Source organism: Streptomyces sp. NPDC054975, from assembly GCF_053609105.1.
Window position 1 is genome coordinate 81,723 of sequence record NZ_JBSGWV010000002.1, and the last position, 54,675, is coordinate 136,397.

Sequence of the window (54,675 nt, forward strand, 5' to 3'; positions counted from 1 at the left end):
TTGACGAGGGTGGAGAGCCAGAGCCACCAGAACCCGCGGGGGAGCCCGGAGACGGTGGCGCGGGCTGATCGCCTGAGCGAGTCGATGGACATGTGTGGACGGCCCCCCGTGGATGTAAGCGTCGCTACCAGCAGACGTAACTTACGGCTGAGGCTCCGCCCGGCGCCACCGAATTGACGGTGAGCGTCAACCGTCGGCGGTGCGCACGGCGCCTCGGGCGTCGATTAGGCTCGGACGCATGGCCGACGCACCGTACAAGCTGATCCTCCTCCGCCACGGCGAGAGCGAGTGGAACGCGAAGAACCTGTTCACCGGCTGGGTGGACGTCAACCTCACCGAGAAGGGCGAGAAGGAGGCGGTCCGCGGCGGTGAGCTGCTCAAGGACGCCGGCCTGCTGCCCGACGTACTGCACACCTCCCTCCAGAAGCGCGCCATCCGCACGGCGCAGCTGGCGCTGGAGTCCGCCGACCGCCACTGGATCCCGGTCCACCGCTCCTGGCGCCTGAACGAGCGGCACTACGGTGCGCTGCAGGGCAAGGACAAGGCGCAGACGCTCGCGGAGTTCGGCGAGGAGCAGTTCATGCTCTGGCGCCGCTCGTACGACACCCCGCCGCCGGCGCTCGAGGACGGCACGGAGTTCTCCCAGTCGGACGACGCGCGCTACGCGACGATCCCCCCGGAGCTCCGCCCCCGCACGGAGTGCCTGAAGGACGTCGTCGACCGCATGCTGCCGTACTGGTACGACGGCATCGTCCCGGACCTCCTGGACGGCCACACGGTCCTGGTCGCGGCCCACGGCAACAGCCTCCGCGCCCTGGTCAAGCACCTGGACGGCATCTCTGACGAGGCCATCGCGGGCCTGAACATCCCGACGGGCATCCCCCTGGTCTACGAACTGGACGAAAACTTCAAGCCCCTCAACCCGGGCGGCACCTACCTCGACCCGGAGGCGGCCGCGGCGGCGATCGAGGCCGTGAAGAACCAGGGCAAGAAGTAGCCCACAGCCACGAAAGGGCCCCCTACCTGCCGCTCTCGGGCGGGGTAGGGGGCTTCTTCCTGCTTGTGAGCCTTCTGCGGGCCACCAGGGCCTCGCGTTGCTTGCTCATGTCGCCAACTCGCCATGAGGAAGTAATCCGTTGTCGGCGCGCGACGCATCGCGTAAGGTCCCCGATGTGATCACCGGATCGGCGACTCTTCGCCACGCACGGATGGGTCAGCCGGTGGAAGGCTGATCCCGCAGCGGGGGCGCGTACGGCATCAGCCCGTACGGCGACCCCTTCGTTCGGCACGTGGACCTCCGCGGGCGTTTTCGCACCCCGAGTCCACCCTTCGTGCCGAACACACAGCGAGGTCACACCACATGGCAGTCAGCTTCAACCACACCATCATCGCCGCCAAGGATCGCGACGAGTCCGCTCGTTTCTTCCGCGAGCTGCTGGAACTCCCCGAGGCGCCGTCCTGGGGCCCCTTCGTCAACATCCAGCTCTCCGACGGCGTTCTGCTCCAGTTCGCCGAGCCGCCCTTCGAGATCCAGATGCAGCACTACGCGTTCCTGATCGACGACGAGCTCTTCGACCGCGCGTACCAGCGGCTCTGCGACGGCGGTGTCGAGCACTGGGCCGATCCGCAGATGCGGCTCGCGGGCGAGATCAACCACGGGCACGGCGGCCGAGGCGTGTACTTCAAGGACCCCGCCGGTCACGCCATCGAGTTGATCACCCAGCCTTACCTGTAGTTCCGGCGCCTCGATAGCCTCGCGCCATGGCTGCCACCTCGCTCCGGCTGGAGAAGATCACCCCCGACAACGTCGACGTCGCGCTCGCCCTGCGCGTCCACCCCCACCAGGAGAAGAACGTCGCCCCCGTCGCGCACTCGCTGGCGGAGGCGTACGCCTTCGGGGAGATCGCATGGCCCCGGCTCGTCCTCGACGGTGACGAGATCGTCGGATTCCTCATGGCCTTCCTGGACATCCCATGGGCCCCGGAGAAAGACCCCGACGACCGCCGCAGCGGGCTCTGGCGGCTCAACGTCGCCGCCGACCGGCAGGGCAAGGGGTACGGGCGCTTCGCCGTCGAGGCCGTACGCGAGGAGATACGGCGGCGGGGCGGCGGGCCCATGTACGTGACGTGGGAGCCGGGCGAGGACGGGCCCGAGGGCTTCTACCTCGGGCTGGGCTTCCGCACGACGGGGGAGACCAGCGGCGGTCAGACCGTCGGCGTCCTCGACGTGTGAGTAGGGGCGGGGCGAAGACCGGCGGCCGGCAGACCGTCGGCGTCCTCGACGTGTGAGTGCGGGGCGGGGCGGAAGCCTCCGCCCGACACGTGCGGTCCCGCCGGACACGCGCGCGGCCCCGCCCGGTCCTCCGGGCGGGGCCCACGCGTTCCTCAGGAGCAGCCCCCGCACTGGCACGGCCCGCCGGACTGGCAGCCGCAGCTGCAGCCCGGACCGCACGAGCAGCCGCTGAGACGGAGAACGGGCAGGAGCACCGCGTCGCGCGGGATCACCTGCTGGACGTCGGTGGTGGCGGAATCGGCCATGGGTCCCTCCTCGGAGGCGTACGTCGCCTCCCCCCATTGCATGCCCATCCTCCCGGGCGCATCAACGGCGCACAGGAGTGCGAACGCCACCCCGCCCAGCTCGTCCCGAGCGTTACGCGCCCTCGACCGGCGCGTCCGTCGGCTGCAGCTCGTCCGCGTGCTCACCCGTCACCAGGTACACGACGCGCTTCGCCACCGACACCGCGTGGTCGGCGAACCGCTCGTAGTAGCGGCCGAGCAGCGTCACGTCGACGGCCGTCTCGATGCCGTGCTTCCAGCGGTCGTCCATCAGGTGCTGGAAGAGCGTCCGGTGCAGCAGGTCCATCTCGTCGTCGTCCTGCTCCAGCTGGAGCGCCAGGTCGACGTCCTTCGTGATGATGACCTCCGCCGCCTTCGCCATCAGGCGCTGGGCCAGCTGACCCATCTCCAGGATCGTCGCGTGCAGGTCGCGCGGCACCGCCGTCGCCGGGAACCGCAGCCGCGCCAGCTTCGCGACGTGCTGCGCCAGGTCGCCGGAGCGCTCCAGGTCGGCGCTCATCCGCAGCGAGGTGACGACGATCCGCAGGTCCGTCGCCACCGGCTGCTGGCGGGCCAGCAGCGCTATCGCACGGGCCTCCAGGTCGTGCTGCAGGTCGTCGACCTTCTGGTCCGCGGCGATCACGCTCTCCGCGAGCTTCAGGTCGGCGTCGAGCATGGCCGTCGTGGCGCGCCCGATCGCGGACCCGACCAGGCGGGCCATCTCGACCAGGCCCTCGCCGATCGAGTCAAGTTCCTCGTGGTACGCGTCCCGCATCGATGTCCCTCTCTCACAGATGACCGGGGTCCCCGTGGTGCTCGGACCCCCACGCTCCCAGATTCGAGCCCCTACAAGTCAGGCGCGTCCACCCCAAGTGAATGACCCCTTTCACCCTGGTGAACTCTGGGCGACCTGCGCCGTGCTCCCGCTCGGTCCAAATGAACCGGCACAGTCCCCACGGTGAACTCTGGGCGACGACTGTTCGAGCAGCCACTCGGACGGCTGGGAGAGTGTCTGTCCTGCCGCATAACCTTGAGGGCATGGACGTGAACGCGGCGGTCGCCGCATTGGCCGCGATCGCCGGGGTGTGCACCGGCGTGATCGCCATGCTGGCGTTCCGCTGGAGCGAGCGCGACCAGGCGCGACCCACCCGGACCTCCCTGCACACCGACGCCGTGCTCCCGCCCGGTGTCGACACCGTGCTCTCCGTGCTGCGCTCCTCCGCGGTCGTGCTCGACGAGAGCGACTCCGTGGTCAAGGCCAGCTCGGCGGCGTACGCCCTCGGTCTGGTCCGCGGCGGAAAGCTGGCCGTCGAGCCCATGCTCAACATGGCCCGCGACACCCGCCGGGACGGGGAGATACGCCAGGTCGAGCTCGACCTGCCCCGGCGCGGCAGCGGCCGAGGCGAGGCCCTCGCGGTCTCCGCCCGGGTGGCGCCGCTCGGCTCCCGCCTGGTCCTGCTCCTGGTCGAGGACCTGACCGAGGCCCGCCGTATCGAAGCGGTACGACGCGACTTCGTCGCCAACGTGAGTCACGAGCTCAAGACTCCCGTAGGAGCGCTCTCCCTGCTCTCCGAGGCCGTCATGGACGCCTCGGACGACCCCGAGGCGGTCACCCGCTTCGCCGGCCGCATGCAGATCGAGGCGACCCGGCTCACCAACCTCGTACAGGAGCTCATCGACCTCTCCCGGGTGCAGAACGACGACCCGTTGGAGGACTCCGAGCCGGTGCGGGTGGACGAACTGGTCGCCGAGGCCATCGACCGCTCCCGGCACGCCGCCTCCACCAAGCAGATCACCATGGCCTCCGGAGGCACCGCCGACCTGCACGTCTGGGGCAGCCGCGGCCAGCTCGCCGCGGCCCTCGGCAACCTCGTCGAGAACGCCGTCAACTACTCCCCGGCGCGTACGCGGGTGGGCATCGCCGCCCGCCGCGTGGCCGCACCCGGCGGCGACCTGATCGAGATAGCGGTGACCGACCAGGGCATCGGCATCTCCGAGAAGGACCGCGAGCGGGTCTTCGAACGCTTCTACCGCGTCGACCCGGCCCGCTCGCGCGCCACGGGAGGTACGGGGCTCGGCCTGGCCATCGTCAAGCACGTGGCCGCCTCGCACGGCGGAGAGGTCACGGTCTGGAGCAGCGAGGGCCAAGGCTCCACCTTCACCCTGCGGCTGCCCGAGGCGGGCGCCGTACGGGACCGCCGATCATCCGCCTCCGCCTCCCCCACCCCCGATCTCATGACCGACCCGCTCCCTGCCCCGGAGGTCCTTCCGTGACCCGAGTGCTCGTCGTCGAGGATGAGGAATCCTTCAGCGACGCCCTGTCGTACATGCTCCGCAAGGAAGGCTTCGAGGTCGCGGTCGCCGCGACCGGGCCCGACGGCCTCGACGAGTTCGAGCGCAACGGGGCGGACCTCGTCCTCCTCGACCTGATGCTGCCCGGCCTGCCCGGTACCGAGGTGTGCCGCCAGCTGCGCGGCCGCTCGAACGTCCCGGTCATCATGGTGACCGCGAAGGACAGCGAGATCGACAAGGTCGTCGGGCTGGAAATAGGAGCCGACGACTACGTGACGAAGCCCTTCTCCTCGCGGGAGCTCGTGGCCCGCATCCGCGCGGTCCTGCGCCGCCGCGGTGAGCCGGAGGAGGTCACCCCCGCCGCCCTGGAGGCCGGCCCGGTCCGGATGGACGTGGACCGCCACGTCGTCACGGTCGCCGGCGGCAAGGTCGACCTCCCGCTGAAGGAGTTCGACCTCCTGGAGATGCTGCTGCGCAACGCGGGGCGCGTGCTGACCCGTATGCAGCTGATCGACCGCGTCTGGGGTGCGGACTACGTGGGCGACACCAAGACCCTCGACGTCCACGTGAAGCGCCTGCGGGCGAAGATCGAGCCCGACCCGGGCGCCCCGCGTTACCTGGTGACGGTCCGCGGCCTGGGCTACAAGTTCGAGCCGTAAGCCGTAAGCCGTAAGCCGTAAGCCGTAAGCCGTAAGCCGTGAGCCACGAGCCGTGGCGTTAAGCCCTGAGCCGTAAACGCTCAGCTGTGAGTCCTGTGCCGTTCTCGGTCTCGTACGTACGTGAAAGGGGCGCCCCGTCGGAGTGATCCGATGGGGCGCCCCCTTGACGTTCTACGTTCCGGTCAGTGACCGGCCCCGTGGCTCGCGCCGCCCGTCGGCGTGGCGGTGCCGGTCGGCGTGCCCGTCGGCGTGGCCGTGCCCGACGGGGTGGCCGTGGAACCGGGCTTCGCGCCGTGGCCCGCCTCGCCCGTCCCGGTCGGGCTGGCCGAACCGGTCGGCTTGGCGGCCGGGGGCTGCGGGATCTCGGCCGGGCCGAAGTCCTTGAAGTAGCCGGTCGCCGGGACGACGAAGGCCTGGAGGGTCACGTCACCCGTCTTGCTCAGCTTGAAGACGAGCTCCTGAGCGCCGCCGTCCTTCACGGCCTCGTGGCCGTTCTCGATCGTGGCGGAGGCGTTGCCCTGGCCGCCGATGACGACCGAGCCGCCCGGGGCGATGGTGATCGGGCCCGAGCCCGTGGCGGCCTTGAGCTTCACCGGAGCGGTGGAGCCGCCCAGGGTGATCGAGTCGAGCGTCTGCGGCGTGCTGCCGTTGTTGAACACCGTCGCCGAGACGACGGCGGGGCCCTTCGCGCCGGCGGTCGGCTGGGTGATCACCAGAGCGTTCTGGATCTTGACGTCTTCCACCGTGACGGCGGCGTTGTCCGGCCGGACGCCGAGGGTCTGCGCGTCGTTGCCGGCGCCACAGGCGGACAGCGAGGCGATCGAGATCACGATGGCGGTGGCGGCGAGGGCGCCGCGTCGAAGGCTGCGGCTCACGGCGGCGGCATCTCCTAGGACGTACGGACGGGCATGGACAAGCCGGCTGGAGTCGTGCACAGGACCAACCGGCTAAGGGCGAGCTAAAGGTGCGTCAGCGCGCTTAGGTTACCGAGCCACCCTCTCCGTCCCGCACCCGACCCGCCCCTTCACGCACCCGCCACGCGACGCACCCGCCCCGGCCGGCCCCCGGGCCCTTCCCGAACCCGTCTCACGACGGCCGGATCACGTCGCATTGAGGCTCCGTTCACATAACCGACTTGATCAATTCGGCGGCCGTCCTCGCATTCCGTCGCCCGTGTCGCGGAAAAACTCGTCTCACACCGATGGGTGATCAATTCGGGATTCGGTCCGGGATGCCTCCGCACGGGTGACCGATCCTCGAACGGAGTACGTGAAGAGGTGCACTCTGAACCCGGCAAAACGGGGCAACCCGCCCTCTCCGGAGCTCTTCGGGCCGGCGTGACGCCCGCGTTTCTCTCCGTCCGCGCAGCCGCTCCGACCTGCGAATACCGCCCTCCGGAAGCCCTCCGCAGCACGTCCGCGTTGCTGTTGTCAAGCCCCGAGATATGCCCTGACCTGCGAAAACGCCATTCAGAAGAAGCCGTATCCGTGTTACCCTGGATAGCCACGGAAGGGGTACCTGTCACATGACGTTCAAGGTTGGCGACACCGTGGTCTATCCCCATCACGGGGCCGCGCTGATCGAGGCCATCGAAACTCGCCAGATCAAAGGCGTGGACAAGACCTACTTGGTGCTCAAGGTCGCCCAGGGCGACCTGACGGTTCGTGTGCCGGCGGACAATGCGGAGTTCGTCGGTGTTCGCGATGTAGTTGGTCAGGACGGGCTCGACCGGGTCTTCGAGGTGCTGCGCGCGCCGTACGCCGAGGAGCCCACGAACTGGTCCCGTCGCTACAAGGCGAACCTTGAGAAGCTCGCCTCCGGCGATGTCATCAAGGTCGCCGAAGTGGTCCGCGACCTCTGGCGCCGGGAGCGCGAGCGCGGACTCTCCGCAGGTGAGAAGCGTATGCTCGCCAAGGCTCGGCAGATCCTGGTGAGCGAGCTGGCGCTCGCGGAGAACACGAACGAGGACAAGGCCGAGGCTCTCCTCGACGAGGTCCTCGCGTCCTGAATGAAGCGATGCCGCGGTGCCCGTTGGCGTGCTGTGCCCCACACAGTGCTGCCGCCGGGCGCTGCGGCATGTTTCGTCTCATGCGTCGCGAGCGCCGCGAAGTCGTCTCATGAGCCCCAGGCGGCGTCCGAGCTGACGTCCGGCCGTCCGGGCCCCGGGTGACGTCCGTCTCGTGACGCGTCCGTCCACGAAACTCCCGTATCCCCCAGCCCCCTCGCGTCCTATGGAACGTCCCTCGTGCCACGCGCCACGCTCCGACCGTCGTCACGGAAAGGGCCCGGTCAGGGCGTTGCGCCGGCACTCCCCCCAGCCTTCGGCGGGGGGCACCCCCAGGGCCATACCCATGTCCGCCGAGGAAACAAACCTGCCGGAGTGCAACCGATGACAGACGAAACGCGTCCCCCCAGGACCGCCGTGGTGATCCCCGCGGCGGGCCGGGGCGTGCGCCTCGGCCCGGGCGCCCCCAAGGCGCTCCGCGCGCTGAACGGCACCCCCATGCTCATCCACGCCGTCCGGGCGATGGCGGCCTCCCGCGCCGTCTCCCTCGTCGTCGTGGTCGCTCCGGCCGACGGCGCCGCCGAGGTGAAGAACCTCCTCGACGACCACGCGCTGCCCGAGCGCACCGACTACCTCGTCGTCCCCGGCGGCGACACCCGTCAGGAGTCCGTACGCCTCGGTCTCGCGGCGCTCCCCGAGGGCGTCAGCACCGTCCTCGTCCACGACGCGGCCCGCCCGCTCGTCCCCGTCGACACGGTCGACTCCGTCATCGAGGCCGTCCGCGACGGGGCCGTCGCCGTCGTCCCCGCCCTGCCGGTGGCCGACACCGTCAAGGAGGTCGAGCCCGCCGCGACCAAGGGCGACCCCGAGAGCGTCGTCGCCACCCCCGAGCGCTCCCGGCTGCGCGCCGTCCAGACCCCGCAGGGCTTCGCCTACGAGACCCTCGTCAACGCCCACGCGACCGTCGCCCTCACCGGTGACGGGGCCACGGACGACGCGGGCATGGTCGAGCGGCTCGGCGCGCCCGTCGTGGTCGTGCCCGGCCACGAGGAGGCGTTCAAGGTGACCCGCCCGCTGGACCTCGTCCTCGCCGAGGCCGTACTCGCCCGCCGGAGGGCCAACGATGGCTTCTGAGCGCCCTCTGATCCCCCGTACCGGCATCGGCACCGACGTGCACGCCTTCGAGCGCGGCCGCGAACTGTGGTGCGCGGGCCTCCTCTGGGAGGGCGAGGAGTACGGGCTCGCCGGTCACTCCGACGGTGACGTCGCCGCCCACGCCGCCTGCGACGCGCTCTTCTCCGCCGCCGGCATCGGCGACCTCGGTGCCCACTTCGGCACCTCCCGCCCCGAGTGGTCCGGCGCCTCCGGCGTCACGCTGCTCGCGGAGGCCGCCCGGATCGTCCGCGCGGAGGGGTACGAGATCGGCAACGTCGCCGTCCAGGTCATCGGCGTCCGTCCCAAGGTCGGCAAGCGCCGCGACGAGGCGCAGAAGGCGCTGAGCGCGGCGGTCGGCGCGCCCGTCTCCGTCTCGGGCACCACGACGGACGGTCTCGGCCTCACCGGCCGCGCGGAGGGCCTCGCCGCGATCGCGACGGCCCTGGTGTACCGCACCGCCTGACGGTCCGGTGTATCGCCCCGCCTGCCGTACGGGTGTACCGCCCCCTGGCGTACGGGTGTACTGCTCGTCCGGCGATCCGCTGTACCGCCCCGCCTGGCGGGCCCACCCACGGCCGTCGGGAAGTCGGCCGGGCATACCCACAATTTGCCCCGCGAACCCGAATAGGTCGCGGGGCACTACCACACGCCCACTACCCTGGAGTGGTGACCATTCGCCTGTACGACACCAGCGCCCGGCAGATCCGTGACTTCACCCCGCTCACACCGGGCCGCGTCTCGATCTACCTCTGTGGTGCCACCGTCCAGGCAGCCCCGCACATCGGGCACATCCGGTCGGGGCTGAACTTCGACATCATGCGCCGCTGGTTCGACCACCGCGGCTACGACGTCACGTTCGTCCGCAACGTCACCGACATCGACGACAAGATCATCGCCAAGGCCGCCGACCAGGGCCGCCCCTGGTGGTCCATCGGCTACGAGAACGAACGCGCCTTCAACTCCGGCTACGACGTGCTCGGTTGCCTGCCGCCCACCTACGAGCCCCGCGCCACCGGCCATGTCACCGAGATGGTCGAGATGATGCGCGGACTCATCGAGCGCGGTCACGCCTACGAGGCCGACGGCAGCGTCTACTTCGACGTGCGCTCCTTCCCCGGCTACCTCGCGCTCTCCAACCAGGACCTCGACGACCTGCGCCAGCCCGACGAGGGCGTCTCCGGCAAGCGCGACCCGCGCGACTTCGCCATGTGGAAGGCGACCAAGCCCGGCGAGCCCGACTGGGAGACGCCGTGGGGCCGCGGCCGGCCCGGCTGGCACCTGGAGTGCTCGGCGATGGCCCACAAGTACCTGGGCTCCGCCTTCGACATCCACGGCGGCGGCCTCGACCTGATCTTCCCGCACCACGAGAACGAGATCGCCCAGGCGAAGGCCTTCGGCGACGACTTCGCCTCGTACTGGGTGCACAACGCCTGGGTCACCATGAGCGGCGAGAAGATGTCGAAGTCGCTCGGCAACTCGGTGCTCGTCTCCGAGATGGTGAAGCACTGGCGCCCCATCGTCCTGCGCTACTACCTCGGCACCCCGCACTACCGCTCGATGATCGAGTACAGCGAGGAGTCCCTGCGCGAGGCCGAGGCCGCGTTCGGGCGCATCGAGGGCTTCGTCCAGCGCGTCACCGAGAAGGCGGGCAAGACCGTTCCGCCCGCCCCCGAGGTGCCGCCCGCGTTCGCCGAGGCGATGGACGACGACCTGGGCGTCCCGCAGGCGCTCGCGATCATCCACACGACCGTCCGCCAGGGCAACAGCGCGCTCGCCGCCGACGACAAGGACGAGGCCATCGCCCGACTGGCCGAGGTCCGGGCCATGCTCGGCGTCCTCGGTCTGGACCCGCTCGACCCGCACTGGGCCGAGGAGTCCGACCGGGGCGAGGAGCTGCACGGCGTCGTCGACACGCTCGTACGCATGGTGCTCCAGCAGCGCGAATCGGCCCGCGAGCGCAAGGACTGGGCAACCGCCGACGCGATCCGCGACCAGCTCGGCCAGTCCGGCCTCGCCATCGAGGACAGCCCCGACGGCCCCCGCTGGACGCTGGGCAACCGCTGATTCACCAGAGAATGTGCCGCTCGGGGAGCCGGGCGGCACACTTCACTTACAGACCTATGTACGCAACACCGAGGATTAGGTAGTCATGGCCGGGAACAGCCAGCGCAGGAACCGCCGCACGTCCAACAAGAAGGGCGCGACGGTCGGCAGCGGTGGCCAGCGGCGCAAGGGCCTCGAGGGCAAGGGCCCCACGCCGCCCGCCTCCGCCCGCAAGGGGCACAAGAAGAACCGTGTCGCCAACGCCCAGGCCCGGCAGGCCGCCGCCCGGCGCCCCGCCCCGCGCCGAGGCGGCCCCAAGGGCACCTCGGAGATGGTCGTCGGCCGCAACCCGGTCTTCGAGGCGCTGCGCGACGGCGTTCCCGCGACCACGCTCTACGTCCAGCAGTTCATCGACAACGACGAGCGCGTCCGCGACGTGCTGAAGCTCGCCGGCGAGCGGGGCAACATCAACCTGATGGAGGCCCCGCGCCAGGAGCTGGACCGGATGACGAACGGCCTGAACCACCAGGGCCTCGTCCTGCAGGTCCCGCCGTACGAGTACGCGCACCCCGAGGACCTCACGGCGGCCGCCTACGACGCCCACGAGGACCCGCTGATCGTCGCCCTCGACGGCGTCACCGACCCGCGCAACCTCGGCGCGATCGTCCGCTCCGTCTCCGCCTTCGGCGGCCACGGCGTGGTCGTCCCCGAGCGCCGCGCGGCCGGGATGACCGCGGGTGCCTGGAAGTCCTCGGCCGGCACCGCCGCCCGTACGCCGGTCTCCCGCGTCACCAACCTCACCCGCGCCCTCGAAGGCTTCCAGAAGGAGGGCCTGACGGTCGTCGGCCTCGCCGCCGACGGCGAGCACACGGTCGAGGACCTGGAGGCGCTCGACGGCCCGGTCGTCATCGTCATCGGCAGCGAGGGCAAGGGCCTGGGCCGCCTCGTCGGCGAGACCTGCGACTACCGCGTCCGCATCTCGATGCCCGGTGGCGCCGAGTCGCTGAACGCCGGCGTCGCCGCGGGCATCGTCCTCTACGAGGTCGCCCGCCGCCGCGCGAACTGACCTCGCCGCACGGCTACGGGACCGGGTCCAGCTCGCTGAGCTGGGCCCTTTCCCGTGCTCCCGCACGCTTGGCGTGATCTTGACGGGTCTCGGACATTCAGGGCCCGTCAAGGCAGTGTCCAAACCCCGCGTCACTCGGTTAGATGAGTGTGGACACCAGAACGCCCCGGCCGGGGTTCGACGATCAGCCCGCGCTGAGCATGCTCAAGGTGGATTCCGATCCCGCGCAGGTCATCGTGAACCACGCCAGCTTCCGTGTGCGGCTCGCCCCAACCCAGCAGCCGAAGTTCGCCGCCTCCCGCGGTCCGGCCCTCGCCGGAGCGGCAGCGGCATCAGCCGCGGCGGGCGGGGCCGCCGGGCGCCGCCGCCCCGTCGTGTGGACCGGCAAGTCCTCCCCCGGGGCGACCGGGCTGCTCCAGGCCGTGCGGGAGTCCTCCGTCTCCACCCTGGAGCCCCCCGCGCACCTCGACGCGGGCGCCACGCAGGCCATCCCGCGCATCGGCGACACCATGGAGACCCCGGTCGTCCCCGCCGAGCAGACGCCGCTGCTGCCCCCGATGCGGCGCGCCGAAGGCGCCTTCGACCAGCCCTACGACAGCCCGTACGAGCTGTCGCGCGAGGGCTCGTACGGCGACGCGGGTTACGGAGACGGCGACGACGAGGAGCTCCGCGGCCGCCGCCACGGCGCCGACCCGGTCCGGCACGCCTACTACCCCGGGCGCCGGATGAACCTCGGCGTCGTGCTCCTCCCGCTCCGCGTCTTCCTCGGCTTCATCTCCATCTACGCCGGCATGGGCAAGCTCTGCGACCCCGTCTACTTCGACGGCGGCGAGCGCGGCTCCATGGTCAAGTGGCTCAACTCCCTGCACCCCTGGGCCCTCGCCGAACCGCTGCGCGACTTCGCCCTCCAGCACCCGGTCGGCGCCGGACTGACCGTCGCCTTCCTCCAGGTCGTCGTCGGCGTCCTCACGGTCCTCGGCCTCTGGCAGCGGGTCGCCGCCGTCATCGGCGCCGGCCTGTCGGCCGCCCTGCTCCTGACCGTCAGCTGGAAGACCGTCCCGGTCTACGACTCCGCCGACATCATCTTCCTCGCCGCCTGGTCCCCGCTGATCATCGCGGGCGCGCCCGTCTACTCCATCGACAGCCGCCTCGCGGGCGAGGCCTGGCGCACGCTCGGCCCCCGCTCGGAGCTGTGGGAGCTGCGCCGCCGGGTCCTGCGGCGGGGGGCGCTCGTCGCCTCCGTCGTCGTCGGCCTCACGCTGCTCATCGGTTCGGTGCTCGGCGGCGCCGTACGGTCGGCGGAGATGGTCACCGTGCCCGGCCCGAACGACGACCCGATCAACCACCTGCCCGGCCGGACGCTCCCCCAGGAGCCCGGCGAGCGCACCCCGTCCCGGTCCGCCTCCACGCAGCCCAAGCCCACGGCGACCGAGGGCGCGAGCGGGGAGAGCGAGAAGGACAAGACGGCCGAGCCGAGCGAGACCGTACGGGAGACCGGCCGGACCCAGGAGAGCCGGCCGACCGCGACGCAGGGCACCGGCACCCGTACGCCGACCCAGTCGAGGCCCGCGGCCCCGCCGTCGACCAGCTCCGGCCCCACGAGCTCGGGCGGCTCCAGCAGCAGCAGCGGCGGCAGCGGCGGTGGTGACGGCGGCACCGGCACGAGCGAGCCGACGAGCGGCGGGAACAGGAACCCGATCGGCGGCCTGCTGGGCTGAGGCACTGGTCGTACGAGAAGGGCGGCACCGCGAGCCGGTGCCGCCCTTCTGCTTGCCCCGACGCTGCCCTGCGCTCGCCCGAGCTGCCCTGCTTGCCTGACGGCGCCCTGACGCGCGTACGCGTGGCTCTCAGGCCCTCTGAGCGGCCAGCTCCTTCGCGGCCTCGGTGAGGTCCTTCGCGGTGTCGATCGCCCGCCAGTAGGCCCCTTGGGGCAGCGGGAAGCCCGCGAGGCGGCGCTCCCTGGCCAGCCGGGGGAAGGTGGTGCGCTCGTGGTCGCCCCGGTCGGGGAGGAGCTCGGTGAACGCGGCGGAGAAGACGTACACGCCCGCGTTGATGAGGTACGGCGACGGCGGCGACTCGATGAAGTCGGTGATGTGCCCGAAGGTGTCGGTCTCGACGGCGCCCCACGGGATGCGGGGGCGGGCGAGGGCGAGGGTGGCGGTGGCGTCGCGTTCGGCGTGGAAGGCGGCCATCTCACGCAGGGAGAAGCGGGTCCAGATGTCGCCGTTGGTGGCGTACCAGGGCTGTGCGGGCTCGGGAAGGTGCGCGGCGGCGTACTTGAGGCCGCCGCCGCGGCCGAGCGGCTCGGGTTCGACGACGGTCTTCACGCGCAGCGGAAGATCGGCGGAGGCGAGCCAGTCCTGGAGCACCTCGGCGAGATGGCCGCAGGACACGACCGCGTCGGTCACGCCCTCGGCGGCGAGCCAGGACAGCTGATGGCCGATGATCGGGGTCCCGGTGCCGGGGATCTCGACCATCGGCTTGGGGCGGTCGTCGGTGTACGGGCGCAGGCGCGAGCCCTGGCCGCCCGCCAGGACCACGGCCTGCGTCGGGGAGGTTTCCATACCGCGAACGATATGCGTACCTCGTGAGGCAGCCGTTCAGGGTCGCGGCGTCAGCTCGCGAACATGACTCCGGTCGCGAACGAGGTGTCGCAGACCGGGCGCGAGTAGGACTGGGCGCGGGTGGGGCCGTAGTGGCGTACGGCGGCCTTGCCGAGGGCGCGGGCGATGGACATGCAGTGCTTGGCGAGCGAGGGGCTGTTCTCAACCTCGCGCTGGAGGTGCGTCAACGCCGTGCCGGGGTCCTTCTCCTGAAGCTCTGCGAGGAGGCGGTCGCGCAGAATATCCTGCGGGGCGCGGGACTTGGCGGGGACGGAGACGTCCTCGGAGGATGCGGTGAGCATCTGGGTGTCGGAGCCCTGGCCGGCCCACGGGACGGCGGACACCGCGAGCGTCCCGGAGAGCACCAGGACAACGGGCAGGACGAGGGCGAGAGAGCGGCCGATTCGGCGGGCAGTGTGGGTCACGCAGGCGAGCGTAGCGGCCAGTGAAGATATGGCGACATTTAGTCACTCTCGCGGGGGATGGTTCGACGCGGCTTTTCGATTCCCGTGTTGACGACGGTGTCCGAATTGGCTCTGTTGCCGGGGTATTTGTCGACATGGGGGAACGGCCCCGCATCTGCAACAGATGCGGGGCCGTTCGGCAGCACGGACCACTCAGCCGGAGAGACGCTCACCGGTCGAGGTGGAGAAGACGTGCAGCTCGTCCGGGCGGGGCACGACGTGCAGCGTGGAGCCCTTCTCCGGGACGGCGCGGCCGCCGACGCGGACCACCAGGTCCTTGTCCTCGCTGCCGACGCGGGCGGAGCCGTAGACGTAACCGTCGGCGCCGAGCTCCTCGACGACGTTCACGGAGACGGCCAGGCCCTCCTTGCTGGTGGCGCCCGACACGTCGAAGTGCTCGGGGCGGATGCCGACCGTCACGGTCGTGTCGCCCTTGGCGGCGGCAGCGGAGAGCGCGTCACGGGAGACCGGGACGACGCTGTTGCCGAACTTCACGCCACCGTCGGTGATCGGGACCTCGACCAGGTTCATGGCGGGGGAGCCGATGAAGCCGGCGACGAAGAGGTTGGCCGGGCGGTCGTACATGTTGCGCGGCGAGTCGACCTGCTGGAGCAGACCGTCCTTGAGGACGGCGACGCGGTCGCCCATGGTGAGGGCCTCGACCTGGTCGTGGGTGACGTACACGGTGGTGATCCCGAGCCGCCGCTGGAGCGAGGCGATCTGCGTACGAGTGGACACACGCAGCTTGGCGTCGAGGTTGGACAGCGGCTCGTCCATGAGGAAGACCTGCGGCTCACGCACGATCGCACGCCCCATGGCCACACGCTGGCGCTGACCGCCGGAGAGCGCCTTCGGCTTGCGGTCCAGGTACGGGGTGAGGTCGAGGATCTTCGCGGCCTCTTCGACCTTGGCGCGGATCTCGCTCTTGTTGACGCCGGCGATCTTGAGGGCGAAGCCCATGTTGTCGGCGACGGTCATGTGCGGGTACAGCGCGTAGTTCTGGAACACCATGGCGATGTCCCGGTCCTTCGGCGGCAGGTGCGTGACGTCGCGGTCACCGATCCGGATGGAGCCGCCGTTGACGTCCTCCAGACCGGCGAGCATGCGCAGGGAGGTCGACTTGCCGCAGCCGGAAGGACCGACGAGAACGAGGAACTCCCCGTCCTCGATCTCGATCTCGAGCTGGTCGACGGCGGGCTTGTCGGAACCCGGGTAGAGCCGGGTCGCCTTGTCGAACGTGACAGAAGCCATGGTGATGTGTCCCTTCACCGGCAGGAACGTGCCGGACGATCCGAGTAAAGGAAGGATTGAGGTCTAGTCCACCTGGGTGAACTGCAGGCGACGCTACCTGGCGGGACGGGATCTGTCAGCACTCCCGGGCCGGTGAGATTTCCGACCGTGACGGGGCGCACGTTGGATACACTGCACTCGCTGCCTCCTTAGCTCAGCTGGCCAGAGCACCGCTCTTGTAAAGCGGGGGTCGTCGGTTCGAACCCGACAGGGGGCTCCACGTAGGACATGCGAAGACCCTCAACAGATCTTGGTTGGGGGTCTTCGACATCTACGGGTGACGCCAACCCCCTGGATGCCGACGCGGGGAGGAGCTGCTCCATCGAGTTTCGGCGTCGGCTGGGTGGTTCGTTCACTCCGCGATTCGGGAGGCGGCCCTCTCCCAGGGAAACGGCTCTGCCACGTCTTCATCCTCATCGGCGTCTTCCCGGTACCAACCTGTTCCGGCAAGCCAGGATTCGAGCCACTCGGCCAGACTCCCGGCGTCGACGAACCAGGCGGCGGCTCCGTCGTCCTCCATGGCGTTCGGTTCGAAGAGCAGAACCGCGGCGGTATCGCTGAGGCAGTCCACTGCTGCGTACATGGCGCAGCCCCAGTCGAGGATCGGTAGCACGCCCGCGGGCCAGTACGGAGTGTCTCCCTTGGCTGAGGCGGATCGTTCGGACTGGTATTCGCTCAGCACCGTACGCCCGGCCCCGACCAGTGGAAGAAGCTGGTGATCGGGGCCGTAACCACCGTTGGCCACCTCCCGATACAGACTCGCCAGCAGCGGGGGGAGCCCGAACCCGAGAACTGCCTCTGCCGAGGCCACCTCCTCGGCACTGGCGACGCCAGGCAACGTCGTGGATGTGGCCCTGGCCTTCGCCGCTACGCGGGCAACGAGATCTTCGGTGGCTGTCACGTGCGTGATCCTGTCAGGTGCCTACGACACCGCGAGATGTCCAAGTCAGCCGTGTCCACGGAACACCGAGGGGGCTCATGGCGAGGGCCGGCGTGGCGGACGGGTTCCCCGCGTCGGCCCTTTCGTGTGGGCGGGGCTCGCTAGCGGCCCGAGAGGCGGTCGGCGAAGGTGGCGATGGGGGACGTCGTGGGGGTGTGGGTGGTGGATTCCTGGCGGTCGGCTGTGCGGTAGGCCGCGTACATGGCTTGGACGCCGAGCCAGCGGAGGGGTTCCGGTTCCCATTTGCGGACCTTGTGGTTGACCCAGGGGAGGGCCGTCAGGTCGGTGGGGCCCGACTGGCCCGAGTCCTGTTGGATGAGGTCGCGCAGGGTGCGGGCCGCCAGGTTGGTCGTGGCGACGCCCGAGCCGACGTAGCCGCCCGCCCAGCCCAGGCCGGTGGAGCGGTCGAGCGTGACCGTCGCGCACCAGTCGCGGGGGACGCCGAGGACACCGGACCAGGCGTGGTCGATGCCGACGCCGGCGAGGGACGGGAAGAAGCGGACCAGGATGTCGCGGAGGGCCTCGATGGTCTGGGGCTGGGTGCGGCCGTCGTTGTCGGTCTTGGAGCCGTAGCGGTACGGGACGCCCCGGCCGCCCAGCGCGATGCGGCCGTCGGCGGTGCGTTGCGCGTACATGTACGCGTGGGCCATGTCGCCGAGGGTTTCGCCGCCCCGCCAGCCGATCGTGTCCCACTGGGCCTCGGTGAGCGGTTCCGTCGCGATCATCGAGGAGTTCATCGGGAGCCAGGTGCGGCGCTGGCCCGTGAGGGAAGCCGTGAAGCCCTCCGTGCAGCGCAGGACGTACGGCGCGCGGACTGTGCCGTACGGCGTGATCGCGTGCTTCGGCTTGATCTCCGTGACCGGCGTCGACTCGTGGATCGTGACGCCCAGGGACTCGACCGCCTCGGCCAGGCCCGTGACCAGCTTCACCGGGTGGAGGCGGGCGCCGTGCGGGGTCCAGGACGAGCCGACCGCGCCGGCGACCCGGATGCGGTCGGTGGTCTCCCGGGCGCCGTACAGCTCGCGCTCCTTCTCGCCGAACGCGATCTCGACGGCGTGGAAGGCCTTGAGGCGGGCGAGCTGGGCGGGTGAGTGCGCGATCTCCAGGACGCCACCCCGGTGGATGTCGGCGTCGATGCCCTCGGCCGCGCAGACCTCGATGACCTCGGTGACGGTGTCGTTCATCGCCTGCTGGAGGCGGACGGCCGCCTCGTGGCCGTGCAGCTTGGCGTAGCGGCCGCGGCCGGCGATGCCGTTGTAGAGCCAGCCGCCGTTGCGGCCGGAGGCGCCGTAGCCGCAGAACTTGGCTTCCAGGACGGTGATGTTGAGGAAGGGGACGGCCTTCTTCAGGTAGTACGCGGTCCACAGGCCGGTGTATCCGCCGCCGACGATGCAGACGTCGGCCGTGGCGTCCCCGGGCAGGGGCTCGCGCGGGGCGGGGGTGCCCTCCTGCGCGTACCAGAACGAGATGCCGCCGTTGACCGTGCTGCTCCTGCTGACCATGGGCGGGAGGCTACTGGATGGGTGGGCGCCTTGCGCCTTGGGATACGGGTCTTTCGGCGGGGATGGCGGTGCCCTGCCCGCGTCCGCGTTCGGGGCTGCGGATTTCGTTGCCGTACCGCTGCGTCGAAAGGACCCCTTTTTACTTGCGTGTGCCGTGCCACGCGCGTGAGTAGCGTTGTCCTGTGATCGAGATTCCGGCGGAACTGGCGGCGTCCCAGGCGCAGTACAACGGTGAGGCGGGGCGGGCGTTCGTCGCGGCGCTGCCCGGGCGGGCACGGGAGTTCCTGGACCGGTGGGGGCTGCGGGTGACCGGGCCTTCGATGTACGGGGCGGCGTCGCTCGTGCTGCCGGTGACCCGGGCCTCGGACGGTACGCACGCGGCCCTGAAGATGCAGCTCCTCGACGAGGAGAGCGCCGGCGAGGCGACGGCGCTGCGGATCTGGGACGGAGCCGGGGCCGTACGGCTGCTCGCGGACGATCCGGAGACCGGCACGATGCTGTTGGAGCGGCTGGACGAGGGCCGGCATCTGTCGGCGCTGGGGGACGCGCGGGAGGCGGTACGGATCCTCGGGGAACTGCTCGCGCGGCTCGTCGCCGTACCGGCGCCTGAGGGGTTGCGGGGGCTGGGTGACATCGCGGCGCGGATGGTCGCGGACACGCCGGAGGCGGCGACCCGGCTCGGCGCGGAGGACGCGGCCCTGCTGCGGGACTGCGCGGCGGCGGTACGGGAGGTGATGGGCGAGCCGGGAGACCGGCTGCTCCACTGGGACCTGCACTACGACAACATCCTGGCGTCGGAGCGCGAGCCGTGGCTGGCGATCGACCCGAAGCCGCTGGCGGGGGACCCGGGGTTCGATCTGCTGCCGGCGCTGACGGACCTGTGGGACGCGGATCCGGTGGCCGGGACGCGGTGGCGGTTCGACCTGCTGACGGAGCGGCTGGGGTTGGACCGGGAGCGGGCGCGGGCGTGGACGTTGGGGCGGGTGTTGCAGAACGGGCTGTGGGACGTGGAGGACGGCGAGCCGGCGCTCGACCCGGATCAGGTCGCCATCGCCCGGGTCCTGCTGGGCAGCGGCGGGCGTTGACCTCGCTCGGGTGGGCGGCGTTGACCTCGCTCGGGTGGGCGGGTGGAGGGCTGGCGGGGGCGTGGTGGAGGCGTGGTCGGGTTGGCCGGGATCCGGGCGGCTGGTGAGGCGGGCTGACGCTGTGGGCCGGTGGGGGGCTGGCGGGGGCGTGGTGGGGGCGTGGTCGGGTTGGCCGGGATCCGGGCGGCTGGTGAGGCGGCTGACGCTGTGGGCGGGCGGAGGGCCGGTGTGGCGGGCTGACGTGGAGGGCTGGTGGGGGCGGGTCGGCGCGGTGCAGGCTGGGGCCATGATTCGTACCGCCACACCTGCCGATGTGCCCGTGATCCACGCGATGGTCCGCGAACTCGCCGACTACGAGAAGTCCCTGCACGAGGCCCGTGCGACGCCCGAGCAGCTCCACGAGGCGCTCTTCGGCCCCCGCCCCGCTGCCTACGCCCACATCGCGGAGACCCCCGAGGGCGAACCGGTGGGCTTCTCCCTGTGGTTCTTGAACTTCTCGACCTGGCGCGGCGTCCACGGCATCTACCTGGAGGACCTGTACGTCCGCCCGTCGAGCCGTGGCGGCGGTTACGGGAAGGCCCTGCTGGCCGAGCTGGCGCGGATCTGCGTGGAGCGGGGTTACGAGCGTCTGGAGTGGTCCGTCCTGAACTGGAACACGCCGTCGATCGACTTCTACGAGTCCCTGGGCGCGCGGCCCCAGGACGAGTGGACGGTGTACCGCCTCACGGACAAGGCGCTGGCGGCGCTCGGTTCGCAGGAGTAGGTGGCTGTCGCCGGGTGATCCGGGTGATCCAGGGGCGGCCGTTGCCCGGTGGTCCGGGGCGGCCGCCCTCGTGTGTGGGTGTTGCTCCTTACGGGATCAGGACCACCTTGCCGATCGTGCCCCGGGTTTCCAGCGCCCGGTGGGCCGTGGCCGCGTCGGAGAGAGGGAAGGGGTGGACCGTCGGGCGGAGGGTGCCGGTCGCGGCGGCGGACAGGGCGGCCAGTTCGAGGTTGCGGATGTCGCCGCCCGCCTTCTGGAGCATCGCCGGGCCGAGGACGGACTCCGAGGTGATGCCCCGGGCCGCGAGTTCCTCCTCCGTGAAGGTGAGGGGTTCGCCCTCGTGGATGCCTGTGCTGGACCAGCCGAAGACCAGGTGCAGCCCGCCCTTGCCCAGCAGGTCGACCGCCGCGCGGCCCGTGTCGCCGCCGACCGAGTCGAAGACGACCGTCGCCGTCCGGGAGCCCAGGAACGCCCGCACGCGCTCCGGCCAGTCCGGGAGCTTGTAGTCGACGGCCAGGTCGGCGCCGTTCTCCTGCACGCGGGCCACCTTCTCGGGGCCGCCCGCGAGGCCGACGACCGTGGCGCCGGCGTTCTTCGCGTACTGGACGAGGAGGGTGCCGATGCCGCCCGCCGCCGCCGGGACGACGGCGATCGAGTCCGGGCCCAGGTCGGCGAACTGGAGGATGCCGAGCGTGGTGCGGCCCGTGCCGATCATCGCGACGGCCTCCGGCTCGCCGAGGTGGTCCGGCAGGGCGTGCAGCTTCGCGGCGTCCACCACGGCGAGTTCCGCGTAGCCGCCGGGCGCCATGCCCAGGTGGGCGACCACGCGCCGCCCCAGCCAGGACGGGTCCGTGCCCTCGCCGAGCGCGTCCACCGTGCCGGCGACCTCACGCCCGGGGATCGTCGGCAGCTCGGCGGGGGCGGGGAACGGGCCGGTGTGCCCCATGCGCAGCGCGGCGTCCAGGAGGTGGACCCCGGCCGCGGCGACCGCGATCCGTACCTGACCGGGGCCGGGGACCGGGTCCGCGACCTCCTCGTACGTGAGGTTCTCTGCCGGGCCGAAGGCGTGGAGGCGGATCGCGTGCATCGTGAACTCCCCGATGGATCGTCGTCAGTCGTCTAGGTCGTCTGGGCCGTCTGGGCCGTCTATGTCGCCGGTGACGTCTGGTGCTCGGCGACGGGTACAGCCTCCGACCTCAAGCAGACTTGAGGTCAAGGCTTTTCGTGCGGAGCGCCAGCGACACCGCCTCGACCGCGCTCGTGAAGGAGACCTCCGCCAGCACTCCGGGCGCCGCCACCTCGTCGCCCACCAGGTACACCCCGTCGCCCCGGTCGATCGCCGGCCGGTCGCGCCAGGTCGTGCCGGGGCGGTCCACCGCTCCCGTACGGCCGCCGGAGACCGCCTCCCGGCGCCAGACCTCGCGCTCGCGCCAGCCGGGGAAAGCCAGGTCCAGCAACCGCTCGCCATGGGCCACTCCGTCCGCCTTGGACGCGGACGGGGCGATGGGGAGCTGGGCCTGGATCAGCTGTTCGCCGGCCGGGGCGAGGGAGGGGTCCTGCGCGGTGAAGCGCTCGATCCAGCCGGGCGCGTCCAGGTCGGAGACGACGAACGGGTCGCCCTTGCGCGTGCGCAGCGCCAGGTCGAACAGGACGGTGCGGCCGCTCTCCCCGCGCAAGCTCGTGTCCCCCAGGAGCCGGGCCGCCGCCGCGAGCGAGGTCGCGACGACGACCGGCCCTTCGGCGACCGGCAGTTCGTCGAGCCGGGACGACGTCTCGATCCGTACGCCCAACTCCCGGGCGCGCGCCGCCATCCGCTCCACGAGCCGCCCCCAGCCGCCCCGGATGTACTTCGCCTCGGGCGGCAGCGCGGCGGCCCGGTGCAGCCGTTCCTGCACGAAACGGGCCGAGAGCGCGCCGGGGTCGTGGTGGAAGAGGGCGACCCCGCTGTACGCGGCGGCCTGGGCGGCCACCTCGGGGCCGGCGACCCGCGTGGCCCAGGTGAGGAAGTCGCTGTCGACGGGGGCCTGTTCCGCCGTACGGAGCGTGTGGCGCAGGAAGCGCAGCGGCGGGGTGCGGCGCAGTACGCCCGCGTGGTGGATGCGGAAGCGGACCGCTTCGCGGGGCGGCAGGGATGCGAGCGGACCGAGGAGGCCGCGCTGGGCGAGCCAGGTCCAGTGGGGGCCGCGGCGGTAGACCGCGTGCGGTCCTTCGTTGGTCCGGTACGGGCCCTCGGCGGTCCTCGCCCGTCCGCCGAGGGTGTGGTGGGCCTCGTGGAGGGTGACTCCGGCGCCGGCCTCGGCGGCGGTGATCGCCGCCGTGAGCCCGGCGAATCCGCCGCCGATGACGGTGATGTTCGGTCGCTGCATGGCGTGCCCCTTCGGGTCGTGCTGGTTGCTGTACGGAGGGGACGGCGGTGGGGGTGCCGGATGTGACATCGGGGCGTTGTCAGTGGCGCACGTCACCATGGGGACATGACGACGGGCAGGAAGAGGACCGCGGCCGCACGGCGGGCGGAGGTGCGGCTGCCGCCGCTGGTGGCGTACGAGGGGGGAGGTCTGGAGCCGGACGGGGATGACGACGGGCTGGAGTTCCAGGGGCTCGACCTGGCGGGGCAGAGCGGGGCGGGGGCCCGGTTCCTGGACTGCGCGGTGCGGGACTGCGCGGTGGACGGATGAAGGACGTCGACCTGCGGGCGGTGGCTCGGCTGGAGATCGCGCGGGGTGTGGACGCCTTGGCGGGCGCGGGTGGAGGACTGACCTCCGGCCGTGGCGTCAGGGAAGGCGGGGGAAGCGGGCCTGCAGGTCCCAGATCACCGGGTTGTCGCCGAGGCCCTCGTGCATGTCGGTGAGGTCGGCGACGAGGTCGTGCAGGAAGTCGCGGGCCTCGCGGCGGAGTTCGCGGTGGCTGAAGGTGAGCGGGGGCTCGTCGCCGGGCATCCAGTCGGCCTCCACGTCCACCCAGCCGAAGCGGCGCTCGAAGAGCATGAGGTCGGAGGACTCGGTGAAGTCGAGCTCGGCGTACTGGCGCTGCGAGGACCGGCTGCCGCGCGGGTCGCGGTCCAGCTGCTCGACGATGTCGCACAGCGCCCACGCGAAGTCGAGCACCGGCACCCATCCCCAGGCTGTGGACACCTCGCGGTCGGACGCGGGGTCGGCGAGGTACACGTCCCCGCAGAAGAGGTCGTGGCGCAGCGCGTGGACGTCCGCGCGCCGGTAGTCGGTCTGCGGGGGGTCGGGGAAGCGACGGGAGAGGGAGTAGCCGATGTCGAGCACGGAGACGATGCTCCCACGGGCGGGGAGGGGGGACGCACGTGAGTGGCGGCGGAGGGGGGAGGCCGGGAGCGCTGCGGTACGGGAGGGCCCCGAGCCCCTGCACGGACGGGGGCCGGTCCCGTCCGGGTGTGCGGGCGCCTGGAGGGCTTGGCCGTCTAGCCGCGTGATCTCGCGTGGAGGGTGCGGGCCAGGCGGGGGCCGAGCCAGCGCTTCAGGCGGCGGAGGGGTTCCAGGCCGTCCGCGGCGCGGTCGATCCGGTAGTAGAGCTGCGGCGGGATGTGGGGGAGCAGGGGCGAGTGGCGCTGGCCGAGCAGCGCGAACATCTGGCCGGGAGGCAGCCGCATGTAACGGGGCAGGTTCTCGTACCACTGGGCGCTGTAGCGGGCCGCGCTCTGCGCCGAGAGCAGCTCCGCGCGCCGCCGCCTGCCGTAGCGCGTGAGCGCGGCGTCGAGGGCGTCGGGGGCCACGGGGGCGTCGGGGGCGCCGGTTCCGGTCGTGCCGCTCGTCCCGGTCGTGCCGCGCAACGCGTCCGCGAGGGCGAGGGCGTCCTCCAGAGCCAGGGTCGTGCCGGCGCCGATCGAGTAGTGCGTGGTGTGGGCGGCGTCCCCGAGGAGGACCAGGTTGCCGTGGTGCCAGGCGCGGGTGGTCAGGGTGCGGAAGTTCAGCCACTGGGCCGCGTCGTCGTCCTGGGCGCGGCCGATCAGCTGCTGCCCGTCCAGGAGGTCGTGGAAGAGCTTCTCCAGGAGGTTCAGGCTGTCCGCCTCGCCCATCCGGTCGAGCCCGAGACCCGTGAACGTCTCCGGGGCGCACTCCACCACGCACGTCGACTGCTCGCCGCTGAACCCGTAGGCGTAACACCAGATCCAGCCGTGCTCCGTCTCCTTGAAGGCGAAGCTGAAGGAGTCGAAGACCTTCGTCGTGCCGAGCCAGATGTAGTGGTTCCGGCCCGTGGCGATCTCGGCGCCGAAGTGGTCGGCGTGCGCCTCGCGCAGTGCGCTGTTGACCCCGTCGGCCGCGACGACCAGGTCCGCGTCCGCCAGTTCCGGGGCGTCGGGGCCCGGGATGCCGTGCTCGAACTCGACCCGTACGCCCAGGGCCTCCGCCCGCTCCGCGAGGAGCGCGAGCATCCGGCGCCGGCCGATGCCGAAGCCCTCGTCGCCCCGGTGGACGGTCCGCTCGTCGCGGACGATCGCGACGCCGTCCGTCCAGGTGACCGAGGCCGCGCCGATCGCGTCGGCCGACTCCGGGTCGCCCGCCCGCAGCTTGTCGAGGAGCCCGGCCCAGTAGGTGACACCCCAGCCGTAGGTGGAGCCGGCCGGGTTGCGTTCGTAGACGGTGATCTCGTGGGACGGGTCCTGCCGCTTCATCAGGATCGAGAAGTACAGGCCGGCGGGCCCACCGCCGACGCAGGCGATCTTCACGCGCGCTCCCACTCAACAACGAGACGGACTGACACCCTGCGATGGAACGGCTACGCAGGGTAGCAGTCTGGGGGTGTCTCGTCGATCAGGCCGGATCAGCGAGCGGCGTCCTGGGGCGTCGGGAGCCCGGCATGATCGGCGAGACACCCCCTAGGGGAGGAGACGCCGTTCCTTTGCCACGGCTACGGCGCCCGCACGTGTGTCCACACCGAGCTTCGCGTAGATCCGGCCCAGATGGGTCTTCACGGTCGCCTCGCTGATGAAGAGCGCGCGGGCGATCTCGCGGTTGCCGAGGCCGTGGGCGAGCTGGCCGAGGATGTCCCGCTCGCGGTCGGTGAGCGTCGGCCCGGCCGCGCCGCGCATCCGGTCCATGACCCGGCTGGCGACCGGTGGCGACAGGGTCGTACGGCCCTGGGCGGCCGAGTGGATCGCGGCGAACAGCTCCTCCGGGCGCTCGGCCTTCAGGAGGTACCCGGTCGCGCCCGCCTCGATGGCACGGGTGACGTCGGCGTCCGTGTCGTACGTCGTGAGCACCAGGACGTGCACGCCGGTGCCCGCGCCCGCGATCCGGCGCGTCGCCTCCACGCCGTCGATGCCCGGGCCGAGCTGGAGGTCCATCAGGACGACGTCCGGGCGCATCTTCGCGGCCATCGCGACGGCCTCCTCGCCGCTGCCCGCCTCGCCGACGACCTCGATGTCGTCGGCGCTGCCGAGCAGGGCGAGCAGGCCGGCGCGGACCACGGCGTGGTCGTCGCAGAGCAGGATCCGAACCGTCGTCCGTGCCGTCACGAGCGGACCTCCAGAGGGATGGCGGCGGAGAGCACCGTGCCCTCGCCGGGAGTGGACTCCACCGTGAGCGTGCCGCCGAGCTGCTGGGCGCGCACCCGCATCGCGGGCAGGCCGTGGCCGCGTACGCCTCCGCCACCACCGCCACTGCCGTCCCGCGGTGTCGACGGCTCGAAGCCGCGGCCGTCGTCGGCGATGTCCAGGACGACCTGGTCGTCGAGGTAGGTCAGGGTGACGGCGGCGGAGGTGGCGGAGGCGTGCTCGCGGACGTTGGCGAGGGCGCCCTGCGCGATGCGCAGCAGCGCCGACTGCACGCGCTCGGGCAGCGGGACCGGTACGCCGTCGACCCGGAAGGCGGCCGACTCGCGCCCCGCGACCGTGCGCAGCGCCTCCTGGAGGCCGCCGCCCTCGGCGAGGTCGGCGGGGGCGAGGTCGTGGACGAATCGGCGGGCCTCGGCGAGGTTGCGTTCGGCGATGGACTCGGCGGTACGGACATGGCGGCGGGCGGTCGAGGGGTCGCTGTCCCAGGTGCGTTCGGCCGCCTGGAGCAGCATCTGCTGGCTGGACAGGCCCTGCGCGAGGCTGTCGTGGATCTCCATCGACAGCCGCTGGCGTTCGGCGAGGGTGCCCTCGCGGCGCTCGGTCGCGGCGAGTTCGCGCCGGGTGCGGATCAGGTCGTCGATCAGCGCGCGCTGGCGGTCCGCCTGGCGTTGGGCGTGGACGAAGACGGCGGTGGCGATGGCGGCGACGGCCGGCGGGGCGATGACGAGGTTGGGGTCGAAGCCGTCGTCGGAGAGCTGGACCTGCGCGATGACGACGAAGGCGGTGAGGAGGGTGACGAGGATGAGAGCCGCACGGGGCGGGAGGGTGCGCAGGCCGGTGTAGAAGAGCGGCACCGCGCACCAGGCGAAGCTCGGCGCGAGGAGCACCAGGACCATCCAGACGGCGACGACCGTGACCAGCCAGGCGATCCGGCGCGGGGTGGCACGGGTGCCGAGCACGGGGCCGAGGAGGTAGAGGGCGGCGAGTGTGCCGGAGAGCGCGACGATCCAGGGGCTGCGGTCCGCCCACGGGTGGCGCAGGAGGAAGCGGGCGAGGGAGGCGCCGAGGAGGAGGAAGAACGCGACGTGCATGACCCGCGCGAGCCAGTACGAGTCCGGGTCGGCGGCGGGGTTCGTGTCCGGGCCGGTCGGCGGGGGCGGGGCGGTGCCGGGGCCCCGGTCCGTGTCCCGGTCGGTCGTCCGGGCCGGGTCTGTGTCCGGGCCCCGGTCGGCGGCCCGGTCCGGGTCGGGCGCCCGTCTCCCCGGCGCGGTGCCCGCGCCCGGGGCCGGGGTCTCGTGCCCGTGCGCTTCCGGTGGGGGCGCTGTCACTCGAACTCCTCTGGCCTGGGGATACGTAGCCATCCTGGCCCGGGAGGACCAGAGGGGCATCAACCGATCGGCTGACACCCCCGTCGTCCATCATGCGCGACGGCGGCAGCCGGTCCGTGGACCGTACGGGCCCGGAACCGGGCGGAGGATCGATGGCAGAGCGAAGGAACCGGCCGCCCGAGACGGACGGCGCCGGACGCCTCGACCACTGCCTCGGCCGACCACGCCGCAGCCTCAAGGAGCCCTCATGAACAAGAAGATCGTCTTCGGTGCCGCCACCGCCGCCGTCCTCGCCGCCGGTACCTTCGGCGCCGTCTCCGCGAACGCCTCCGCCCCGGCCGCCGCGCCCGCCGTCGCCGCCAAGGCCGACGCGTCGAACGAGAACCTCCAGCAGACCACGCATCTCACCATCGAGGCCGCCACCAAGGCCGCGCAGGCCACCCTGGACGCCGCCGAGGACGAGAACCAGCGCGTCTCGGTCGCCGTCGTCGACCGCAACGGCAACACCATCGTGACCCTGCGCGGCGACGGCGCCGGCCCGCAGTCCTACGAGTCGGCCGAGCGCAAGGCGTTCACCGCCGTCTCCTGGAACGCCCCGACCTCCGTGCTCGCCGGCCGTCTCGCCCAGGCCCCGAACCTGAAGGACATCCCCGGCACGCTGTTCCTCGCCGGTGGCGCCCCGGTGACCGTCAAGGGCGCCCCGATCGCCGGTATCGGCGTCGCCGGTGCCCCGAGCGGCGACCTGGACGAGAAGTTCGCGCAGGCCGGCGTGGCGGCGCTGAACAAGTAAGCCGTACGGCAGCCGCGAGAACGGCCACCACGAGAGGCGCCGCCCGGACCCCGTCGGGCGGCGCCCTGCGCGTACCCCCGCCTAAGATCGATTCGTGGACGTACGCAGCCGAACCGCCCTGGCGACCGCCCTCGCCGGGCTGCTCGTGCTCGCCGGCTGCACCGCCGGCGGCGTGGACGGCGGGAGCGGTGGCGGCCTGGACATCGGCGGCGTGCACGGCACACCCGGCGCGGCCGGGCTGCGCGACCCGTACTTCCCCAAGCTCGGCAACGGCGGCTACGACGTCAGCCACTACGCGCTGGACCTGCGCTACGACCCGAAGCGCGGGCGGCTCGACGCCACCGCCATGATCACGGCCCGCGCGACCCAGGACCTCAGCGCCTTCAACCTCGACCTCGCCGGTCTCACCGTCGGCTCCGCCTCCGTCGACGACGCCCCGGCCGCCGTCAACCGGGCCGGGAACGAGCTGACGCTCCGGCCGCGCGACGACATCGACAAGGGCGAGGTCTTCCGTACGAAGGTCACGTACTCCGGCGTGCCCGAGACGATCACCGACCCGGACGGCTCGCGGGAGGGCTGGCTGCGTACGGCGGACGGCGCGGTCGCGCTCGGGCAGCCGACCGGCTCCATGGCCTGGTTCCCCGGCAACCACCACCCCGTCGACAAGGCGGCGTACGACATCACGCTCACCGTCCCGGCCGGTACGCAGGGCGTCGCCAACGGGGTCCGGACCTCCGAGCGGACCGCGAACGGCAGGACCACGTCCGTCTGGCACGTCGCGGAGCCGATGGCGAGCTACCTCGCGACCGTGGGCATCGGCCGGTACGAGACGAAGGTGTCGGCGACCCCGTCCGGGCTGCCCGTGCTGACCGCCGCCGACCCGACGGTCGCCGCGCGGAGCGCGCCGCTGCTGGAACGTATCCCCGAGCTCCTCGCCTGGCAGGAGAAGACCTTCGGGCCGTACCCCTTCTCCGCCGCCGGGGCGGTCGTCGAGCGGCCCGGCGACGCGGGCTACGCGCTGGAGACGCAGACCCGGCCGGTCCTCCCGCTGGACGCGTTCACGCCGGAGATCCTCGCGCACGAGCTGGCACACCAGTGGTTCGGCAACTCGGTCACGCCCAAGACCTGGCAGGACATCTGGCTGAGCGAGGGCTTCGCCGTGTACGCGGAGTGGCTGTACGCGGAGGAGTTCGAGGACGTCCCGGCGCGCCTCAGCTTCCAGGAGGCCTTCGACGCCGACGCCAACTGGGCGTTCCCGCCAGCCGAACCGCCCGCCGCCGAGAACCTCTTCGACCCGCCCGTGTATCAGCGGGGCGCGATGGTGGTCCACAAGATCCGCGAGCGGGTCGGCGAGAAGACGTTCCGCGAGATCCTGGCCGGCTGGCCGGCCACCCACCGTCACGGCAACGCCTCCACCGCCGACTTCACCGCCTACGTGGAGGACGTGGCGGGTGAGGACCTGGACGACGTGTGGGACGTGTGGCTGTACGGGGACGGGAAGCCGGCGCAGCCCTGACCACACCCGGGCCGTGCCCTCTCGATCAGGCCGTCAGGAGCCCGACCTGAAGAGGATGTCCTCGATCGCGCCCCGGTCGCGGTGCCAGTACGTGACCTTGGCGTTGGATCCGACGTTGAGGAAGCCGATCTCCTTGGAGAACGCGACGTCGAGCATCGCGACGTCGTCGTTGGTGCCCAGGACGCGGTCCTGGTAGCCGATGGACACCGCCTCCACGGCGATCGTCTTCTCGCTGCCCCGGTAGAGGAACAGGCCCGCGTACGCCTTCTGCTTCGGCCCGATCGTGGCGAGCGCCTTCGGCTTGGGCCCCATCGCGGGGAGCGGCCCCTCGATGTGGGCGCCGAAGCCGATGCGCGGGTAGTGGTAGAGGGTGCAGGCCTTGTCGGTGAAGTTGGTGGCCGTGATGAGGAGGTGCTGGCCCGAGTCCTGCCGCCAGACCGACGTGGCGATCGAGAGGTCGTTGTCGTTGCAGGCCACGACGCCCGTCGTGCCGCCCTCGCCCGACCTGGTGGGTGCGGGGGCGGTCGGTTCAGGAGTCTTGGAGGCCGTCGCGCCCGGGGTGCCGGATGACGGCGTCGCGGTGGACGGGCTGCTCGACGAGGGAGTCGCCGACGCGGTGGGCTTCTTGGCGTCGTCCGTGTCGCCGGACTGGCAGGCCGTGGAGGAGAGGAGCGCGGCGACGGCCGCGAACCCAAGGGTGCAGGTCTTCCACCTGGTGGAGCGAGCAGTGCGCATGGTAACCCCCGTGTACCTTCGCGTGGCTTGATTGGTGCGCTGGTCCGTTCGGTTCTGCCCTGGCCGGATCGCGGACATCCGTGTCCTGACAGGCCGTTACGGACTCAGGACATGGAGGTCACGGTTCCGTTCGAGTCGGGGGCGCGCACGGAAAAGAGCCCCGGCACGACGAGCGTGCCGGGGCTCTCCTGAGGGTCCGGGGATCCGTACGTCGACCCTACGTCCCCACCTCGGAGACGTCTCTACGTCAGAGGTTGACGCCGAAGTCGCGGGCGATGCCCTCCAGGCCGGAGGCGTACCCCTGGCCGACCGCGCGGAACTTCCACTCCGCGCCGTTGCGGTAGAGCTCGCCGAAGACCATCGCGGTCTCGACGGCGGCGTCCTCGGAGAGGTCGTAGCGGGCGATCTCGGCGCCGCCGGCCTGGTTGATGATGCGGATGTAGGCGTTCCGCACCTGGCCGAAGTTCTGCGAGCGGTTGACCGCGTCGTAGATGGAGACCGGGAAGACGATCTTGTCGACGTTCGGCGGGAGGGCCGCCAGGTTGACGTTGATCTGCTCGTCGTCGCCGCCGCCCTCGCCCGTGCGGTTGTCGCCGGTGTGGACGATGGTCTGGTCCGGCGTCGCCTTGTTGTTGAAGAAGACGAAGTGCGCGTCGGAGGCGACCTTGCCGGCGCTGTCGACGCCGATCGCGGACGCGTCGAGGTCGAAGTCGGTGCCGGTGGTGGTACGGACGTCCCAGCCGAGGCCCACGGTGACGGCGGTCAGGCCCGGAGCCTCCTTGGTCAGGGAGACGTTGCCGCCCTTGGACAGGCTTACAGCCATGGGAAGTCCCTTTCTTCGTGCCTTCGTGATGTCGTGCGTCGTCACACGGGATAACGCGGACGGTGGCCCGCCGGTTCCAGCGTGCGAAACGCGTGCGAAAACAGGATGACGTGCGGGAGCCCGTCCAGGGAACATGGACGTATGTCCGGTCCCTATCTGATCCGCGGCTCCGTCTCGCTTCCCGAGGCCGAGCTCATGTGGCGTTTCTCGCGGTCGTCGGGGCCGGGCGGGCAGCACGTGAACACCAGCGACTCGCAGGTGGAGCTCCGCTTCGACCTGGCGTCGACGGAGGCGCTGCCCGAGGTGTGGAAGGCGCGCGCCCTCGAACGGCTGGCCTCGCGGCTGGTCGGCGGGGTGGTGACGGTCCGCGCGTCGGAGCACCGCTCGCAGTGGCGCAACCGGGAGACGGCGGCGGTCCGGCTGGCCGCGCTGCTCGCGGAGGCGACGGCTCCGCCGCCGAAGCCCCGGCGGGCGACGAAGATTCCACGGGGCATCAACGAGCGTCGGCTGCGGGTGAAGAAGCAGCGCTCGGAGACGAAGCGGGGACGGCAGGGCCGCGACTGGGGCTGACCGACGTGGGCCTGCGACGTGACGTGAGGTCACGCCAGGGCTGCGCTGGGGCTGACCCGCGGTGCGCCCCTGACCTGCCGTGAGGTCACGCAGGGGCGCGAGTGGGGCTGACCCGACGCGTGCCCCTGACATGACGCGAGGTCACGTCAAGCGGCGGTACTTGCCTCGGAAGTACGTCAGCGGGGTGTCCTCCGTCGCCGTCGGGACCGTCGCCGTCAGGACGCGGGCCACCACCAGGGTGTGGTCGCCCGCCACCACCCGGTTCTCCGTACGGCATTCGAGCGTCGCCAGAGCGCCCGTCAGGAGCGGCGCGCCGCTCTCCCCGCCCCGGGTGTACGGGACGTCCGCGAAGAGCAGGCGGTCGCTCACCCGGCCCTTCATCGCGAAGCGGCCCGCGATGACGCGCTGCTGCTCGGAGAGGACGGAGACCGCCCACACCGGGACCTCCGCGAGCAGGTCGTCCATGCGGGAGCCGTTGCGCAGGCTCACCAGGACCAGCGGGGGGTCCAGGGAGACCGACATGAACGCGGTCGCCGTCATCCCGACGTCCTCGCCGCGCGGGCCGTCGTCGGGGTCGTGGGCCGTCACCAGGATCACGCCCGCCGCGAGGCGGGACATCGCCGCCCGGAACTCGTCGTTGCTCACCCCCTCAGCATGAGGGATCGCCAGATCCGAGGTGGGGGGCGGGGAGGGCGTCGTCGTCAGCACACTCGCACGCTAGCTCCGGCCCACGCCCCCCGCATCGGGCCCCGGGACCAGTCCCGGCACCCCCGCCGGTCCTAGGACCATCGTCCCCGGGCCGTCCGGCGGTGTGCGCCTCGCGCTGTTCCCTTTGCGTTCAAGAAGGTAGGGAATCGCGCCAGAACGCCGTCCGTGACCCCGCGCGCCCCTTGTGACTTGAGTCACAGAGCCCAGTATTTGTTGACCCTGTGTACCGGGTGCACAGCTCGCTGTGATTCAGTGGCGGAGACAATGCAGCACAAGAGCCGATGAGAACCCCTGGAGTTGCTGTCGAGGTCTCGGGGAGAGCGAGCGATGGAGACCGAGTCGGAGCCGTACGTCCGTCTTGCGACCCTGCGGCAGCTGCATCAGGTCGTGGCCGACCTCAATACAGCCCGCAGTCTGGCGGACACCCTGCAGACCGTTGCCGACGGCATCGTCGCCGGTCTCAACTACGAGCTGGCCTGCGTCAACCTCGTCCGCCCCGACGGTGACCTCGTCGTCGCCGCCTTCGCCGGCAGTACCGCCGCCGAAGCGCTGATCACCGGCCGCGTCGGCTCCCGCGCCTCCTGGGAACGCCGCCTCTCCATGGGTGTCGCCTGGGGTGACCTGCGGTTCATCCCGCACACCGAGGGCTGGGTCCTCATCGAGGACGACGTCCCGCAGTGGCACACCGAGGGCCCCGCCCCCCGCTTCGAGGACGAGTGGCACCCCCACGACCGCCTCTACGCCCCCATGTACGCCTCCGGCTCCGGCCGCGAGCTGCTCGGCGTGATCTCCGTCGACCGGCCGCGCAACGGCCGGCACCCCGGTCCCTGGGGTCAGGAGGCGCTCCAGATGTACGCCTCCCAGTCGGCGATTGCGATCAGCAACGCCCGGCTGCGAGCAAACATGCAGCGCGCCCTCGTCCGCCTGGAGCGCGAGCAGCAGGCCCTGCGCGCCAGTGAAGAGTCGTTTCGGCAGGCCTTCGAGTACGCCCCCTCCGGCATGGCCATCGCCGAGATGGGCGGCGACCAGCACGGCCGCCTGCTGCGCACCAACGACGCCCTGTGCCGCCTCCTCGGCCGGCCCGCCTCCGTGATGCGGCGCTACTCCTTCGCCGACCTCGTCCACCCCGAGGACATAGGGACCCTGCTGCGCACCTCCGCCGAGGGCGGCCGCGCCGAGCTGCGCCTCGGCCGCCGCGACGGCACGTACGTCTGGGTCTCCCTGCGTAACTCCGTCGTCGCCGACACCGCCGACGGGCCGCGCTTCCTCCTCACCCACGTCGAGGACATCGAGGAGCGCAAGCGCCACGAGCTGCAGCTCGCCCACCGCGCCTCGCACGACGCCCTCACCGGCCTGCCCAACAGCGCCGAGCTGCGCTCGCGGCTCAGCGCCCGGCTCTGCGAGCGCCCGCACGCCACCCCCGAGGCGGACTACGACACCCCGTACGGCCACGAGCACGGCTTCGGCTTCGACGCGGGGCCCGGTGTGGCCGGCCCGTACGACCACCACGTCCACACCGTGGCCCCGGCCGGCGGGGACGTCGACGACGGGACGAAGGGGCTCGCGGTCCTCTTCTGCGACCTCGACGGCTTCAAGTCGATCAACGACCGCTTCGGGCACCACACCGGCGACGCCGTCCTCATCGAGGTCGCCCGACGGCTCACCACCGGCGTACGCGACGGGGACACCGTCGCCCGCCTCGGCGGAGACGAGTTCGTCGTCCTCGCCGACGGCCTCGGCGCCGCCGACGCCGCCGACCTCGCCGTGCGGCTGCGCAACGCGATCATTCCGCCGATCCGGGTGGACGGGCGGGCGGTCCGGGTCGGGGCGAGTTTCGGCATCGGCTGGGCCGAGTGCGGGATGAGCGTCGAAGAGGTCCTGAACTCCGCCGACCAGCGGATGTACATCGAGAAGCGGTCCCGCGCCAAGGTCCACCGCCGCGCCGGATAGGGGTACGCGGCACCCTCGCCTGTCAAGGTCCGGATCGTCGGGTTCCCCGTTCGGGGTAGGCTCGGCCGGTCGGCGACGGCTGGCGAGCATGGATAGGAGTGACCAGGGATGGCTGCCGGTAACGACGGCGCGAACACGCCCGAGGACGACGATCCGTTCGGCTACCTGTACGCGGACGGTCAGGCGGCGGGCGCCCAGCCGCCGGGTCAGGCCGGTGGCTACGGCTACCCCGGACCGGCCGCGCAGCCGGGTGTGCCCCGGACCTCGTACAACCAGGTCAGAACGGTCGGCGAGCGTCAGTACGGCGGTCAGCAGCAGTACGGCCAGGGTGCGCAGGGCGCCCCCGGGCAGGTCCCGCAGCAGCCCGCGTACGGCCAGCCGCACCCGCAGTACGCCGCGCCCGAGACGTACCCGGGCTCGCAGACCCGCCAGTCGCCGATCCCGCACCAGCGCGGTGGCGGTGGCGGCGGTCGCGGACCGAACACCAAGGGGCTGCTGATCGGCGCGATCGCGGTCGTCGTGGTCGTCGTGATAGGGATCACGGCCGCCGTGCTCAACAACACCGGCGACGAGCCCAACGGTGGCACCGCGGGCGGCAAGCCGACCGGTGGGTCCACCCAGGTCCAGGAGACCCCGTCCGACGAGCCCAGCACCGAGCCGTCCCAGGCTCCGCTGCCCCAGCAGGACGCGGCGACGCTCAAGCTCGGCGGCTCGGCGTCGCTCGCCAAGGACATCAAGGGCGCGGAGGGCGCGGGCGGTGCCTACGTGACCGGGTTCAACGCGGTCGGCTCGTCCGCCACCTGGCAGACCGAGGTGCCCGAGGCCGGCACCTACCGCATGTACGTGCGGTACGCGGTCCCGGCCAAGGACGCCAACGCCACCGTGACCGTCAACGACAAGGCGAACACGAACCCGATGAACCTGAAGAACTTCATCGGTTCCTCCGACCCGAACCTGGAGAAGAACTGGCAGACCACCTGGTCCCAGGTCTCACTCCAGAAGGGTCAGAACACGATCAAGCTCTCCTGCGAGCAGGGGAACCAGTGCGACGTGATCTTCGACTGGGTGAAGATCAGCAAGGGTGAGCTCTGAGCCGTACGGCTCGCACGTCAGGCCCCGTGGAACCGGCAGGTTCCACGGGGCTTTTCGCTAGGCCGCCTCCGCCTGCTCCGTCACCGTCACGCGCGTCAGCAGCTCCTCGTACGCCGTCCCGTCGAACTCGCCCGCCACCGGGGCGAGGACCGTCGCAGCCGACAGGGCGACCGCGCGGATCAGCCGCTCCGGCCAGGGGAGTTTCTCGACCAGACCCGACAGCAGGCCCGCGACGGCCGAGTCGCCGGCGCCCGTCGGGTTGCCCTTGACCGCTGACGGCGGGGCGGCGCGCCACAGGCCGTCCGGGGTGGCGGCCAGCATGCCGTCGGGGCCCAGGGAGGAGACGACCGCGTGCGCGCCGCGGCGGCGGGCGTCGCGGGTGGCGCGGTGCGGCTCGCGGGAGCCGGTGAGCTGGGCGAGCTCGTCGGCGTTGGGCTTGACCACGTCGGGGCGGGCCGCGATGCCGCGTCGCAGGGGCTCGCCGCTGGTGTCGAGGAGGACGGGGACGCCCGCTGCGCGGGCGAGACGGATCAGCTCCGCGTACGCGCCGACGTGGATGCCGGGCGGCAGGCTGCCGCAGAGGGCGACGGCCTCGGCGTCGGCGAGGAGTTCGGTGTAGCGGGCGGTGAGAGTCGTCCACTCGGCGGGGGTGACGGTCGGGCCGGGCTCGTTGAGCTGGGTGGTGTCGCCGGTCGCGGTGTCGACGATCGCGACGGTACGGCGGGTGGTTCCGGCGGTCGGGACCAGGGCGTCGACGACCGTGCTCGATGCCAGGTGGGCGCGGAGGAGCTCGCCCGTCGAGCCGCCCGCGAAGCCGGTGGCGACCGTCTCGTGGCCGAGGGCGGCGAGGACGCGGGCGACGTTGAGGCCTTTGCCGCCGGGGCGTTCGATGACCTGGGTGACGCGGTGGGAGGCGTGCGGGACGAGCGCGGGGACGCGGTACGTGAGGTCGAGCGCCGTGTTGAGGGTGACCGTGAGAATCACCTGCCGTACCCCCGTACATGGTCGAAAGTTCGTGGAACAGCCGCGCAACCGCGCCTGGAACGCGCCCCGATCATGCCAAACGGAAGGCGGTTGGCCCAGTCCCCGGGCCAACCGCCGTACGTCCGATGGGGCGATATCACGCCAGGTGGGGCTCAACCACCCAGGTGCCCTTGCGCATCACGCCCTTGACGTCGAATTCGGCGTCGAGCACGACCAGGTCGGCGTCCTTGCCGGGCTCCAGGGAGCCGACGCGGTCGTCGATGCCGAGCAGCCGGGCGGGGTTGGCGGAGATGGCCTGGACGATCGACTCGACGGGCAGCTTGTCGATGGTCGCGGCGCGCTTGAACGCCCGGTCCAGGGTGAGGGTCGAGCCGGCGATGGAGCCGCCCTCGACGAGCCGCGCGACGCCCTCCTTCACCTCGACGGCCAGCGGGCCGAGCGAGTACAGGCCGTCGCCGAAGCCGGCCGCGTCCATCGCGTCCGTGATGAACGCGACGCGCCGGGGGCCCGCGTGATGGAACGCCAGCTCCAGGGCGGCCGGGTGCAGGTGGGTGCCGTCGTTGATGAGCTCGACGGTGATCCGCTCGTCCTCCAGGAGCGCGGCGATCGGGCCGGGGGTGCGGTGGCCGAGCGCGGGCATCGCGTTGTAGAGGTGGGTGGCCACGGTGGCGCCCGCGTCGATGGCCTCGACGGTCTGCTCGTACGTCGCGTCGGTGTGGCCGATGGCGGCGATCACGCCGTGTTCGGCGAGCAGGCGTACGGAGTCGATGCCGCCGGGCAGTTCGGTGGCGAGGGTGACCATCTTGGCCTGGCCGCGCGCGGCGTCGACGAGCTTGCGGACCTCGGCCGGGTCGGGGTCGCGCAGCAGCGTCTCGTCGTGCGCGCCCTTGCGGCAGGGGGCGATGAACGGGCCCTCGAAGTGGATGCCCGCGATCTCGCCCTGCTCGGCGAGTTCGGAGAGCAGCCCGGCGCGGCGGCTGAGGAAGTCCATCTCGCCGGTGACGAAGGAGGCGACGACGGTCGTGGTGCCGTGCAGCCGGTGGGTGTGGACGCCGGTGAGGATCTCCTCGACGGTGCCGGAGGTGAAGGAGGCTCCGCCGCCGCCGTGGTTGTGCATGTCGACGAAGCCGGGGACGACCCAGTGGCCCGTGAGGTCGAGCGAGGGCGCGTCGGCGGGCGAGGAGCCCGCGATGCGACCGCCGTCGACGATCACCCGTCCGTTCTCGACGACCCCGGTCGGCAGCACCACGCGGGCCCCGGCGAGAACTGTGGAAACGGCCATCAGGCGGATACCTCCGAGTCGAGGGAGAGAAGATCCCAGGCGAGGAGGCCCGCGCCCAGGCATCCGGCGGTGTCCCCGAGGGCTGCCGGTACGACGGCGGGCAGCTTCTGGAACGTGACGCGTTCCTCCACCGCGGCCCTCAGTGGTGTGAACAAGGTTTCCCCGGCCTCGGCGAGACCGCCACCGATGATGAGCGTGCGGGGGTCCAGCAGGGTGAGCGCGGTGACCAGGCCGTCCGCGAGCGCGTCGATGGCCTCCTGCCAGACCCGTACGGCCCGGGGGTCGCCGGACTCGACGGCCTTGGCGCAGTCGGCGGCGTCCGCCTTCGGGTCGCCGGAGGCGGCGGCCCAGGCCTGGGAGACGGCGGAGGCGGAGGCGTACCGCTCCAGGCAGCCGCGCTGGCCGCAGCCGCACTCGGTGCCGCCGGGGCGGACGACGATGTGGCCGATCTCGCCGGCGTAGCCGTGGGCGCCGGCCTCGATGGCGCCGCCGATGCCGATGGCGCCGGCGATCCCGGTGCCGAGCGGCACGAAGAGGAAGCGGTCGGCGCCGTTGCCCGCGCCGATCCGGCCCTCGGCGAGGCCGCCGGTGCGGACGTCGTGGCCGAGGGCGACGGGGATGGAGTCCAGGCGTTCGCTGAGCAGCGCGCGCATCGGGATGTCGCGCCAGCCGAGGTTGGCGGCGTAGACGGCGATGCCGCGGGCGGCGTCCACGATGCCGGGGACGGCGACTCCGGCGGCCGCGGCGGGCTCGCCGTACCGTTCGAGGCCGTAGGCGCGCAGTTCGGCGGCGAAGTCGAGGATCGTCTCGACCACGGCGTCGGGGCCGCGCTCGCGCCCGGTGGCGCGGCGTGCCTCGTGGAGCAGGGTGCCGTCCGCCCCGACGAGGGCGGCCTTCATGCCGGTGCCGCCCACATCGAGGGCGATGACGTGTCTCACGGGGACAGTCTCGCCGGTCCGGGGCCGAAAGGTCTAGTCCACTGACCGATATTGTTGCGGTGGGATACAAATTCGAAGGGTGAGGCGTACGGCCTGCGGCGACGGACTTCACAAGGTCTTCACCCCATGCCGGGGACCTCCCCAAGTGGTGTAGACCTTATGCTTCCTCTCCTGTGAAAATCACAGCTCAACGACGAGCAGAGGGTGGGGCAACGCTGTGCAGCGGCGATTCATTGGACTGACCGCGACAATCGCCGCGCTCGGACTGACCGCGGGTCTCTCCGGCTGCGGGCTCACCGAGGGAGCCACCGGCGACGTGACGCTCAAGCTCGTCGCCGCCGACTACGACCTGAACGGCGGCGACAGCACCAAGAAGTACTGGGACGAGCTCACCGCCGCCTACGAGGCCAAGCACCCCGGCGTCCAGGTCGACGTCCAGATCGAGTCCTGGAACGACGTCGACCGCAAGGTCGCCGAGATGGTCAAGGCCGGACAGGCCCCCGACATCGCCCAGATCGGCGCCTACGCCGACTACGCCGCCGCGGGTGAGCTCTACTCCGCCGACGAGCTGCTCTCCATCCCCGTCCAGGCCAACTTCCTGCGCCCGCTCGTCGAGGCCGGCGAGCACAAGCGCGCCCAGTACGGTCTGCCCTTCGCCGCCTCCACCCGGCTGCTCTTCTTCAACCAGGACCTCTTCGACCAGGCCGGCATCAGCAAGCCGCCGACCTCCTGGGAGGAGCTGGCCGCCGCCGCGGAGAAGCTGAAGGACAAGGACGTGAAGTACCCCTTCGCGCTGCCGCTCGGCCCCGAGGAGGCGCAGGCCGAGACCATGATGTGGCTGCTCAGCGGCGGCGACGGCTACACCGACGGCTCCGACCGCTACCGGATCGACTCCGAGCAGAACGTCGAGACCTTCGACTGGCTGAAGACGAACCTGGTCCAGAAGGAGCTCACCGGCCCGGTCGCCCCCGGCAAGCTCAACCGCAAGGACGCCTTCGCCGCCTTCTCGCGCGGCGAGGTCGGCATGCTCAACGGCCACCCCTCGCTGATGCAGGAGGCCGAGAAGAAGGGCGTCAAGGTCGGCAAGGTCGCGCTCCCGGGCGCGGACGGCAAGGCCAAGGCGTCCATGGGCGTCGCCGACTGGATCATGGGCTTCAAGCAGAACGGCCACCGCGAGGAGATCGGCGACTTCCTGGACTTCGTCTTCAGCGACGAGAACGTGCTGAAGTTCGCGGGCGGCAACGACCTGCTGCCGCCGACGGTCAGCGCGTACTCCCGGATGGAGAACGACGCGGAGCACAAGGACCTCCGCGAGTTCCTCGCGGAGCTGCCGAACTCGCAGCTCCCGCCGGTCGGCAAGACGTCGTGGGCCCAGGTGAGCGACAACATCAAGCAGAACATAGGCAAGGCCGTCACCCCGGGCGCGAAGCCGGCCGACGTGCTGGGCGAGATCGCCCGCAAGGCGACGGCGGCCGAGAGCGCGGAGTGAGCGCGGGGTAATAGGTTGTTCGTATGACCGGTACGACCGACACGAGCAGCCCGGGGCCCAGTGACGACGCGGGCGCCGGGGACGCCGTGCCCGGGGCCGGTGACGACGGGCTCGGTGAGGGAGGGCCCGGTGACGGCGGGCTCCGTGACGGCGGGCTCGGCCACGGTGGGCTCGGGGAGCGGGAGCGGGCCGTGCTCGCGCTCGAACGGCGGTCCTGGCCCGGTCCCGGCGCCAAGGAGCGGGCCGTCCGCGAGCGGCTCGGCCTCTCCGCGACCCGCTACTACCAGCTCCTCAACGCCCTCCTCGACGACCCGCGCGCGCTGGCGCACGACCCGGTGACCGTCAACCGGCTCCGCCGGGTCCGTGCGGAGAAGGAGCAGCGCCGCTGAGACGCGGCTCGGTGCTCCGCGAAGAGGCAGCGCCGAAGAGGCCGCGTCGGTAGGGTCGTCGTATGGTCAGCAGCCTTCCGCACCCGACCACGTCCGCAGGCCGCGACGGCCTGGCCGCGCTTCTCGCCCGGCCGGAGAAAGCCGTCGTCGCCCTCGACTTCGACGGGACGCTCGCCGAGATCGTCCCCGACCCCGAACGGGCCCGGGCGCACCCCGGCGCCGTTCCCGCGCTCTCCGTCCTCGCGCCCCGGATCGCCTCGGTCGCGGTGGTGACCGGCCGCCCGGCGGGCGTGGCCGTGCGGTACGGCGGCTTCGCCGGCGTCCCCGGCCTGGAACACCTCGTCGTCCTCGGCCACTACGGCGCGGAGCGCTGGGACGCGGTCACCGGCACGGTCCAGTCCGCCGCCGTCCACCCGGGCGTGGCCGCCGTCCGGGCCGAGCTGCCCGGCTTCCTCGACGGCGTCGGGGCGTGGCCGGGCACCTGGATCGAGGAGAAGGGCCGCGCGGTCGCGGTCCACACCCGCCGCGCCGGCGACCCCCAGGCGGCCTTCGAGGCCCTCAAGGCCCCGCTCGCCGACCTCGCGGCCCGGCACGGCCTGGTCCTCGAACCGGGCCGCATGGTCCTCGAACTGCGTCCGCCGGGCATGGACAAGGGCGTGGCGCTCGCGGAGTACGTACGGGAGGTGGGCGCCGAGTCCGTCCTGTACGCGGGCGACGACCTGGGTGACCTGCCGGCCTTCGCGGCCGTGGAGAAGCTCCGCTCGAACGGCACCCCGGGCCTGCTGGTGTGCAGCGGCTCGTCGGAGGTCCAGGAACTCTCCGACCGCGCCGACCTGTCCGTCCCGGGACCGGCGGGCGTGGTCCGCTTCCTGACGGACCTGGCGGAGGCGGTACGGGAGGGGTCCGCCTAGGAAGCCGGCTCGCCGCCGCGCAGGGCGTTCAGCTGTTCCAGGAACCAGCGCTGGGGCGGCAGCGCCGTCGCGGCGGACGCCAGGCGTTTCGAGCGGTCCGCGCGCTCGGTGGCGGGCATCGTCAGGGCCTGGAGCAGGGCGCGCGCGGTCTCCGAGACGTCGTACGGGTTGACCGTCAGGGCGTCCTCGCGCAGCTCCTCGTACGCCCCGGCCCCCGTCGACAGCACCAGCGCGCACCCGGCCTCCGAGACCACCGGGATCTCCTTCGCCACCAGGTTCATCCCGTCGCGGACCGGGTTGATCAGCGCCACGTCCGCGAGCCGGTACGCGGCGAGGGAGCGCGGGAAGTCGTCCTTCACGGAGAGGAGGACCGGCTGCCACTCCGCGGTGCCGAACTCCGTGTTGATCTCCTCCGCCAGCTCCGCGACCGACGCCGTGTACGCGCGGTAGACCTCGAGGTCCTGGCGGGACGGGTAGGCAGAGGCCAGGTGGACGACCCTGCCCCGCCACTCCGGGTGCTCCTGGAGCAGCTCCCGGTACGCCAGCAGGCCACGGACGATGTTCTTCGACAGCTCCGTGCGGTCCACCCGCACGATCGTCTTCCGGTCGCCGACCTCGGCCCGCAGCGCGGCGAGCCGGTCGTCGACCTCGGGCCGGTGGGCCAGCGAACGGAGGTCGTCGCCGTCCACGCCCAGCGGGTAGGCGTGCACCCGGGTGCGGCGCGGCTCGCCGCCCGCCCTGCGGTGCTTCACCCCGCGCCAGGGGTCGTCGCCCTGCCAGACCCCTTCGGCCTCGCCCTGCTCGCCGTGGAGGTGCGCGCCGGTGATGAACGCCTGCGCCCATCCCCAGGTGTGGAAACCCAGCTCGTCCGCGCCGAGCATGCCCCACAGCAGCTCCTCGCGGATGTCCTCGGGCAGCATCCGCAGGTACTCCGGCAGCGCCCACGGCGTGTGCGTGAAGTGGCCGATCCGCAGGTCCGGCCGCAGCTCCCGCAGCATGCCCGGGGCCAGCGCCAGGTGGTAGTCCTGCACCAGGACCGCCGCGCCCTCGTCCGCGCCGGCCGCGAGCTCCTCGGCGAAGGCCCGGTTGTAGCTCCGGTACGACTCCCAGCGGCGGCGGAACTCCGCGTCGAAGACCGGCTCGCGCGGGATCTCGTACAGGTGGTGGTGGAGGAACCACAGCACCGAGTTCGCGATGCCGTTGTACGCGTCGGCGTACACCTCCGGGTCGATGTCCAGCATCCGCACGCCCGGCTCGGAGACCCCGCGCCGGACCGCCTCGCGGTCACCGTCCCCGAGGGCCGCGCACACCCACACGCTGTCCTCCGAGGAGACGGCGCTCAGCCCGGAGACGAGACCGCCCCCGCCGCGCCGGGCACTGAGCGTGCCGTCGGCGGCGAGGGCGTACGAGACCGGACCCCGGTTGGACGCCACGAGCACAGAAGCCATGTGGCGAACCTAGCCCGTGACGTAAACGCTCAAACGTACGTATACGACTCTGGCGAATCCTCGCCTCAGAGGTCGCGGTGTCCGCGCAGGGCTGCCTTCGCCACGAGACCGGTCGCGGCCAGCGCCAGGGCCAGTCCGCCGAGCAGCCACAGGCGCTCACCGCTCGATCCGGTTTCCGCCATCGAGCTGCCGGGGCCGTGCGGGGCCGGGCCCGGGCGCGGCTCATGGGTGGTGGGGGCCGGGGCCGGGGCGATCTCGGCCTCCGAGGGGGACGGAGACGCCGGGGCCGACGGCTTGGGGTCCACCGGGGCGGGCCGCGACGGCTTCGTCGGGGACGGGCTCTGCTTCGGCGGGTCGAGGACCCGTGACACCGCGCAGGCCGGGTCCTCACTGCCCTTTCCGCAGTTCGAGCGCGGCGACTGGACCTCGACGCCGCCCAGCAGCCTGCCGTCGCCGCGCACCCGGTCGTGGACCTTCACCGAGTACGTGACCGTCGCCGACTTCCCGGCCGGGATGTCTCCGACGAAGCCGATCTTCGACCTGCCGTACGTCACCTTCCCGAGCGTCGCCTTCGCGTCGCCGGTGTAGTCGGCGTCGCCCAGGGTGCTGGTCAGGTCGTCACTGAACGTGACCTTCGGGTAGTCCAACGCGCTGACGTTCTTCGCCGTGATCGTGTACGTGAGGGTGTCGCCCGGCTTCACCTTCGTCGGGCTCGCCGTCTTGGTGATCTCCAGGTCCGGCACCGGTACGGAGAAGGCGAGCCCCGAGGGCACGTACGTGTCGCCGGTCGTCGTGAACGTCAGGTCCGCCGAGCGCGCGCCCGCCGCGATGGCGCCGTCCGGGATGTCGAAGGCCTTCGCGTCGATGGACAGGTTGTTCGTCAGCTTCGGGGAGACGGCGCCGTCGTCCTCGCTGACGAAGAAGTTGTCTCTTTTGCCCGTGTGGCTCTCGGTGACGTTCCTGCCGTCGACGAGGAACGCGTCGCCGGGCGTGTTCCAGTCGCCCTCGTACGCCGTCACGCTCGCCCGCGCCCTGCCCGTCGACCGGTGGAAGCCGTCGACGGTGAGAGTGGTGGCGGGGGAGGTGGAGCGCTGGAGGACGTGGCCGCCGTAGACGTGGATGTCGCGGCGGTCGGGGGCGAAGGTCGGCTCGGGTCCCGGGAACGCGTAGACCACCGTCAGGGACCAGCCGGCCACACAGCCCTTGCCGTTCGGCGCCCAGACGTTGCCCACCGCGACCCGCGTGTCGATGCCGGTCACGCCCGCGAACGCGGCCGTGACGTCCGACTCGCCGGTGTAGTAGTGCGGGCCGGCGGTGTCCGCCGGGTCGGTCACCATGCTGTCGATCGAGACCGCCGTCGCGGGCCCGGCGCCGACCTTGAGGTGCGGCGCGGTCGTCGCGTGGTCGCCGGGCGAGGTCACCACGTCGGCGCCGGAGATGTCGCAGCGCTTCAGTTGCGCCCCGCTCGGCGCCCTGTACGTGCCGTCGTTGCCGCCCCAGAAGAGCCGGGCGTAGGCGACCTTCGCGCCGGCCGGGACCGCGACGTGGCCGGTGCTGGAGCCGAATCCGTCGGCCATGGACGCAGTGTTCACGCGCTCCATGACGAAGGTGTTGTTGTTGTCGCCGCCCTGCCCGGCGGCGGCGCTCGCGCAGCGCGCGGCCAGGTCGGCGGGGGCCCTGGGGCAGCCCATGACCGTGTTGCCGACGGTCGTGAAATCGCCGTACAGCGACGCGTCGTAGCGCTTGCCGAAGGGCTCCACCACGTCCGCGGCGGCCGGGCCTGCCGAGGCGAGGGAGAGCGGGAGCGAGCCGAGCGAACCGACGGCGAGGGCGAGCGCCGCCGACAACCTGGTCATTCGATATGAGAGCCGCATGAAACGGAAATGTAGGCAAAAAACACAATCATTCGACGCTACGCCACGCGGCGGTGCGCGTACTCCGCGATCTCGGCCATCGGCGGCCGCTCCTCGGTGTCCACCGCGTACGTGCGCGGCGTGAACCCCGCCTCGCCCCGCTCGAACTGCGTCAGCCGGGGCCGCACCAGGTGGCCGCGGGAGAGCCGCAGCTGCGCCGTTCGGTAGATCGCCGCCGCCATCCGGCCCAGCGCCTGCCCGTCCTGGTGCCGGTGCTTGCGGACCCCGACGTCCACCTGCGCGAGCGCGTCAAGGCCGACCGTGTGCAGCGCGTCCACGAGCAGGCCCAGCTCCACTCCGTAACCGACGGGGAACGGCAGCCGTTCGAGCAGCGAGCGCCGCGCCGCGTACTCGCCGCCCAGCGGCTGCACGAAACCGGCCAGCTGCGGCCAGTGCAGATTGAGCAGCGGCCGTGCCACCAGCTCGGTCACCCGGCCACCCTGACCTGGGGTCTTGCCGGGGGCGGGCCCGTCGAACTCCGGGCCCAGCGGGCGGTCGTACATCGCCTTCACGAAGTGCACGTCCGGGTCGGTGAGCAGCGGGCCGACGATCCCGGTGACGAAGTCCGCCGAGAAGTCCCGCAGGTCCGCGTCGACGAAGCAGACGATGTCACCCTCCGTCACCATCAGCGACCGCCAGAGCACCTCGCCCTTGCCGGGCACGGCCGGTATCCGGGGCAGGATCGCGTCCCGCGCCACCACCCGGGCCCCGGCAGCCGCCGCCACCTCCGCCGTACGGTCGGTGGAGCCGGAGTCGATCACCACCAGCTCGTCCACCAGCGGGACCGCCTCGGTCATCAGCTCGCGCCGGATCACGCCGACGATGTCGCCGACCGTCGCCTCCTCGTTCAGCGCGGGCAGCACGACGCTGACCGTCGTCCCGTGCTTGGCCGCGAGGACGCGGTCGAGCGGGCGGTCTGCCACGGACCAGGACCGCCGGCCGAGCCAGCGCTCCACTTCCTCCAGCAAGGTGATCTCCATCTCGCGGTTCGGACGACCATCTCAACCGTCCATGCCTTCGGTTACAGTCTTGAACAACGCGAACGCCCGATGCATGTCGGGGTGCCGTCCGCGTTCCACAACCGAATACCGCTCATCCAGAGGGGCAGAGGGAAACGGCCCGTTGAAGCCCCGGCAACCCTCCAGTCGGTCTCGTCCGCAGTCGCCGTCACTGCGCCCGCGAGGCTCCCGGCTAGGGAAGGTGCCAAATCCGTCTCATGGCGACGTTCGTCATGGGAAAGATGAGGAGAAAGGGCCTCGCCTCCATGGCTGTACAGACTGTTTCCACCGAAACCTCCCAGACCGTCGATCTCGGTCCCGCTTCCGGCCTTTCCTGTCGGGAATGCGGTGAGGTGTTCGCGCTCGGCCCGATCTTCGCCTGCGAGCTGTGTTTCGGCCCGCTCGAAGTCGCGTACGACCTTCCCACCGGCGACCCCGAGGCGCTGCGCAAGCAGATCGAGGCCGGCCCCGCCAACATCTGGCGCTACGCCCCGCTGCTGCCCGTCCCCGCCGACGTCGCCGACAAGCCGAACCTGAACCCGGGCTGGACCAAGCTCGTCCAGGCCGACAACCTCGGCCGCGAGCTCGGCGTCGAGCCCGGCAAGCTCTTCGTCAAGGACGACTCCGGCAACCCGACGCACTCCTTCAAGGACCGCGTCGTCGCCCAGGCCCTGGAGGCCGCCCGCGCCTTCGGCTTCACCACCCTCTCCTGCTCCTCCACCGGCAACCTGGCCGGCGCCGTCGGCGCCGCCGCCGCCCGTGCCGGCTTCCGCTCGTGCGTGTTCATCCCGCACGACCTGGAGCAGGGCAAGGTCGTCATGGCCGCCGTCTACGGCGGTGAGCTCGTCGGCATCGAGGGCAACTACGACGACGTCAACCGCTTCTGCTCCGAGCTCATCGGCGACCCGCTGGGCGAGGGCTGGGGCTTCGTCAACGTCAACCTGCGCCCGTACTACGGCGAGGGCTCCAAGACGCTCGCGTACGAGATCTGCGAGCAGCTCGGCTGGGTCATCCCCGACCAGCTCGTGATCCCGATCGCCTCCGGCTCGCAGCTCACCAAGATCGACAAGGGGCTGCAGGAGCTCATCAAGCTGGGCCTGGTCGAGGACAAGCCGTACAAGATCTTCGGCGCACAGGCCGAGGGCTGCTCGCCGGTGTCGGCGGCCTTCAAGGCCGGTCACGACGTCGTACGGCCCCAGAAGCCGAACACCATCGCCAAGTCGCTCGCCATCGGCAACCCGGCCGACGGCCCGTACGTCCTCGACATCGCGCGCCGCACGGGCGGCGCGGTGGAGGACGTCAACGACGAGCAGGTCGTCGAGGCGATCAAGATCCTGGCCCGGACCGAGGGCATCTTCGCCGAGACGGCGGGCGGCGTGACGGTCGGCGTGACGAAGAAGCTGATCGAGGCCGGCCTCATCGACCCCAGCCTGACCACCGTCGTGCTCAACACGGGCGACGGCCTCAAGACCCTGGACGCGGTCGCCGATACCTCGCAGGCGACCGCCACCATCCGCCCGAGCCTCGACGCGTTCCGCGACGCCGGCCTGGCCCACTGACCCCCCTCGTCACGGAAGGCAGCACCACATGAGCGTCAAGGTCCGTATCCCCACCATCCTCCGCACCTACACGGGCGGCCAGGCCGAGGTTCCGGCGGAGGGCGCGACCCTGTCCGAGGTCATCGCCGACCTGGAGAAGAACCACGCGGGCATCGCCGCGCGCGTCCTGGACGACCAGGGCAAGCTGCGCCGCTTCGTGAACGTCTACGTCAACGACGACGACGTCCGCTTCGAGCAGGGCCTGGAGACGGCGACGCCGGACGGCGCGGGCGTCTCGATCATCCCGGCGGTCGCAGGCGGCTGCTGAGCCTCGCCGGCTTCGCCGGCTTCCCGGCCTCGCCGCCGGCCCCTGGGATTACCCGCAGTAATCGAATTGCCCCCTCCGCGCGAGAAGCGGAGGGGGCAATTCTGCATGGTTGAGCGCGGTAGAGTTGGGGAAGTCCCCCCGGCTCCACTCCGCCGCTCCGTGCCAGGCGCATATGAGAATGCGCCCGCACGCGACAAGAAGTCGCCAAAGTGCGCGCACGTTGTGTACCTTCTGCCACGCTTTGCCGGGCCCGACTTGCCCCGGAATTCAGCAATTCCTCCGGAATTCTCCTTTACGCCGTGCCCAGAATTCTCGCCCGATTGACCTGTTGCAGAGGGCAGTTGGGCAGATACATTCAGCCGCGGTCGACGCGTTCCGGCGCAGGGTCTGACCCGGGTCCGCGAAGTGCGGTCCCGCGCAAGGGCCAGTAATAGGGGAGTTAGGCATGGCTCAGGGCACCGTCAAGTGGTTCAACGCGGAGAAGGGCTACGGCTTCATCGCGGTCGACGGTGGTGCGGATGTATTCGTCCACTACAGCGCGATCCAGATGGACGGATACCGCACCCTCGAAGAGGGTCAGCGGGTCGAGTTCGAGATCTCGCAGGGCCAGAAGGGTCCGCAGGCGGACATGGTCAAGCTCGCCGTCTGAGTACGGCGCGATCGGCCACCACGTACGCACTCACGCGTTTCTCACGCCGAGGGGTCCGCATCCTGACCAGGATGCGGACCCCTCGTGCGTGCGCGGGTGCCCATGCCCGGTCTTCCGATCTGTGGGAGTCGCTTGCACTCGCATGGGCCGAGTGCTAATCATTGGCGTTAGCACTCTGAAGGTGAGAGTGCTTACGAGGATCGGGCAGACGAGGTCCGTGGCCAGGTGGGGCAAGGAACCATCGGGGTCGCAGGCCGTCCGTCGCGGGCGTCGGCGCGGTCCTGGAGCGTTATCCACCCCATGTCCGGGAGGACCACTTCACATGGCCAAGATCATCGCGTTCGACGAGGAGGCACGGCGCGGTCTCGAGCGCGGGATGAACCAGCTCGCCGACGCCGTCAAGGTCACCCTTGGCCCCAAGGGCCGGAACGTCGTCCTCGAGAAGAAGTGGGGCGCCCCCACGATCACCAACGATGGTGTGTCCATCGCCAAGGAGATCGAGCTCGAGGACCCGTACGAGAAGATCGGCGCCGAGCTGGTCAAGGAAGTCGCCAAGAAGACGGACGACGTCGCCGGTGACGGTACGACCACCGCGACCGTCCTCGCCCAGGCGCTCGTCCGCGAGGGCCTGCGCAACGTGGCGGCCGGCGCCAACCCGATGGCCCTCAAGCGCGGCATCGAGAAGGCCGTCGAGGCCGTCTCCGGCGCCCTGCTGGAGCAGGCGAAGGATGTCGAGACCAAGGAGCAGATCGCTTCCACGGCCTCCATCTCCGCCGCCGACACCCAGATCGGCGAGCTCATCGCCGAGGCGATGGACAAGGTCGGCAAGGAAGGCGTCATCACCGTCGAGGAGTCCCAGACCTTCGGTCTGGAGCTGGAGCTCACCGAGGGTATGCGCTTCGACAAGGGCTACATCTCGGCGTACTTCGCCACCGACATGGAGCGTATGGAGGCGTCCCTGGACGACCCGTACCTCCTGATCGTCAACTCCAAGATCTCCTCCGTGAAGGACCTGCTCCCGCTGCTGGAGAAGGTCATGCAGTCGGGCAAGCCGCTGCTGATCATCGCCGAGGACGTCGAGGGCGAGGCCCTGTCGACCCTGGTCGTCAACAAGATCCGCGGCACCTTCAAGTCCGTCGCGGTCAAGGCTCCGGGCTTCGGCGACCGTCGCAAGGCCATGCTGAACGACATCGCCATCCTCACGGGCGGCACGGTCATCTCCGAGGAGGTCGGCCTCAAGCTCGAGAACGCGGGCCTGGACCTGCTGGGCCGCGCCCGCAAGGTCGTCATCACCAAGGACGAGACCACGATCGTCGACGGTGCCGGTGACAGCGACCAGGTCGCCGGTCGCGTCAACCAGATCCGCGCCGAGATCGAGAACTCCGACTCGGACTACGACCGCGAGAAGCTGCAGGAGCGCCTGGCGAAGCTCGCCGGCGGTGTTGCGGTCATCAAGGCCGGTGCCGCGACCGAGGTCGAGCTCAAGGAGCGCAAGCACCGCATCGAGGACGCCGTTCGCAACGCGAAGGCGGCCGTCGAGGAGGGCATCGTCGCCGGTGGTGGCGTGGCCCTGCTCCAGGCCTCCAACGTCTTCGAGAAGCTCGAGGCCGACCTGTCCGGCGACGAGGCCACCGGTGCCGCGATCGTGAAGCTGGCCCTGGAGGCCCCGCTGAAGCAGATCGCCGTCAACGCCGGCCTCGAGGGCGGCGTCGTGGCGGAGAAGGTCCGCAACCTGCCCGTCGGCCACGGCCTGAACGCCGCGACCAACGAGTACGTGGACCTCATCGCCGAGGGCATCATCGACCCGGCGAAGGTGACGCGCTCCGCGCTGCAGAACGCGGCCTCCATCGCCGCGCTGTTCCTGACCACCGAGGCCGTCATCGCCGACAAGCCCGAGAAGGCCGGCGCGGCCGCCCCGGGTGGCATGCCGGGCGGTGACATGGACTTCTGATCCGTCAGGATCGGTAGTTCCTCGCTGTACGCGACCGAGGGCGGCACTCCCTGTTGGGGGTGCCGCCCTCGGGCGTTCGGGGTGATGCTGGGAGGAGAGCCCCGACAGGCGGGAGCGCGCCATGGTCACGCTGCTGACGACACCGACGGACCGCGAGCTGGTGATCACCCGCACCTTCGACGCGCCGCCCGCCCGCGTCTGGGAGGCGTGGACCCGTCCCGAGCACGTCCGGCAGTGGTACGGCGTGGCCGCGATGCCCACGACCGTCTGCGACATCGACCTCAGGGTCGGCGGCGCGTGGCGGTGGGGCCAGAAGGCGCCCGACGGCCGGGAGATCGTCTTCTCCGGCACGTACCAGGAGATCATCCCGAACGAGCGCCTTGTCTACACCGAGGTCTTCGAGCTGATGCCGGGCCCGCCCGTCCATGTCGTCCTCACCTTCGACGACACCCCGGACGGCGGCACGGCGCTGACGAGTACGTCGCTCTGGCCGTCGACGGAGATCCGCGACCAGGCGCTGGCGACGGGCATGGAGGCCGGGGTCAAGGAGGAGTACGACCGTCTCGCGGTGTACCTGGAGATGATGTGAGCCTGGTCGTGCCGCGGCTCGCGGCGGGCGCGTACGAGCTGCGCGGGTGGGAGCGGGCGGACCTGCCGCTCGTGGAGGAGGCGTCGACCGACCCGTACATCCCGCTGACCACCACGGTCCCTCCGGTGTACTCGGACAGCGAGGGCGAGGCGTTCCTGTGGCGGCAGCAGGCCCGCGCGGAGACGGGCGCGGGGTACTCCTTCGTGGTCGTCCGCCGCCGCGACGACCGGCCGGTCGGCATGATCGGCCTCTGGCTCCGCGACCTCCCGGAGGGCCGGGCGACCTTCGGCTACTGGATCGTCCCCTCCTGCCGGGGCGAGGGCGCCGCGGCGGCGGCGCTGACGGCGGTAAGCGCGTGGGCCTTGGGCGAACTGGGCATTCCCCGGCTCCAGTTGCTCGTCGAACCGTGGAACGAGGCCTCGGCCCGGACGGCCGAGCGGGCCGGGTTCGTACGGGAGGGACTGCTGCGGTCCTGGCAGGAGGTGGGCGGCGAACGGCGGGACATGGTGATGTACGGGCGGGTGCGCGCGGGTGGGGCTCGGTAGGGGCCGGTGGCTCGGGAGCGAGTAGCTAGGGGGTGTCTTCAGCTGCGCGGGCGGGTTCTGAGGCTCGAAGCCCGGAGCTTGGGCTTCGGGTCCACCGGTCTGGTCGGTCCGGGCGACTCGAAGCCCGTAGCTCGGGCCGCGGATCAGCCGGTCTGGTCGGTCCTGGCGCCCGGGCGCATCGCGAAGGCGGACCACAGGGCCGCCACCAGCAGTGCGGCGGTCGCCATCGCCGCCAGTTCGGCCACCTCCGGCCGCCATCCGAGGGAGAGCCGGGTGCCCAGGAAGGTCAGCGCGACCGTGATCCGTCCGGGGCCGTAGACCGGGACCCTGGCGGCCGCCGTCCGCAGTACCGCTGCCGTCGCCACGCCGATCGCCGCCCAGGCGACCAGGTACGGCCAGACCGCCCCCGGGGCGGCCGGCGGCAGCCCGTACTGGTCGGGCCCGAGGCGGAACAGGGACCCGGCCCACCCCAGCCCGACCCCGAGCGCGGCGACACCCGCCACCCACAAGGCGTGGCGCCACAACGGGCCGGGGGCGAGGGGCTCTTCGTATTCAGGGCTGTCCACGTACATGTCGGGAGATTCGATCACGCCCAATTGGACGTGAACGGGCGAGCGCGCGTTGCCTCACGAGCGAGCGTTCATCGGGACCGGGGCGTCTTGATCCCTCTCGCCGCATGGGCCTTACGGCAGTTCGGGGCGGACCAGCGCGCGGACGAAGGGCTCACCCGTCCTCCGGGCGTACGCCATCCGCTCCCGGACCTCGCTCAGTGTCCGGGGCCGGTATCCCGGGCCGCCGCAGCAGCTCTTGTGGAACCGTACGCCCGCGTGGAGCAGCACCGAGAGCGTGCGCCAGGCCGCCGTGTCGCGGCGGCGGGGCGGGGCGAAGGCGGAGCCGACGTGGACCAGGGTCCCCGCGCAGCGCGGGCAGCGACGGTTGTCGCGACTGTCCTGGTCGCCGAAGGGCTGCTTGTACGAGGCCCGGCAGGGCAGGCAGACGAACGAGGTCTTGGCGTGGGAGCCGTACATGCCGTCAGGGTAGGCGCCGGTGCGTGGTGTGCTCCAGGGAATACCTGGCGCCTGCCGTGGTCGCGAACTTTCCCGGAGTCGTGCCCACGTGGCGTTTGAAGTGGCGTGTCAGGTGCGGCTGGTCGTAGAAGCCTGTCGTTGTGGCCACTTCTGCCGGGGGGTGGCCGGCCAGGAGGAGGCGGCGGGCCTGGGCGATGCGGCGGGACATCACGTACTGGTGCGGGGCGATGCCGAAGCTCGTGGTGAACGCCCGTACCAGGTGGGTGGGGTGGGCGTGGAGCTGCTGTGCCGCTTGGGCCAGGGTGATGTTGTCCAGGAGGCGTTCGTCCAGGAGGTCCCTGAGCGTGTGCGCCACGCCCCGTGACGGCGGCTCGGGCGTGACGCGCGGGCGCAGGTGGGTGCGGAGGCGGTCGGCGATCAGCGCCAGGCGGCACTCCGCCTCCAGTTCGTCGCCCTTGTGCGTCAGCGCCGCGTGGAGTTGTGCCACCCGGACCCGCAGGAGGGGGTCCGCGAGGTCCGGGGTGTCGACCGCCGGGCCGATGAAGCTCTCGTCCAGTTGGGGCAGGTCCAGGTAGAGGACCCGTTTGCGGAAGCCGTCCGCCGTGGCCGGGGAACCGTTGTGCGCGACATGGGGTGGGAGCAGCGTCACCGTGTCGTGCGGGGTTCCGTGCTCGCGGCGGTCGAGGTCGTAGCGGACCGCGCCGTCGTCCACGATCAGCAGCGTCCACACGTCGTGGACGTGCATCGGGTACGCGTGCTCGGTGAAGTGGGCGTGGAAGACCTCCACGACCCCCGGGACCGCCGGGCGCCACGCGGACACCGATTCACGCGCGACCATGCCAAGAACGTACAAGAACCGTCGGGGCGCGAGCGGCAGTCTCAGGGTATGAACAACGCGAGCGAACCCGAGAACCCGACCGTGCGTTTCGACACCAAGATCGCCGTCCTGCTCCGCGAGGACCTGGAGACCTGGCAGCGGCTGAACGTCACCGCGTTCCTGGTCAGCGGGCTGGGCTCCGAGCTGCCGGAGGTGATCGGGGAGCCGTACGCGGACGCCGACGGCGTCCCCTACCTGCCGATGTTCCGCCAGCCCGTCCTCGTCTTCCAGGGGGCGAAGGAGACGCTGACCGCCGCGCACGGCCGCGCCCTCTCCCGCTCGCTGCCCCGCTCGGTCTTCACGGCCGATCTGTTCGCCACCGGCAACGACCGGGACAACCGCGCGGCGGTACGGGCGGTGCCGACGGGCCAGCTGGATGTGGTGGGCCTTGCGGTGTACGGGCCGCGCAACGCCGTCGACAAGGTGTTCAAGGGTGCCCGGATGCACCCGTAGGGGCCGTGCCGGGCGCCGGGGCCGTCCTGGGGTCCGCCCCGGGGACCGTACGGAAGCGGCGGCGGTAGTCGGTCGGGGTCGTGTCGAGTCTTCTGCGGAACGCCCGGATCAGGGTGTCCGTCGTGCCGAAACCACAGGTGGACGCGATGCGTTCGAGGGTGTCGTCCGTCGTTTCGAGGGTGGCACGCGCCCGCTCGACGCGGGCCGCCTCGACGTAGACGCCCGGAGTCATGCCGAGTTCCTCCTTGAAGATGCGGGTGAGCTGGCGGCTGCTGACGTGGGCGTACGCGGCGAGGTCGTCGACCGTGAGGGGTTCGGCGAGGTTCCGGGTGATGTGGTGGCGGAGGTCCTCGACGCGCCGGGTCGTGGAGACCGGTTCGAGCGGGACGCTGAACTGGCTCTGGCCGCTTGGGCGCTTGAGGTACATGACCAGCTGGCGGGCGACGCGGAGCGCGACGGTCTTGCCGAAGTCCTCGGCGACGAGGGCGAGCGACAGGTCGAGGCAGGCGCTGATCCCGGCGCCGGTCCACACGTCGTCCTCGCGGATGAAGATCGGGTCGGCGTCGACCTCGACCAGCGGGTGTTCGGCGGCGAGCTGCCGCGCGGTCGACCAGTGGGTGGTGGCGCGCTTGCCGTCGAGCAGCCCGGCGGCGGCGAGGATGTGCGCGCCGACGCAGACGGACGTGATGCGGCGCGTCCGCCCGGCGAGCGTCCGCACCCGGTCGACGACCTCCGGGTCGGCGAGGGCGCGGACGCGGCGCCGGCCGTCGGCCTCGGGTTCCGTCTCGACGGAGCCCGGTACGAGGAGGGTGTCGATGCGCCGGGTGGCGGCCTCGTCGAAGGTGACGTCCGGGAGGATCCGTACGCCGGCGGAGGTGGTGACGGGGTCCATGGTCTCGGCGGCGAGGAG

56 protein-coding genes, 1 tRNA gene, 1 pseudogene and 1 riboswitch (2 of these 59 running past the window's edge) are annotated in these 54,675 nt (G+C 71.5%); of the genes and pseudogenes, 30 read left to right on the forward strand and 28 right to left on the reverse strand.

What is annotated here, in order from left to right:
- Window positions 1–92: the beginning of an MDR family MFS transporter gene (locus tag ACWF79_RS02740; protein WP_453726245.1), read on the reverse strand. Its footprint begins 1,216 nt before the window's first position; the window shows 92 of its 1,308 coding nt (coding positions 1–92); the start codon lies at window positions 90–92; its stop codon lies off the left edge, out of view.
- Between the two features lie 146 nt (window positions 93–238).
- On the opposite strand from ACWF79_RS02740, the gene ACWF79_RS02745 reads away from it, so the two are divergent.
- From ACWF79_RS02745 to ACWF79_RS02755, 3 genes are all read left to right on the forward strand, one after another.
- Window positions 239–997 (forward strand): phosphoglyceromutase, encoded by a 759-nt coding sequence (locus ACWF79_RS02745; protein WP_392094839.1) that lies wholly within the window; start codon window positions 239–241, stop codon window positions 995–997.
- A gap of 363 nt (window positions 998–1,360) precedes the next feature.
- Complete coding sequence (locus ACWF79_RS02750) at window positions 1,361–1,735, forward strand: VOC family protein (RefSeq protein WP_453726246.1); 375 nt, start codon at window positions 1,361–1,363, stop codon at window positions 1,733–1,735.
- Between the two features lie 26 nt (window positions 1,736–1,761).
- The gene (locus ACWF79_RS02755; protein ID WP_453726247.1) at window positions 1,762–2,232 is read left to right on the forward strand and encodes a GNAT family N-acetyltransferase; all 471 of its coding nucleotides are present in this window, start codon (window positions 1,762–1,764) and stop codon (window positions 2,230–2,232) included.
- Between the two features lie 152 nt (window positions 2,233–2,384).
- Here the strand turns inward: ACWF79_RS02755 and ACWF79_RS02760 are convergent, their stop codons facing one another.
- Window positions 2,385–2,537, reverse strand: a complete 153-nt coding sequence (locus ACWF79_RS02760) for a hypothetical protein (protein WP_453726248.1) — start codon at window positions 2,535–2,537, stop codon at window positions 2,385–2,387.
- 112 nt (window positions 2,538–2,649) lie between these two features.
- Complete coding sequence (phoU, locus tag ACWF79_RS02765) at window positions 2,650–3,330, reverse strand: phosphate signaling complex protein PhoU (protein WP_453726249.1); 681 nt, start codon at window positions 3,328–3,330, stop codon at window positions 2,650–2,652.
- 263 nt (window positions 3,331–3,593) lie between these two features.
- Here phoU and ACWF79_RS02770 point away from each other — a divergent pair, with 263 nt between their 5' ends.
- Together ACWF79_RS02770 and ACWF79_RS02775 are read left to right on the forward strand one after the other, a co-directional pair.
- Entirely contained in the window at window positions 3,594–4,829 is a 1,236-nt protein-coding gene (locus ACWF79_RS02770; protein ID WP_453726250.1) for a sensor histidine kinase, read from the forward strand.
- The gene (locus ACWF79_RS02775; RefSeq protein WP_015035162.1) at window positions 4,826–5,506 is read left to right on the forward strand and encodes a response regulator transcription factor; all 681 of its coding nucleotides are present in this window, start codon (window positions 4,826–4,828) and stop codon (window positions 5,504–5,506) included. The genes ACWF79_RS02770 and ACWF79_RS02775 overlap by 4 nt, the downstream gene beginning before the upstream one ends.
- 182 nt (window positions 5,507–5,688) lie before the next feature.
- Here ACWF79_RS02775 and ACWF79_RS02780 read toward each other — a convergent pair whose 3' ends face one another.
- A complete protein-coding gene (locus ACWF79_RS02780; protein WP_453726251.1) occupies window positions 5,689–6,381 on the reverse strand; it encodes a DUF461 domain-containing protein in 693 nt (230 codons plus the stop codon).
- A gap of 650 nt (window positions 6,382–7,031) precedes the next feature.
- Between ACWF79_RS02780 and ACWF79_RS02785 the strand changes: the two genes are divergently transcribed.
- The 6 genes from ACWF79_RS02785 to ACWF79_RS02810 all read left to right on the forward strand — a co-directional run bounded on the left by ACWF79_RS02785 (window position 7,032) and on the right by ACWF79_RS02810 (window position 13,493).
- Window positions 7,032–7,514 (forward strand): CarD family transcriptional regulator, encoded by a 483-nt coding sequence (locus ACWF79_RS02785; protein WP_003953493.1) that lies wholly within the window; start codon window positions 7,032–7,034, stop codon window positions 7,512–7,514.
- Window positions 7,515–7,895: 381 nt separating this feature from the next.
- Window positions 7,896–8,645 carry a 2-C-methyl-D-erythritol 4-phosphate cytidylyltransferase gene (gene ispD / locus ACWF79_RS02790; protein ID WP_453726252.1) on the forward strand — a complete coding sequence of 250 codons (750 nt, stop codon included), beginning with the start codon at window positions 7,896–7,898 and terminating at the stop codon, window positions 8,643–8,645.
- Complete coding sequence (gene ispF, locus ACWF79_RS02795) at window positions 8,635–9,129, forward strand: 2-C-methyl-D-erythritol 2,4-cyclodiphosphate synthase (protein WP_453726253.1); 495 nt, start codon at window positions 8,635–8,637, stop codon at window positions 9,127–9,129. Before ispD ends, ispF begins: the two co-directional genes overlap by 11 nt.
- A gap of 203 nt (window positions 9,130–9,332) precedes the next feature.
- Complete coding sequence (gene cysS, locus ACWF79_RS02800; RefSeq protein ID WP_453726254.1) at window positions 9,333–10,730, forward strand: cysteine--tRNA ligase; 1,398 nt, start codon at window positions 9,333–9,335, stop codon at window positions 10,728–10,730.
- 85 nt (window positions 10,731–10,815) lie between these two features.
- The gene (gene rlmB, locus ACWF79_RS02805; protein ID WP_453726255.1) at window positions 10,816–11,775 is read left to right on the forward strand and encodes a 23S rRNA (guanosine(2251)-2'-O)-methyltransferase RlmB; all 960 of its coding nucleotides are present in this window, start codon (window positions 10,816–10,818) and stop codon (window positions 11,773–11,775) included.
- Window positions 11,776–11,918: 143 nt separating this feature from the next.
- Window positions 11,919–13,493 carry a DoxX family membrane protein gene (locus ACWF79_RS02810; RefSeq protein ID WP_453726256.1) on the forward strand — a complete coding sequence of 525 codons (1,575 nt, stop codon included), beginning with the start codon at window positions 11,919–11,921 and terminating at the stop codon, window positions 13,491–13,493.
- A 129-nt stretch (window positions 13,494–13,622) separates the two neighbouring features.
- Here ACWF79_RS02810 and ACWF79_RS02815 read toward each other — a convergent pair whose 3' ends face one another.
- The 3 genes from ACWF79_RS02815 to ACWF79_RS02825 all read right to left on the reverse strand — a co-directional run bounded on the left by ACWF79_RS02815 (window position 13,623) and on the right by ACWF79_RS02825 (window position 16,093).
- Window positions 13,623–14,339: a nucleotidyltransferase family protein gene (locus tag ACWF79_RS02815; RefSeq protein WP_453726257.1), complete on the reverse strand. Its 717-nt coding sequence runs from the start codon at window positions 14,337–14,339 to the stop codon at window positions 13,623–13,625.
- Between the two features lie 50 nt (window positions 14,340–14,389).
- The gene (locus tag ACWF79_RS02820) at window positions 14,390–14,803 is read right to left on the reverse strand and encodes a hypothetical protein (RefSeq protein WP_453726258.1); all 414 of its coding nucleotides are present in this window, start codon (window positions 14,801–14,803) and stop codon (window positions 14,390–14,392) included.
- Window positions 14,804–14,995: 192 nt separating this feature from the next.
- Window positions 14,996–16,093, reverse strand: a complete 1,098-nt coding sequence (locus ACWF79_RS02825) for an ABC transporter ATP-binding protein (RefSeq protein WP_453726259.1) — start codon at window positions 16,091–16,093, stop codon at window positions 14,996–14,998.
- A 182-nt stretch (window positions 16,094–16,275) separates the two neighbouring features.
- Here ACWF79_RS02825 and ACWF79_RS02830 point away from each other — a divergent pair.
- Window positions 16,276–16,352: transfer RNA gene (locus ACWF79_RS02830), tRNA-Thr, on the forward strand.
- Between the two features lie 132 nt (window positions 16,353–16,484).
- On the opposite strand, the gene ACWF79_RS02835 is transcribed toward ACWF79_RS02830, so the two are convergent.
- Both ACWF79_RS02835 and ACWF79_RS02840 read right to left on the reverse strand, forming a co-directional pair.
- The gene (locus ACWF79_RS02835) at window positions 16,485–17,033 is read right to left on the reverse strand and encodes an SMI1/KNR4 family protein (protein WP_453726260.1); all 549 of its coding nucleotides are present in this window, start codon (window positions 17,031–17,033) and stop codon (window positions 16,485–16,487) included.
- 140 nt (window positions 17,034–17,173) lie between these two features.
- On the reverse strand, window positions 17,174–18,574 hold the full coding sequence (locus tag ACWF79_RS02840; protein WP_453726261.1) for an NAD(P)/FAD-dependent oxidoreductase: 1,401 nt from the start codon (window positions 18,572–18,574) through the stop codon (window positions 17,174–17,176).
- A gap of 182 nt (window positions 18,575–18,756) precedes the next feature.
- Between ACWF79_RS02840 and ACWF79_RS02845 the strand changes: the two genes are divergently transcribed.
- Both ACWF79_RS02845 and ACWF79_RS02850 read left to right on the forward strand, forming a co-directional pair.
- Window positions 18,757–19,659, forward strand: coding sequence for an aminoglycoside phosphotransferase family protein (locus ACWF79_RS02845; RefSeq protein WP_453726262.1), 903 nt, complete (start codon window positions 18,757–18,759; stop codon window positions 19,657–19,659).
- Window positions 19,660–19,945: 286 nt separating this feature from the next.
- The gene (locus tag ACWF79_RS02850; protein ID WP_453726263.1) at window positions 19,946–20,422 is read left to right on the forward strand and encodes an N-acetyltransferase family protein; all 477 of its coding nucleotides are present in this window, start codon (window positions 19,946–19,948) and stop codon (window positions 20,420–20,422) included.
- Window positions 20,423–20,510: 88 nt separating this feature from the next.
- Here the strand turns inward: ACWF79_RS02850 and ACWF79_RS02855 are convergent, their stop codons facing one another.
- Window positions 20,511–21,509 (reverse strand): zinc-binding dehydrogenase, encoded by a 999-nt coding sequence (locus tag ACWF79_RS02855; RefSeq protein WP_453726264.1) that lies wholly within the window; start codon window positions 21,507–21,509, stop codon window positions 20,511–20,513.
- A gap of 109 nt (window positions 21,510–21,618) precedes the next feature.
- Window positions 21,619–22,788: an FAD-dependent oxidoreductase gene (locus ACWF79_RS02860; RefSeq protein ID WP_453726265.1), complete on the reverse strand. Its 1,170-nt coding sequence runs from the start codon at window positions 22,786–22,788 to the stop codon at window positions 21,619–21,621.
- A gap of 105 nt (window positions 22,789–22,893) precedes the next feature.
- Here ACWF79_RS02860 and ACWF79_RS02865 point away from each other — a divergent pair.
- Window positions 22,894–23,091: pseudogene (locus tag ACWF79_RS02865) on the forward strand (pentapeptide repeat-containing protein); the annotation flags it as partial.
- Window positions 23,092–23,193: 102 nt separating this feature from the next.
- On the opposite strand, the gene ACWF79_RS02870 reads toward ACWF79_RS02865, so the two are convergent.
- From ACWF79_RS02870 to ACWF79_RS02885, 4 genes are all read right to left on the reverse strand, one after another.
- On the reverse strand, window positions 23,194–23,694 hold the full coding sequence (locus ACWF79_RS02870; RefSeq protein WP_453726266.1) for a hypothetical protein: 501 nt from the start codon (window positions 23,692–23,694) through the stop codon (window positions 23,194–23,196).
- Between the two features lie 155 nt (window positions 23,695–23,849).
- Window positions 23,850–25,115 (reverse strand): FAD-dependent monooxygenase, encoded by a 1,266-nt coding sequence (locus ACWF79_RS02875; protein ID WP_453726267.1) that lies wholly within the window; start codon window positions 25,113–25,115, stop codon window positions 23,850–23,852.
- Between the two features lie 150 nt (window positions 25,116–25,265).
- Window positions 25,266–25,904: a response regulator gene (locus ACWF79_RS02880; protein ID WP_453726268.1), complete on the reverse strand. Its 639-nt coding sequence runs from the start codon at window positions 25,902–25,904 to the stop codon at window positions 25,266–25,268.
- Entirely contained in the window at window positions 25,901–27,034 is a 1,134-nt protein-coding gene (locus ACWF79_RS02885; RefSeq protein ID WP_453726578.1) for a sensor histidine kinase, read from the reverse strand. Before ACWF79_RS02885 ends, ACWF79_RS02880 begins: the two co-directional genes overlap by 4 nt.
- Before the next feature lie 484 nt (window positions 27,035–27,518).
- On the opposite strand from ACWF79_RS02885, the gene ACWF79_RS02890 reads away from it, so the two are divergent.
- Together ACWF79_RS02890 and ACWF79_RS02895 are read left to right on the forward strand one after the other, a co-directional pair.
- Window positions 27,519–28,061: a GlcG/HbpS family heme-binding protein gene (locus ACWF79_RS02890; RefSeq protein WP_453726269.1), complete on the forward strand. Its 543-nt coding sequence runs from the start codon at window positions 27,519–27,521 to the stop codon at window positions 28,059–28,061.
- A 94-nt stretch (window positions 28,062–28,155) separates the two neighbouring features.
- Window positions 28,156–29,577, forward strand: a complete 1,422-nt coding sequence (locus tag ACWF79_RS02895; RefSeq protein WP_453726270.1) for a M1 family metallopeptidase — start codon at window positions 28,156–28,158, stop codon at window positions 29,575–29,577.
- Window positions 29,578–29,610: 33 nt separating this feature from the next.
- Here the strand turns inward: ACWF79_RS02895 and ACWF79_RS02900 are convergent, their stop codons facing one another.
- On the reverse strand, window positions 29,611–30,312 hold the full coding sequence (locus tag ACWF79_RS02900; RefSeq protein ID WP_453726271.1) for a DUF4232 domain-containing protein: 702 nt from the start codon (window positions 30,310–30,312) through the stop codon (window positions 29,611–29,613).
- 247 nt (window positions 30,313–30,559) lie between these two features.
- Window positions 30,560–31,135 carry a TerD family protein gene (locus tag ACWF79_RS02905; RefSeq protein WP_453726272.1) on the reverse strand — a complete coding sequence of 192 codons (576 nt, stop codon included), beginning with the start codon at window positions 31,133–31,135 and terminating at the stop codon, window positions 30,560–30,562.
- Window positions 31,136–31,276: 141 nt separating this feature from the next.
- Here ACWF79_RS02905 and arfB point away from each other — a divergent pair, with 141 nt between their 5' ends.
- Complete coding sequence (gene arfB, locus ACWF79_RS02910) at window positions 31,277–31,705, forward strand: alternative ribosome rescue aminoacyl-tRNA hydrolase ArfB (protein WP_362420396.1); 429 nt, start codon at window positions 31,277–31,279, stop codon at window positions 31,703–31,705.
- Between the two features lie 141 nt (window positions 31,706–31,846).
- Here arfB and ACWF79_RS02915 read toward each other — a convergent pair whose 3' ends face one another.
- Window positions 31,847–32,413 carry a flavin reductase family protein gene (locus ACWF79_RS02915; RefSeq protein ID WP_453726273.1) on the reverse strand — a complete coding sequence of 189 codons (567 nt, stop codon included), beginning with the start codon at window positions 32,411–32,413 and terminating at the stop codon, window positions 31,847–31,849.
- A gap of 327 nt (window positions 32,414–32,740) precedes the next feature.
- Here ACWF79_RS02915 and cdgB point away from each other — a divergent pair, with 327 nt between their 5' ends.
- Together cdgB and ACWF79_RS02925 are read left to right on the forward strand one after the other, a co-directional pair.
- Window positions 32,741–34,363 carry a diguanylate cyclase CdgB gene (gene cdgB / locus ACWF79_RS02920; protein WP_453726274.1) on the forward strand — a complete coding sequence of 541 codons (1,623 nt, stop codon included), beginning with the start codon at window positions 32,741–32,743 and terminating at the stop codon, window positions 34,361–34,363.
- Between the two features lie 108 nt (window positions 34,364–34,471).
- Window positions 34,472–35,455, forward strand: coding sequence for a CBM35 domain-containing protein (locus ACWF79_RS02925; protein ID WP_453726275.1), 984 nt, complete (start codon window positions 34,472–34,474; stop codon window positions 35,453–35,455).
- 57 nt (window positions 35,456–35,512) lie between these two features.
- Here ACWF79_RS02925 and ACWF79_RS02930 read toward each other — a convergent pair whose 3' ends face one another.
- From ACWF79_RS02930 to ACWF79_RS02940, 3 genes are all read right to left on the reverse strand, one after another.
- Window positions 35,513–36,439 carry a 1-phosphofructokinase family hexose kinase gene (locus tag ACWF79_RS02930; protein ID WP_453726276.1) on the reverse strand — a complete coding sequence of 309 codons (927 nt, stop codon included), beginning with the start codon at window positions 36,437–36,439 and terminating at the stop codon, window positions 35,513–35,515.
- A gap of 136 nt (window positions 36,440–36,575) precedes the next feature.
- Entirely contained in the window at window positions 36,576–37,721 is a 1,146-nt protein-coding gene (gene nagA / locus ACWF79_RS02935) for an N-acetylglucosamine-6-phosphate deacetylase (protein ID WP_453726277.1), read from the reverse strand.
- Window positions 37,721–38,659, reverse strand: coding sequence for an ROK family protein (locus ACWF79_RS02940; RefSeq protein WP_453726278.1), 939 nt, complete (start codon window positions 38,657–38,659; stop codon window positions 37,721–37,723). The genes nagA and ACWF79_RS02940 overlap by 1 nt, the downstream gene beginning before the upstream one ends.
- Window positions 38,660–38,876: 217 nt before the next feature.
- Between ACWF79_RS02940 and ACWF79_RS02945 the strand changes: the two genes are divergently transcribed.
- From ACWF79_RS02945 to otsB, 3 genes are all read left to right on the forward strand, one after another.
- Entirely contained in the window at window positions 38,877–40,148 is a 1,272-nt protein-coding gene (locus ACWF79_RS02945; protein WP_453726279.1) for an ABC transporter substrate-binding protein, read from the forward strand.
- A gap of 23 nt (window positions 40,149–40,171) precedes the next feature.
- A complete protein-coding gene (locus tag ACWF79_RS02950) occupies window positions 40,172–40,537 on the forward strand; it encodes a DUF3263 domain-containing protein (protein WP_453726280.1) in 366 nt (121 codons plus the stop codon).
- Window positions 40,538–40,599: 62 nt separating this feature from the next.
- On the forward strand, window positions 40,600–41,448 hold the full coding sequence (gene otsB, locus ACWF79_RS02955; RefSeq protein ID WP_453726281.1) for a trehalose-phosphatase: 849 nt from the start codon (window positions 40,600–40,602) through the stop codon (window positions 41,446–41,448).
- Here otsB and ACWF79_RS02960 read toward each other — a convergent pair.
- The 3 genes from ACWF79_RS02960 to ACWF79_RS02970 form a co-directional block, all read right to left on the reverse strand.
- Entirely contained in the window at window positions 41,445–42,896 is a 1,452-nt protein-coding gene (locus tag ACWF79_RS02960; RefSeq protein WP_453726282.1) for an alpha,alpha-trehalose-phosphate synthase (UDP-forming), read from the reverse strand. The genes otsB and ACWF79_RS02960 overlap by 4 nt on opposite strands.
- A gap of 65 nt (window positions 42,897–42,961) precedes the next feature.
- Window positions 42,962–44,752, reverse strand: coding sequence for a DUF7927 domain-containing protein (locus tag ACWF79_RS02965; RefSeq protein ID WP_453726283.1), 1,791 nt, complete (start codon window positions 44,750–44,752; stop codon window positions 42,962–42,964).
- A 56-nt stretch (window positions 44,753–44,808) separates the two neighbouring features.
- The gene (locus ACWF79_RS02970; RefSeq protein WP_453726579.1) at window positions 44,809–45,777 is read right to left on the reverse strand and encodes a glucosyl-3-phosphoglycerate synthase; all 969 of its coding nucleotides are present in this window, start codon (window positions 45,775–45,777) and stop codon (window positions 44,809–44,811) included.
- A 121-nt stretch (window positions 45,778–45,898) separates the two neighbouring features.
- A riboswitch (SAM riboswitch) is annotated at window positions 45,899–46,056 on the forward strand.
- Here ACWF79_RS02970 and thrC point away from each other — a divergent pair.
- The 6 genes from thrC (at window position 46,050) to ACWF79_RS03000 (ending at window position 51,407) form a co-directional block, all read left to right on the forward strand.
- Entirely contained in the window at window positions 46,050–47,366 is a 1,317-nt protein-coding gene (gene thrC, locus ACWF79_RS02975; RefSeq protein ID WP_453726580.1) for a threonine synthase, read from the forward strand. (Overlaps the previous riboswitch by 7 nt.)
- 28 nt (window positions 47,367–47,394) lie before the next feature.
- Window positions 47,395–47,673, forward strand: coding sequence for a MoaD/ThiS family protein (locus ACWF79_RS02980; protein WP_315894685.1), 279 nt, complete (start codon window positions 47,395–47,397; stop codon window positions 47,671–47,673).
- A gap of 445 nt (window positions 47,674–48,118) precedes the next feature.
- Window positions 48,119–48,322, forward strand: a complete 204-nt coding sequence (locus tag ACWF79_RS02985; protein ID WP_005315736.1) for a cold-shock protein — start codon at window positions 48,119–48,121, stop codon at window positions 48,320–48,322.
- 322 nt (window positions 48,323–48,644) lie between these two features.
- A complete protein-coding gene (groL, locus tag ACWF79_RS02990; protein ID WP_393492781.1) occupies window positions 48,645–50,273 on the forward strand; it encodes a chaperonin GroEL in 1,629 nt (542 codons plus the stop codon).
- A gap of 121 nt (window positions 50,274–50,394) precedes the next feature.
- Entirely contained in the window at window positions 50,395–50,862 is a 468-nt protein-coding gene (locus tag ACWF79_RS02995; RefSeq protein ID WP_453726284.1) for an SRPBCC family protein, read from the forward strand.
- Entirely contained in the window at window positions 50,859–51,407 is a 549-nt protein-coding gene (locus tag ACWF79_RS03000) for a GNAT family N-acetyltransferase (RefSeq protein WP_453726285.1), read from the forward strand. The genes ACWF79_RS02995 and ACWF79_RS03000 overlap by 4 nt, the downstream gene beginning before the upstream one ends.
- 143 nt (window positions 51,408–51,550) lie before the next feature.
- Here the strand turns inward: ACWF79_RS03000 and ACWF79_RS03005 are convergent, their stop codons facing one another.
- The 3 genes from ACWF79_RS03005 to ACWF79_RS03015 form a co-directional block, all read right to left on the reverse strand.
- Window positions 51,551–51,979: a hypothetical protein gene (locus ACWF79_RS03005; protein ID WP_453726581.1), complete on the reverse strand. Its 429-nt coding sequence runs from the start codon at window positions 51,977–51,979 to the stop codon at window positions 51,551–51,553.
- A 111-nt stretch (window positions 51,980–52,090) separates the two neighbouring features.
- On the reverse strand, window positions 52,091–52,435 hold the full coding sequence (locus tag ACWF79_RS03010) for a deoxyxylulose-5-phosphate synthase (RefSeq protein ID WP_453726286.1): 345 nt from the start codon (window positions 52,433–52,435) through the stop codon (window positions 52,091–52,093).
- Window positions 52,436–52,439: 4 nt separating this feature from the next.
- Entirely contained in the window at window positions 52,440–53,273 is an 834-nt protein-coding gene (locus ACWF79_RS03015) for an AraC family transcriptional regulator (RefSeq protein ID WP_453726287.1), read from the reverse strand.
- Between the two features lie 48 nt (window positions 53,274–53,321).
- Between ACWF79_RS03015 and ACWF79_RS03020 the strand changes: the two genes are divergently transcribed.
- Window positions 53,322–53,765 (forward strand): DUF2000 family protein, encoded by a 444-nt coding sequence (locus ACWF79_RS03020; RefSeq protein ID WP_453726288.1) that lies wholly within the window; start codon window positions 53,322–53,324, stop codon window positions 53,763–53,765.
- On the opposite strand, the gene ACWF79_RS03025 is transcribed toward ACWF79_RS03020, so the two are convergent.
- A protein-coding gene (locus tag ACWF79_RS03025) for a GlxA family transcriptional regulator (protein ID WP_453726289.1) crosses the window boundary here: on the reverse strand, window positions 53,740–54,675 show its 3' portion. 120 nt of this gene lie beyond the right edge of the window; the window shows 936 of its 1,056 coding nt (coding positions 121–1,056); its start codon lies off the right edge, out of view — the gene reads right to left on this strand; its stop codon occupies window positions 53,740–53,742. The two genes, ACWF79_RS03020 and ACWF79_RS03025, sit on opposite strands and share 26 nt — an antisense overlap.

Coding starts and splice junctions, on each gene's coding strand:
- groL (WP_393492781.1), top strand. CDS start 48,645: ATGGCCAAGATCATCGCGTTCGACGAGGAGGCACGGCGCGGTCTCGAG.
- ACWF79_RS02770 (WP_453726250.1), top strand. CDS start 3,594: ATGGACGTGAACGCGGCGGTCGCCGCATTGGCCGCGATCGCCGGGGTG.
- ACWF79_RS02810 (WP_453726256.1), top strand. CDS start 11,919: ATGAGTGTGGACACCAGAACGCCCCGGCCGGGGTTCGACGATCAGCCC.
- ACWF79_RS02890 (WP_453726269.1), top strand. CDS start 27,519: ATGAACAAGAAGATCGTCTTCGGTGCCGCCACCGCCGCCGTCCTCGCC.
- rlmB (WP_453726255.1), top strand. CDS start 10,816: ATGGCCGGGAACAGCCAGCGCAGGAACCGCCGCACGTCCAACAAGAAG.
- arfB (WP_362420396.1), top strand. CDS start 31,277: ATGTCCGGTCCCTATCTGATCCGCGGCTCCGTCTCGCTTCCCGAGGCC.
- ispD (WP_453726252.1), top strand. CDS start 7,896: ATGACAGACGAAACGCGTCCCCCCAGGACCGCCGTGGTGATCCCCGCG.
- ACWF79_RS02900 (WP_453726271.1), bottom strand. CDS start 30,312: ATGCGCACTGCTCGCTCCACCAGGTGGAAGACCTGCACCCTTGGGTTC.
- ACWF79_RS02785 (WP_003953493.1), top strand. CDS start 7,032: ATGACGTTCAAGGTTGGCGACACCGTGGTCTATCCCCATCACGGGGCC.
- ACWF79_RS02965 (WP_453726283.1), bottom strand. CDS start 44,752: ATGACCAGGTTGTCGGCGGCGCTCGCCCTCGCCGTCGGTTCGCTCGGC.
- ACWF79_RS02850 (WP_453726263.1), top strand. CDS start 19,946: ATGATTCGTACCGCCACACCTGCCGATGTGCCCGTGATCCACGCGATG.
- ACWF79_RS02950 (WP_453726280.1), top strand. CDS start 40,172: ATGACCGGTACGACCGACACGAGCAGCCCGGGGCCCAGTGACGACGCG.
- otsB (WP_453726281.1), top strand. CDS start 40,600: ATGGTCAGCAGCCTTCCGCACCCGACCACGTCCGCAGGCCGCGACGGC.
- ACWF79_RS02760 (WP_453726248.1), bottom strand. CDS start 2,537: ATGGCCGATTCCGCCACCACCGACGTCCAGCAGGTGATCCCGCGCGAC.
- ACWF79_RS02860 (WP_453726265.1), bottom strand. CDS start 22,788: ATGCAGCGACCGAACATCACCGTCATCGGCGGCGGATTCGCCGGGCTC.
- ACWF79_RS02815 (WP_453726257.1), bottom strand. CDS start 14,339: ATGGAAACCTCCCCGACGCAGGCCGTGGTCCTGGCGGGCGGCCAGGGC.
- ACWF79_RS02925 (WP_453726275.1), top strand. CDS start 34,472: ATGGCTGCCGGTAACGACGGCGCGAACACGCCCGAGGACGACGATCCG.
- phoU (WP_453726249.1), bottom strand. CDS start 3,330: ATGCGGGACGCGTACCACGAGGAACTTGACTCGATCGGCGAGGGCCTG.
- cdgB (WP_453726274.1), top strand. CDS start 32,741: ATGGAGACCGAGTCGGAGCCGTACGTCCGTCTTGCGACCCTGCGGCAG.
- ACWF79_RS02840 (WP_453726261.1), bottom strand. CDS start 18,574: ATGGTCAGCAGGAGCAGCACGGTCAACGGCGGCATCTCGTTCTGGTAC.
- ACWF79_RS02885 (WP_453726578.1), bottom strand. CDS start 27,034: ATGCACGTCGCGTTCTTCCTCCTCCTCGGCGCCTCCCTCGCCCGCTTC.
- ACWF79_RS03020 (WP_453726288.1), top strand. CDS start 53,322: ATGAACAACGCGAGCGAACCCGAGAACCCGACCGTGCGTTTCGACACC.
- ACWF79_RS02825 (WP_453726259.1), bottom strand. CDS start 16,093: ATGGCTTCTGTCACGTTCGACAAGGCGACCCGGCTCTACCCGGGTTCC.
- ACWF79_RS02750 (WP_453726246.1), top strand. CDS start 1,361: ATGGCAGTCAGCTTCAACCACACCATCATCGCCGCCAAGGATCGCGAC.
- ACWF79_RS02745 (WP_392094839.1), top strand. CDS start 239: ATGGCCGACGCACCGTACAAGCTGATCCTCCTCCGCCACGGCGAGAGC.
- nagA (WP_453726277.1), bottom strand. CDS start 37,721: ATGGCCGTTTCCACAGTTCTCGCCGGGGCCCGCGTGGTGCTGCCGACC.
- ACWF79_RS02995 (WP_453726284.1), top strand. CDS start 50,395: ATGGTCACGCTGCTGACGACACCGACGGACCGCGAGCTGGTGATCACC.
- ACWF79_RS02755 (WP_453726247.1), top strand. CDS start 1,762: ATGGCTGCCACCTCGCTCCGGCTGGAGAAGATCACCCCCGACAACGTC.
- ACWF79_RS03005 (WP_453726581.1), bottom strand. CDS start 51,979: ATGTACGTGGACAGCCCTGAATACGAAGAGCCCCTCGCCCCCGGCCCG.
- ispF (WP_453726253.1), top strand. CDS start 8,635: ATGGCTTCTGAGCGCCCTCTGATCCCCCGTACCGGCATCGGCACCGAC.
- thrC (WP_453726580.1), top strand. CDS start 46,050: ATGAGGAGAAAGGGCCTCGCCTCCATGGCTGTACAGACTGTTTCCACC.
- ACWF79_RS03010 (WP_453726286.1), bottom strand. CDS start 52,435: ATGTACGGCTCCCACGCCAAGACCTCGTTCGTCTGCCTGCCCTGCCGG.
- ACWF79_RS02960 (WP_453726282.1), bottom strand. CDS start 42,896: ATGGCTTCTGTGCTCGTGGCGTCCAACCGGGGTCCGGTCTCGTACGCC.
- ACWF79_RS02985 (WP_005315736.1), top strand. CDS start 48,119: ATGGCTCAGGGCACCGTCAAGTGGTTCAACGCGGAGAAGGGCTACGGC.
- ACWF79_RS02905 (WP_453726272.1), bottom strand. CDS start 31,135: ATGGCTGTAAGCCTGTCCAAGGGCGGCAACGTCTCCCTGACCAAGGAG.
- ACWF79_RS02980 (WP_315894685.1), top strand. CDS start 47,395: ATGAGCGTCAAGGTCCGTATCCCCACCATCCTCCGCACCTACACGGGC.
- ACWF79_RS03015 (WP_453726287.1), bottom strand. CDS start 53,273: ATGGTCGCGCGTGAATCGGTGTCCGCGTGGCGCCCGGCGGTCCCGGGG.
- ACWF79_RS02855 (WP_453726264.1), bottom strand. CDS start 21,509: ATGCACGCGATCCGCCTCCACGCCTTCGGCCCGGCAGAGAACCTCACG.